Raw genomic sequence first — 40,743 nt, 5'->3', positions numbered from 1 at the left:
GTTCTCCAAGGGGGAACAAGGAGAAAATCTAATGTCATATACAGTATTAACGGAATATTGAGTTTTATTCTATTTAAATCAAAAAAATGAATTTAATAATTACGATGCGATTAAAGATACTAAAAACACACTATTAATATTAAGTACAAAAGTAAGAACAATGTAAGTGTGATTGTAATTATACTTCTAATCGTTGTTTTCGCAGTAGTTGGCGTATTCATTCCTATAAGGCCACCAATAAAGGTCCAAGCTGTTAATATCAGTAAAAAAATTATTGGGTCGGTAGAACTCCAATTCATCGCTGTATTAATAGATTCATTTTCAAAGTATAGGATAAGTAAGTCAATACAAATAGTAGGAGTTTTTCCTTTGTTTGAAAGTTCAAAAAGATATATAATAATTTTCTGACTATTAATTTGTGGAGGGGTATTAATGAAAAATGAAACGTTACACACACAAGAAGACATTTTAAAAATGCTTGATTCATTATTAAGACCTGCAGAACCATTTTGGAATGAATTTTATGAGAATAGAGAAAAGGATGTTCCATTTTTTGAAAATGTTCCAGATGAGAATCTAGTTTCGTATATAAAAAAAGAGAGAGTTTCAAAAGGGAAAGTATTAGAACTTGGATGTGGTCCAGGTAGAAATGCCATTTATTTAGCGACTCAAGGATTTGATGTAACAGCAGTGGATTTATCTGTAGAAGGCATTAATTGGGCTAAAGAAAGGGCATTGGCAAAAGAGGTAGCAATTCATTTTATTTGTGATTCAATTTTTAATTTAGAGGTTCAAAACGAGTTTGATTTTGTATACGATTCGGGCTGTTTGCATCACATTCCACCGCATAGAAGAATAAATTATGTGGATTTAATTAAAAACTCATTAAAATCGGGTGGTTATTTCGGATTAACATGTTTTGCGGCAGGCGATTTAGATGAGCGAAATGGATCAGAAATAACAGATTGGGATGTATATAGAGGGTGGAGTCTACAAGGTGGTCTTGCATACTCGGAAGAAAAGTTAAGAGAGATATTTAAAGAATTTGAGGTAATTGAGATTAGAAGGATGAAACAAATGAAACAACCGAATGAAATGTTTGGAGAATCATTTCTTTGGACAGCATTATTTAAGAAGAAATAATAAAGTAGATAATTGACAAACTCATCGTTTTTATAGACAATATATTAAAAGGAACGTACGTTTGGTTTTGTTGACGTATGTTTTACATAAATACATAACAAGGGGCTGTCTCCATATGAGTAACACAAATCAAAAAATTACTACGTTTTTAATGTTTGAAGGCAAAGCTGAGGAAGCAATGAATTTTTATACGTCGCTATTTGATCAATCGGAAATTGTAAGTATTTCTCGCTACGATGAAAATGGACCTGGTAAAGAGGGAACTGTAATTCATGCAACTTTTACGCTAAATGGCCAAGAGTTTATGTGTATTGATAGTTATGTAAATCATAATTTTACATTCACTCCAGCTATGTCTCTTTATGTAACTTGTGAGACAGAAGAAGAAATTGATACGGTCTTTCATAAACTAGCGCAGGATGGAGCAATTCTTATGCCTTTAGGTTCCTATCCGTTTAGTAAAAAGTTTGGCTGGTTAAATGATAAGTATGGTGTATCTTGGCAGTTAACTCTTGCTGAATAAAAAAGAAAAAGCGTAGCTTATTTGTTTGTAAAAGATGTTCATCTTGTATGGAATGAAGTTTCTAGGGTTTTAAAGAATAAAGGTGTTCTTATTGCTGGATTTACAAATCCGTTACTATGGATTTTTGATGATAACCAAGAGCAAAAAGGTATTCTGGATGTTAAACATTCAATTCCTTCATCAACATTGGATTATTTACCACAGGATGAAGTTCAAGATTACATCGATTCAAATCAAACAATAGAATATGCGCATACTTTAGAAGACCAAATCCAAGGCCAAATTGATGCTGGTTTTGCTATAACAGGTTTTTATGAGGATGATTTTGGTGGAACAAGGATATTGGATAAGCATATTAAAACATTTATTGCGACAAAAGCTATAAAATTAAAGATGGATTAAGAATTTTTGCTTGTCGCACGGGGCGTTAGTCGAAGAAGGCTCTTAAAATAGAAAAGGATGGTACTTTCCATCCTTTTCCTTATGTATTTTGAGTGTCGAAACTATTCTCAAAACAAGTTTTACACTACTAGTTGTATAATTAGGTTATGCTTTTATATTAAGAATTTTGCTGACCGAATCTTTTCCCGAGTTTAGCTAACAATTCAGGTTGATCGCTTTGGCTCATTATAACTTCAATAAAGATAAGTTGATTCTTATTAAAAGTTATATTTGTTAAGACTTCTGCTAATTCTGCTTCATTTTCTACTTTAAATGTTAGACTTTTTTCTTCGGATCCAAATACCATTGATAGTTTATTGTAATCCCACATCTGTATGTCATTATAAAGTTGGTTTTGGCCGTGAATGGCACGTTCAACAGTGTATCCGTTGTTATTGATTAAAAATATAATCGGTTTTAAATTTTGACGTAGTATAGTTGATAACTCTTGGGCAGTTACTTGGAAAGAACCATCACCAATAATTAAAATGTTGCGCCGTGATAAATTGGCGAGCTGTGTACCAAGTAGAGCGGGCAGTGTATATCCGATAGATCCCCATAACGGTTGACCTACATATGCAGTGTTATTAGGTAGAGGGATAGCGGCACTACCAAAGAAAGGTGTTCCTTGCTCTACAACTAAGACGTCGTTTTCTTGTAAGAAATGGTACATTTGCTGCCAAAAACGTTTTTGTGTGACCATTTGTGCTTTTGGATTGAACTCTTCAGTAAAAGGTGATGATTCTAAAATAAATGGCTTAACGTCAAGGGTATCTTTATTACGATGCTCAATTGAATCACTTAAATGTTGTAAAACATCCTGCATTACAACTGGACCGTATTTTTTATCTATAATTTTCACAGTGTAGGGATGGATTTCTATAACTTGTTCTTTTGTAAAACCTTGTGTGAAGCCGCCTGTAATAGTATCAGTTAACTTCACACCAATACTAATAATACAATCAGATTCATCAATTCTTTTTCGCAAGTACGGCGAACTTACATCACCAGTATAAACACCTATAAATTGAGGGTGTTTTTCTGGGAATATTCCTTTTCCCATACTGAACGTCGCGATGGGAAACCCAGTTTTTTCTACGAATTGATGTAAACTTTCTTTAGCATGAAATCGATCTACTTCAAAATCAGCTAAAATAACAGGTTTTTTGGCACTATTTATTTTTGAAATGGCATGTAGAAGCATTTTATTTAATGCTTCTTTATTACTTAAAATAGGTTTATTTATAATAGGTTCTGTCGGTTTATTAATTGGTTTATTATACACATCAATCGGCAAATTAATATGAACAGGGCGTTTTTCATTCCAACATGCACGTAAAACACGGTCAATTTCCTCAGCAGCATGCTCAGGTGTTACATTTGTTTGTGCTATAGTGATTTCTCGATACATATTGGAAAAGTGATCGAACTTTCCATCTCCTAACGTATGATGGACGATTGCTCCATTTTCCATTACTTTTGTTGGTGGTGTACCTGTAATTTTTATAACTGGCACGTTTTCCGCATATGAGCCAGCAATACCGTTAATAGCGCTTAATTCTCCAACACCGAAAGTAGTAATAAGAGCGGCGATTCCTTTTATGCGAGCGTACCCATCTGCTGCATATGCAGCATTTAATTCATTACAATTGCCAATCCACTTTAAATTTTTATGTGCTACCACATCATCTAAAAAGGCAAGATTATAATCACCAGGAACCCCAAATATATGTTCAATTCCTAATTCGTGTAGTCTATCCAATAAATATGTACTTACAGTATATTGTTTTTTCAAATGAATCATCTCCTAATTATGCAATGAATGTTTCAATAGACTGAACAAGTTCTAATGCGTTGATTAAAATATTCATTACTAGATTGTGGTATAATTTACATACAGGGGGAAAGTAGATGACACAACATAAAGAAGAACAGATGAATGAGGCATTAGCATTATTTTATTTTGCATATAAAACATTTACTGAAAAGCCAGATGAAATTATAAAAGAATATGGCATTCAACGAGTACATCATCGAATTTTATTTTTTATCGCACGTTTTCCAGGGATAAGTGTAAATGAGTTATTATCACTATTAGAAATAAGTAAACAAGCTCTCCACGGGCCGCTACGTCAACTTGTGGAAAAGGGCTTAATTGAGAGTAATGAAGCTATGCATGATCGACGTGTGAAACAGTTGTCTTTAACAGAAAAAGGTACAGATTTAGAGAAAAAACTGAGTGATGTACAAAGACAACAAATGGGTGCTATTTTTTCAAAATTTGGTGAATCATGTGAGGACAATTGGCACCAAGTTATGAATGAAATGGCAAATAGCCGATCAGGTTTTGATGCTTGGATATCGAAACGGGAAATACCAGTCGATCAAAAATAATGAAAAAGCTTCTGTTTTTATCGTTTGAAAAAGAACAAATTTTATCCATACATTTGGCAACTATCGATTGGTCATAGAGTGAATGGATAAAAAGATACATTACTAGATACTTTATACGTGTACGTAATGGAACAATAAAATTCACATTTCCGAAAGGGGAATTATAATGATAAAACTTGTACTTATTCGTCACGGACAAAGTTTATGGAATCTTGAAAATCGCTTTACTGGATGGACAGATGTTGATCTATCAGAGAATGGATTAAGTGAAGCGAGAGAAGCAGGAGCAATATTAAAGAAAAACGGATATACTTTTGATGTGGCTTATACATCTGTATTAAAACGCGCAATTCGGACGTTATGGATTGTACTTCATGAGATGGATCTTACTTGGGTCCCAATACATAAATCTTGGAAGCTAAATGAAAGACATTATGGTGCATTGCAAGGGTTGAATAAAGATGAAACTGCTCAAAAATATGGTGAGGAGCAAGTTCATATTTGGAGAAGAAGTGTTGATGTAAGACCACCGGCTCTTACTGAAGACGATCCTCGATATGAAGCGACCGATCCAAGATATAAAACACTCAAAAAAGGTGAATTTCCATTAACTGAATGTTTAGAGGATACGGAGAAGAGAGTACTTGCTTATTGGCATTCAGAAATTGCGCCGACATTAAAAAGTGATAATAAAGTAATTATTTCATCACACGGTAACACAATTCGCTCGCTAGTAAAATATTTAGACAACCTTTCAAGTGATGGTGTAGTTTCATTAAATATTCCAACTAGCATTCCGCTTGTTTATGAATTAGACGAAAACTTACGTCCGATTCGTCATTATTATTTAAGTATGGATGGAGAAGTACCTGAAGGGGAAATTCCGAAACATATTTCTTTTTAATACGAAAATTTGAAATGAATGCTTGTCTACATATACAATATAGACTCATGGTAAAGTGGAATTTTAATCAGTGGGGTCTTACTGCCCACAAATAGCAGGATAAAAGACGTGGTACCTTCTAATATATATGCGATGTAGCTAATTTTAGAAGCTTGTCCACGTCTTTTGTCATAAAGAGAGCAGCTTGCGCATGTAATGATATCGTGAGTAGTTTTTGAATGGAGGGTGATGTGATTAATGATCTCTAACATTCGAATTGGCTTATTTGTTTTAGCGATTGTCTTTGTAGTCCTTGTTTTCTTTTATTGGAAAAATGAAGAGTTGTACGAGGAGAAAAAGCAACGTATTAGAAAGACTTGGTATGGTTTGTTTATCATATCTGTCACCGTGTATTTCATGATAAAAGGAATCGATTTAACCCTCTGGAAAAATCTTTTAATGTTTACTGCAATGGTTATTTTTGTAGATATTGCATTCATTTTAACGCCTAATATTTCAGAAATATGGGGTGCGAAATTTAGCGATATTGGCAAGACAGTTCAATCCATAAAACGATCATTAATTGCATCTAAAGCGAGAGGAGAAATATACACGACAATTATTCAAAATGTTAATCCAGCAGTATTCGGTACGATGGAATGGCATACGGAAGAGGAATATACAAAGAGCTTAAATGCATTTTTAGATTCATACGGGGAAAAGATTGGCGCGAAAATTGTTGTTTTTGAAGCCGCGAAAGAATTAAATACAAACTTTCGTGGTATTCGCTCGCAATTTAGTATTATCGTTCCGTTAGAACATATGGAGCAATTGAATGAGCAGAAAGCGGTGCAAGTAGAAAATGTCGGGGTTATACCAGCAAAAATAGTAAGTGACGTTTTCATTGTTATTGATGGAAAGAAAAATAACCTGCAAGATCGGGATTTTGAAAATGTATATAATTTAACAATACATCATAGTTATTTTAGTAAATAAGGACAGAATCTTTTTCTGTCCTTTTCTTCTATACATAAATTAAAAACAAAATCCGACAAAGTTGAATAAAATTGGACAATCATTCCTACACTAGCATGTAGAGGTGATTGTAGTGGTAAAAGATTATGACAATGATTTTTTTAAAGAAGATAACGAAGATACAACAGATTTCTCTTTAATAAAAGGGGATACGTTGCAGCAAGTAGAAGAATTAGAAGAAGAATTAAAAAGAAAATCATAAGTGTACACTCTTTTTACATTTGCTATATAATATAAATAAAAGGTTGTATCTTTTTGAAAAGGGGGAGAAGAGATGGCTGAAGTCAATGTACAAAAGTCTTCGTTTTTTAAAGAAAAAAAAGAAGAATCCAATACAGATTTCTCTCTTGTGAAAGGTGCATTAACGGAGAATATAAATCGGTTAGAGAAACTGATGAATAATAGTAGTTCAAAATATATACAGGTGAAAAAAACAAAAGAAAATGCATAGAGCATTTTCTTTTGTTTTTTTATTTAATAGTAAACTTATCTTTTACTTTTTCAGGTAAATCTGCTTTCTGAATCTCTTCATAGGACTTTACTTCAATTGATGATATTTCATTTTTGCTATTATCATCTTGATCTACATAAAGGCGTAAAAACGCGTCTTCATTTAATTTATGGTTGTTTTCTTTTTTTGTACTTCTAAATGTAATTTGTTTTTTGACACCATCTTCATCATATGCGGGCAGCGTATAGTTTCGTAAGTTTCTACCATCTACTTTTTCGATAGTTCCTTCGCCTTTTATCTGCATGTAATATACATCCTTACCAATTCTATTTAGTGACGCTCTCTCACAGCCAATAGTAAAACTAAAAAATAATAAACATAGTGTAATAATTGCTAAAAACTTTTTCATTTTCTTTATCTCCTTTAATGTGTTTCTTTAAAAAGTATACGACTATTATTAAATGAGAAAAATCGATATAGCTTACAACGCCCTTACAATATTGTAAGAGTGTTGTACATAAAATGAACAATAAAAGTTAAAAGAAAGGTAAAATAATGAATCATGGTATAATGATAAAAGACTTACATACTATTTTTTCATTTTGAGAGGAGCTTGAAAAATGTATTCTACTTTAGAACAATTAACAAAGCACCCTGTATTTTATCATTTTGCAGAAATTTCAAAGATTCCTAGAGGATCAGGTAATGAAAAGGAAATTAGTGATTATTTAGTGGGCTTTGCAAAAGAGCGTGACTTAGAAGTCATTCAAGATGAAGCATTAAATGTCATTATTAAAAAAGAAGCAACAGCTGGTTATGAAAATGTACCAGCTATTATTATTCAAGGTCATATGGATATGGTTTGCGAAAAAAATCAAGCAACAGTACATGATTTTGAAAAAGATCCAATTGAATTACGAATCATTGGGGACATGTTATATGCAAATCAAACAACTCTAGGTGCTGATAATGGTATTGCAGTTGCGTATGCATTAGCTTTATTAGATTCGAAAGAAATTCTGCATCCAGCACTTGAAGTCGTTATCACTACTGAAGAAGAAACGACAATGGGCGGGGCTTTTGCTATTGATCCAAATCATTTTGAAGGAAAGATATTTATAAATATTGATTCTGAAGAAGATCATAAATTACTTGTAAGTAGTGCAGGTGGTGCGAAAGCTGTTGAAACAATTCCCGTAATTTGGGATGAAGCGCCAGCGAATATGGATGCATACCGTCTATATGTTGGTGGTCTAAAAGGCGGACATTCTGGTATGGAGATTGATAAACAACGCGGTAATGCGAACAAAGTATTAGGACGAGTATTACGTGATTTATCAGCACGTACGGAGTTTTACATAAGTGAAGTTCACGGCGGATTAAAAACGAATGCAATTCCGCGTGAAAGTGTAGCTACAATTTTAATTCGTACAGAAGATGTAGGACAAGTAGAAGAAAAACTAGAATCATGGACACGTGTATTACAAGAAGAAATGCGTGCTGTTGATCCAGATGTTCATGTTACACTGACAAAATTGGATGAAACAGTTGAAAAAGTATTTGCTAAAGAGACACAAAAGCAGCTTATTTCATCATTATTCTTAATTCCGAATGGTATTCAAAGTATGAGCATGGATATTAAAGGTCTTGTAGAAAGCTCAACAAATTTAGGCGTTATTGAAACGTTGCAAGATGAAATTAAATTACGTAACGAAGTGCGAAGTTCTGTAAGTAGTTTAAAACAACATGTTGCAGAAGAAATCAAATATATTGCTGAATTAGTTGGTGCTACATTTGAAATAGAGTCAGAGTATCCAGAATGGCCATACAATCCAAACTCACAAATTCGTAATTTATTTGAAAAAGTACATCAAGAAAAATACAATAAAGAAATTGAAATCTTCGCTGTGCATGCGGGGATTGAGTGTAGCGCATTCGTTCAAAAGATGCCTGAATTAGATGCAATTTCATTTGGACCAGACATTTTCAACGTCCACACTCCAGATGAACATATCAGTATCTCTTCTGTAGTGAATAACTGGGGATTCTTCATTGATGTAATGAAGGGTACGAAAGAATTAGCTAAGTAATAACGACGAAATAAAAAGGAGCCTATAAAAATTTATAGGCTCCTTTTTTGTATTGGAATTTATCCCGCTATTTGCCGGGCAGCCCGATTGGTTCAACTAATAATCGTGGGGGATGAATAAAACCACTACTGATTAAAGTTTCACTTTATGAGAAGTCATTTTTCGTTAGTATGTAATATTAAGCTTGAACAATTAATAAGGATGAATTGTTGATGTTTTTTAGTACTAATGAAGGGGTGGAGAAATGAAGGAAAGAAAGCATTTTATTGTTTGTATGTTTTTATTGTTTTTCACATTTAGTTTTATTGGTGTTCAGAAAATAATAGCAGAAGAAGTTGAATTTTCAGGAACAACAGCTCCATTGAATGTAAATGTTAGAGAGGCAAAAAGTTTGAATGCAAATATTGTAGATGTGATTCCCGGAAATAAAAAAGTATCTTTTAAAGGATGGGAGTATGGTGAAGCGGTTAAAGATTACTGGACAGGAAATTTAGATAATCGTTGGTTTTATTATTTTAAAGATGGAAAAAAAGTATATGTAACGTCAGCGTATATTAATGGAAATCCCCCAAGTACACCAACAGACCGTAAATTATCTGTACCTAACATATTACAAGAAAGATCAAATTGGTGTTGGGCAGGCACTTCGGTTTCAGTTTTAAATTATTTTGGGAAAACTCCTTCACAAGATCAGTATGTTAGGTATGTTAAGGGTGGATCATATAATAATCCTGCAACTTCACGTGAAATACAATATGGATTATCGGGATATGGTGTTAGCTCAGCTATAAGTTCTGGAGCAAAATCTTATGATTGGTTCAAAAGTCAAATTAATAGTAATCAGCCGATGATTGCACTCATTATGTGGCAAAATGGAGCTAACATCGGACACTTTCTAGTACTTGATGGATTTTATAAAGGGACAAATGGAACAGATTATATAACATACATGGACCCTTGGTATGGTGATCATTATAATCATAATTTCAGTACGTTCCATAACAATAATAATTTTTGGTGGAGTGAAACTGTTTATAATATCCATGCAAACTAATAATATTAAAAGCGGGGGTTCATAAATGGGAAAACTACTTAAGCTTGTGATACTGTGCATGTGCTTAATGACCGTTATTATTTTCGCTAGTAAAATTAGTTATGCATCAAAAAATAAAAGTGAATCAGTACAATCGATCGCATTAAAAGATTATCAATATAGTAAGGGAAGTTCTTCTGAAAATTTAAGTTTTGAAAAAATAACAACATCTCCATTTTCGTTACCAATCTATGAAACAATTCCAGCACAGCAAATTTTAAATAGCTCTGAATTTAAGAATTTACTATTACCAACAAATGAAAAGCTGTGGTTTATTATGAAGGGTGAGCAGCCAGAAGGACTAATTGTTGCGAATGATACTGAACCGATTCGAACGGGCGGAGAAAATAGAAGTAAAGATTTATATGGATTATATAAAGCAATAAAAAATAATACAAATGAAACAAAAGATATTAGTTATTTCGAATTTGAAGGGCAAGGAATATTGGTAGTAAATCAAAATAATGATCAAGAAATATACCTTAGTAAAGGTGCCGCTGCCATATTAAAACTTCCTGCTGGTCAAAAAGTATTGAGCAGTGAAGTAATACAGAAAATGAAAGAGAGAATTGTAACTGGTTTTGAATAGTGGTAATATCTGATTTTTTTTGTTTATACAAGGTTGAATAGGGAACAGGATCAATGGTAGCATTAGGGCATCTTTACTGTTTGAAACCTAATAGTGTATATAAAAAGGTTAGAGAAGTTAATTCTCTAACCTTTTTATATTAATGTCTGAAATTTAAAAAGTGATGGAGTAAACCAAATAATAAAAGTTTGTCTGCTCTTCTATTTTTATTTGCAATTTAAACTCGTTATATTCCGCTATCTATTGTACAACCTTTTTACATAGCTGAATTTTTTTATTTGAAAATAAGGGTGCATCTATAAAACCATAATGATAAACTAAAATACCTAATTCCACTCTAGAATTAATATGCCATTTTTCTTTAATATGATTAATTATCGCTGAAATTCTTCGAGGGGTAACATATATTTTTTGGGAAATTTCTGCATCTGTATATCCTTTTGCTACATAAATAGCCACTTCTAACTCTCTTTCGGTCAACATTCTTTTCATAAAATACGCTCCTTCGAAATTATTTATATAAATATCAAAAGAAACTATTAAAAGAAATAAAGGTGAAAAATCATATTTATTTTAATCCGGCTATTTGCGGGTAGTAAGACTCCCACCTCAAAATCTAGATGTGGCAAAGAAGTCGGACTCCCTGTAAACGCCTGCCTGGGATGGACTAATAATCAGTGGGGGTGAATAAAACGCACATTGATTATTAGTGAACCATATTTTAATAATTTCTCGTATTGTGGTACAAGTTTGTAAAAGAAACTATAAATCCATATAATTAGTAATTGTAACTATATCAATTTTACATTACATTAAAAGTTGGAAAATATTCTTATACTCATAAAGTGTTACATTTGAGGGAGGAAAGATGGAATTCTACAATCTTGGTATTATTATTAAAGAACTTAGAAAGAAAAAAAACATGTCACAATCTGAATTATGTCATGGAATATGTTCACAAAGTCAAATTAGTAAGATAGAAAAAGGTATTATTTATCCATCTAGCATATTGTTGTATCAATTATCTGAAAGACTTGGTATTGATCCAAATTATATATTCGCACTAACCAAAAATAAAAAAATAAAATATATTGAAAATGTAAAATGTGTAATGAGAGATTGTGTAAAACAAAAACAATATAATGAGCTTTACGAAATAGTAAAAAAAGAGAAAAATGATGATAATTTCCAATCAAAAGAAGATAAACAATTTCTATTATGGCATGAAGCGATTGCTATATATTATGTAAATGGAGCAACAAGTAATGCTTTTGACATTTTAAATAGAGCACTAAAACAAACCTTAAGTAGTACTAACTTTTTATCAGAAAAAGAAATAAGCATAATGAATTCAATTGCTATAATACATGCAGAAAATGAAGAGTATGAGAAAAGTATAAATATATTAAAACAAAGTTTAATTAATTTTAATAAGATAGAATTTCCTAGAGAAAAAGAAATCAAATTAAGACTCATTCATACGTTAACAAAATGTTTACACCTTGCAAATCAATATGAAGAAGCAATAAAGTATAGTGAAATAGGCATAAAATTAGCCATAAATATGAATACTTTATACTTATTAGGTGAATTGTTTTTTGAAAAAGGTGCAATTTTATTGAAAGTTCAGCACTCTAATGAAGTTGGTTTAACAGACATAAAAAAAGCATTATTTATATTTGAACTAACTGAAAGAAAACAATATATAAAAATGATCAAGGAAAAATATATTAAAAATCAAGAATAAACAAGAAAGAATTTTAACATAAACTATTCCTAATTGTTATTTATTTCTAAAAAAAGTACTGTAATACGAACTATTCCTAATTGTTGTTTATTGCTAAAATGAATACCGTAATATTAGATAAATATAAAGGGTGGCATTTTATGAAATCAAGAGGAATTACTCGTAAAGCAGATAGTATGGGGCGTATTGTTATTCCAATGGAAATAAGACGGAGTTTAGGAATTGTAGAAAAAGATTCTCTTGAAATGTTTATAGAAGAGGATCAGATTATTTTACGAAAATATCAATCTCCAAGAGCTTGTGCACTTACAGGAGATATTTCAGACAGCAATATTTCGTTAGCGAATGGGAAGATTATTGTAAGTCCAAACGGGATGGAACTGTTAATAAAGAAGTTACAGCAATATCTTTTAAAGTAAAAGGTAAGTAAGAACTTTAAAATAGAATATACTTGGAAAAAGTCCTCTATCATTTAGGGGGCTTTTTTATTGTTATCAATAAAATTGAGGGGCCGTAGTTGGTTCAATGGAATACGAATTACCTTGTAAATAGTCTGACTATTTTTTATAAAAAAACTATTCATTTACATTTTTTGGTTTCGTGTTATATTTTTAGTGTTAACATAGTTGTATTGATAATTCTGATTTTAAAATCAGGAAAACTTTAGAAAATGAAATACTCTTACTTGAATTGAAAATCATATAAACATAGTTTGAAAGTAAAGTATGAAAATGAATCAGATTTTTAAATTAAATTTGTCAATTCAATAGAGGTTCGTGGGGGAAATGTAACTAAGAAGAAATCTCTTATACTCCATGTTTTTTATTTGTAAATCGGTAATTCTAATAGCTCTAACGAAAAGTAAAGGAGTAAAAAAGAAGTGGATAGTTTGTTTAATAGAAGATAGGGTGTAAAAAATAAAACAACGGAGGTTTTATAATGAATAAAGGAATACTGCAGATTACAGAAATTGAAGAAATTACTATTCCGAATCTATTGAAGGATAAAATGAAGAATCTGATAGAAAATGAATTAAAAACTCATAATCCTTATACTTGTGATCAAGAAATAGCAGCATATTTTTCAAAAGAGTGGCTTAATTGTTTGATTGACTATTCAAAGAAAACTCCGAATTCAGACATGAAAAATCTACTACATATGATAAAAATAGCGAATTGTGGTGGGAACGTACCGCCTATTCTTATTAAAAATACTCCATGTGATCCTATAGAAACACTATTACCTGGGGAAAATCGCAGAGGTTTTAATTATGGTGAAGACGAACACGATAGAATGAAAAAATATTTTTATGCAGAATGGGTCACCTGGCTTTTTGCCACACTTTTTAATTATGATGCTTTAATTCACCCATCCGAACATGCAGGGAAAAATAGATTTCATCTCATTTCCCCTTTAAATAACGATGAAGTTTTGCGAAATGTCGGTGCAAGCACCGGTGGCGGGAATTTTTATCAACATAACGATGCCACAGTGTATACAGGTATGAAAGACCAGTCAGATATTGAAGCGAGATTGAATACATTCAATACAAATTTAAAAATTGTATCAAATAGACTTAATAAATCCGTGGAACGAATAGTGTCTGAAATTACTTGTGGCAAATTTACTAGAGTTGATGCTCTTTTATTAAAAGGAGTGTTAAATTTAAAAACTCAAACTCATATTGGAACGCCAAAATTACTTCAAAAGCATCTTGAAGAAAATTTCTTCAGTAAAGATGACATATTGGCGATAAGTAAAATGCCTATTGCTCATATCGCAGGAATGGCTGATGGTGAAATATCGGGATTTGTAGGGGAAATAAACCAAATTATATTTTTAGATGATAATGGTGATATTATTGCAACTTGTTTAAATGGAGCAGAGAATAGATTGATTTATGTAGGAGAAAGTGAAGAAGAAAAATTGAAATTTGACATGTTTTTAGAACTCTTACGAACAACGCCTACTTATAAGGTTCCACTTACATCTGAAGATTTATTAATTATCCCAAATTCATACTATGGTAAACAAACAAATGTAACTCATGGTAGAGAAAGGTTATCTGAGGAAGAATATAAAATCCCGATTGGAAATAATAAATACGGAAGAAGAATTGTTTGCAGGCAATACGTTTCCAGCCGATTACGTGATCAGAAAGAAAGTTACTTTAAAGATTTAATTAACTAGTTTAAAGAGAGGAGGGAAGATGGGGAGGTTTGGGGTATAATAGCTCAAGCCTTCCCATATTCTTTGTATGGATTTTACTATTGAATTACTCATACTACTATTTTTAGTAGCTGTATTAGCAGGATGGATAGATACGATTGCTGGAGGCGGTGGTATGATAACTATCCCGATAATGTTATTAGTAGGTATGTCTCCTTCTGTAGCGATAGCAACTAATAAACTGCAAGGGAGTAGCGGAACTCTCATGGCAACAGTGTTTTTTATTAAGAAGAAAGAAATTAATCTTAAAGAAATGCGTTTGTCCATCTTAATGACCTTTTTTGGATCAGTTTTCGGTGGATGGCTTGTTTTACAGATACGAGCAGAATATCTAATTATGATATTACCTTTTTTACTTGTTTTTATTGGCATTTATTTTCTATTATCTCCAAATATAGCAAACGAAGATCGACCGAGAAAAATAAGTATGTTGTTGTTTGCGTTAACAGTGGCTCCGTTACTGGGATTTTATGATGGTTTCTTCGGCCCAGGAACAGGTAGTTTAATTGCTTTAGCATTCATTCTTTTATGTGGATATAGTGCTACACGGGCGACTGCAAATGCTAAGATTTTGAACTTTACAAGTAATTTCGCTGCTTTGTTGTATTTTATTATTTTTGGCCAAATCGATTGGACAATTGGATTGATTATGATGCTTGGTCAAATAATAGGATCATATATTGGGGCGAAGATGGTGCTTACAAAAGGGACGGCATTAATACGACCAATAGTGGTTATTGTTTGCTTTGTCATGGCAATTAAGATTTTTTTACAAAATATGAACTAAATGTAATCAATATATTATTTGTATCAAAGTTAGAGTGTTTTCATGTTCCTATTGCAGTATTACGCTGTTTAAGATGTGTTCAAAATTACACAATTTGACTAGTGTAATGTATTGCGTTATGCTTTTTTATAGTATAAAAGAAAGGCTTGAAGATAATGATTCGTCGTTTGAGAAAGCTAAAAAATGTAGCAGTCGTAGTAAGCTTCTAAGTAAATAGCAATATATATAATACTTAGAAGCGAGGAATAAAGTTATGAAGCATCCATTATTTAATCATTGGTCAGAAACAAAGTATATAAAAGATATAGTAACAAATCCACTCATTGAAGTAGGAGAGTACTCCTATTATTCAGGCTATTATAGTCATCAAAATTTTGAAGATGGCTGTGTAAGGTATTTGTGGGGAGATGCTAAGTCCCAAGCACTGTTCAATCCAATTGAACAGATGGGATGGCACCTTGACAAACTCATTATTGGGAATTATGTTTGCATAGCAAGCGGGGTAGTCATTTTAATGGGTGGTAATCATAATCATCACTCAGAATGGATTACAGTATATCCATTCGCTGAGCAAATTAAACAATCATATGAACCTAAGGGAGATACAGTCATTAAAAGTGATGCTTGGATTGGAATGAATGCTATAATAATGCCTGGCGTTACTATTGGTGAAGGTGCAATTGTTGCTGCAGGATCAGTCGTAAGTAAAGATGTTCCGCCGTATACAATAGTTGGTGGAAATCCTGCTAAGGAAATAAAGAAACGATTCACTGATACAGAAATAAACATGTTAATGGAAATGCGTTGGTTTGATTGGGATAGGAAATTGATTGAGAAGGCAATTCCGCTGTTATCTAGTCCATCCATCGAACCATTATTTGCTTTTTATAAAAATGAAGTGAAAAATAAATAAATCAGTTAGAAAAACTACATCCAGTATAGGGTGTAGTTTTTATTTTTTGTAAATGTGGAACAAATGTATTATTTAGATTGTCTATTAACTGTAATCCTAAAAAAATATGAAAGTGTGAATCATTTTGAAAAATATAAGGGGATTAAAAATAAGGATATGTGTGGGAATACAAAGTATTAGCGCACCTGAAAATGTCGGATGAGATGGTCTATATGAAAGCGATTCTAACGTTTTATATGTATATACAATTTGAGAACACTTTCTATTTTTTTGCGGGATTATGTTAGAATAACGCTTTTTTTAAGTACAAAGAAATTGGAGGTAACAGAAGTGAAAGGTATGTTTTGCAATAGAGTTATTGCAATAGTAACAGTGCTTACAATATTTTGTAGCATGGTCGTTACAATTGGAAAAGCAGCAGCGGAAACAGATCCTGCTATAGACGTTGAAGCAGGGTCAGCAATTTTAATAGAAGAAAATTCTGGAAAAATTTTATATGAAAAAAATGCAGATGAATCATTGGCAATTGCTAGTATGACAAAAATGATGAGCGAATACTTAGTTCATGAAGCGGTGGATAAAGGAAAACTTAAATGGGATCAAAAAGTTAAAATCTCTGAATATGCACATAAGATTTCGCAAGATCGTTCACTATCAAATGTTCCATTAGAAAATGGTGGCTCTTATACGGTAAAAGAGTTATATGAGGCAATGGCAATTTACTCTGCAAATGGTGCAACAATTGCTTTAGTTGAACAGATTGCTGGTAAAGAGGTCAATTTTGTAAAAATGATGAACGATAAGTCAAAAGAGTTTGGTATGAAAGACTATAAGTTTGTAAACTCTACCGGCTTAACAAATCAAGATTTAAAAGGATATCACCTAGAAGGGACAACTCTAGACGAGAAAAATAAAATGTCTGCAAGGGATTGTGCAATTTTAGCACAACGTCTTATTCAAGATTTTCCCCAAATATTAAATACAGCAAAAATTCCTAAAAAAACATTCCAAGAGGGTGGTAAATATCCAATTGATATGGCGAACTTTAACTGGATGTTAAAAGGTTTAATTAAGCAATATGAAGGTGTAGATGGTTTGAAAACAGGAACGACTCCAGAAGCGGGAGATTGTTTCACTGGTACAGTAGAAAGAAATGGTATGCGCCTAATTTCTGTAGTGATAAAAGCAAAATCTCATACGGCACGTTTTGATGAAACAAAGAAATTATACGATTATGGATTTGCGAATTTTGAAGTGAAGAATGTCTACGGAAAAGATTCAGTAATAAAAGGACATGAAACAGTTCGAGTGGCAAATGCAAAAGACAAAGATGTAGTAGTTCAAACGAAGCAAGCTGTTTCACTTCCAATGCCGAACGGCAATAAAGACATTTATAAAAAAGAATTTAAAGTATCGAATACGGAACAAGAAGCGCCTATTAAAAAAGGTGTAACAATTAGTAAAATGATTATCTCGTCTAAAGATAATACAGATCCTGGGTTCTTATCAGGTAATTCATTACAAATAGACCTTGTAACAAAATCTGATGTGGAACAAGCAAATTGGCTTACACGTTTTATACGTAAAACAGGATCTTTTTTTAGTGGTATGTGGGATCGTACGATTGATATAGTAAAAAGCTAATTTTATAGGATACAACTAAATATTAGTTTGAAACAAAAGGTTTCAAAGCACTATAGATTCTTATGTGGATAGCTTGGAATGTCAGGGTGTAATTTTTTCTTCTTACTTTGTGCATTGCAATGACACTACTTTTTTCTATAGTTTCGTATCATGTAATCGAAAAGAAATGTATCAACTGGGCAAAACAAAGAACAACAAATTTTTTGAAAAAAGTATAAGTCCTAGAGGGATTTTATTTCTTTAGTAAATATACGAATATGACCGATTCCTTAGTATACTTGGGAATCGGTCAATTTTGGATTCTAAATGTAAATATAGTAAAGTGGAATATAATTGAAATCGAAAACCACTTAGAAATAACAATTACGGTGTGAGCTATTGTATAGTATAGATATGTTTAAAAATAAAGGGGGAATACATATGTGGAAGCGATTTGTAGCAATTGGTGATAGTTTTACAGAGGGGATAGGGGATGAAGTTGAGGGAATTGCATTAAAAAGCTGGGTAGATCATTTTGTTCAACTGTGTGAAAAAGATATAGAATATGCCAATTTTGCAAAGCGTGGGTTAGTAACTGAAGAAATTCGCTTGCAGCAATTGGAAAAGGCGTTAACTTTTAATCCAGATTTGGTTAGTCTCATTGCAGGGGCAAACGATGTTTTAAAAGGACGTTGGAATCATGATGTATATAAGAACGATATGGAATTTATGATAGATACATTAAGTAAAGCAGGGGCTGATATTATTATAGCAAACCTTCCTGATTTTACAGTTAGGCTTCCTTTTGCTTCTGAAAAAAAACAAGAAATAAAAGAACAATTATTAGAGGCAAATGAAGTTATACATTCACTGAGCAGAGAGTATAAGCTTCATCATGTTGATTTTTGGAATCATCATTTAGTTAATGACAATACGCTTTGGTCTAAGGATTTAATTCATCCAAACTCAAAAGGATATGTAAAAGTTGCTGAATTGATTTTTAGTAGTTTGCCTGTACAGAAGACAAAATAATAGTTTGCAATGTAACGAATATGATATTAAGTGTATGAAGCTATGTTTTTTAGTAAATGGAAAGAACTAAACATTTAGCAAACAAAGCGTTTCTACGATATATTTCTACAGTAGTGCACAAATACAGAATCACAAAGAAAGATCACTTATGGAAATAGGTGGTCTTTAAATGTTTTTATAACTAAATTAGTATATACTGTATTACTAACAATTTCGTACTACATAAAAATTAAGTTCTCTTATAGAAAAACTGATTTTATATTATCTTAAAATATAATAACATGTTCAAATGATATTTTGGGTATGTATCCTAATTGTAAATGATGTGTAATTTTTTTTGAAGTATAAATATCCAATAAATAAAATAGGTAGTAGGTGCAGAAGTATTAATACTATATTATTCAATTCTTGTTATGAGTACATTAGTGATTGGTAATATTATATTTTTATTATCAACTTTAGTTATTGGAATTAATTTGCATAGAAAATATGTAGGATAAGAAAAAATAAATATACTTTATTGTATATTTATTTTTTTGTTTAGTAGGATTTATAGTCTCTATAAACTATTATGTTAATAAAATTAAAAAACTTAATTCTTGATATCCTTATGGCTAAAGCTATCTATAAAATGACAATATAACTAAATAATTGTTTGGTATGATTTGTGGATTTAGTTTTTTATCCGAATTTTCTGATTCAAATATTTCAACTTTATGAATATAGTAGGTGAAATATTTGTGTGATAGTATTTGAGATAGAAAAAAGCCAACTTTAAAAAGGATGTGAATTGAATGTGCAAACGACTGTAAAGGGTTATATTAAGGAAACGTTTAGCTGTTATTAGTGTAAGGTAAAGATATATTTTGTAACAGTTGATATAAAAATGAAGAAATAGGTACGCTTTCGTTTGTCTGACTATTTTAAATATATGAAAAACAAGAGTGGTTTGAGTTTTGACGAAGTTAAATTCTAGGTGAGATGTCAATAATGATTAATTAAGTTTAATAAAGAGGTACCTTATACGCAAAAGCGTTTATATTAGTAACCTAAGGAGCTTGCTTTTATGAAAACTACTGATTCAAAAGGCCTATTAGGAAATAGGGTTTATTTACAAGTTTTCTCTGCCTATTCATTGCTTATGCTTGGTGTTTTTATTGATATGTTAGCGATTATGACTATAGTTGGGTTTGAATGGGAAGTAGATCCTACTATGATTGGATTGATTCCTGTTGCATATGCACTTCCTGGAATTATTTTTGGCTCATGGGCAGGTGTTATTGCAGATCGTTTTAGAAAAATTCCAATTATGATGTTCTGTAATCTAATGGTTGGTTTAATAACAATTGCTCTTTTATTTGTACAAGATATCCACTGGCTCTTAGTGGCATTAATGATTCGTTCCATTTTTATTGTTTTCTATTATCCTGCACAGCAAACACTAACAAGACAGATTGTATCCCCGGACTTGCTTACTAAAGCAGTAAGTATCAACGGAATAGTAGAGCAGGGTACAAAGATAGTAGGCCCACTTATAGGGGGCATGTTGCTGAGTTGGTTTCAACCAGAGTTCTGCCTCATTATAAGAGCTATAAGTTGTTTATTAGCTACCTTAGTTCTCATACCCACAATAAAATTTAAAGAAACTATATCGAAAGAATTTGTTGAAAAGCAAAAACAAAGTACTTGGACCGCTTGGGTACAAGGGTGGGGTTATGTGTTATCTAATCGGATAATATTATCAACCATGATTTTCGTTACAATAGCCATGGCAGTATTACAATTAGTAGACTCACAATTCCCAACTTTATTTAAGAGCTTATTCCCACATGATAAAAGTAAAATGGGATATATCATTTCTATTATTGGTCTTGGCGGAATACTTGGTGCATTACTAACTCAGAAATTAAAACAATTTCAATATGGCTGGGTAGTATGTGGAGGTATGGTTTTAATGGGAATTGGTTTTGGGGGGATTGGTTTGATAACGCCCGGTACGGTCTTCGTTTTAGCCTATTTAATTAGTTTTATCGCTGGTATTGGAAGTGGGCTGATGCTTGTATCTAATCAAGTCATATTACAAATAGAATCCGATCAAGATCAAGTAGGAAGAGTATTTGGTATACAAAGCAGTTTAACAAACGCAGTTTTAATTATTTCCCCTGCTATGAGTGGCCCATTAGTGCATTTATTTGGAGTAACTCAACTCTATGTTTATGGAGGGATTGGGCTTGTTATTATTGGAGTAATTGGAGTTTCACTGCAGAAATATTTATGGGCTAAACATAAACACGAACCTATAAGAGCAAATAATTTTTGAAGGGAAGATTTTTATGACCAATGAGGAATGTTATCCATTAAGCCACCCGCAGCGAAGAATATGGTATACAGAAGTTGTTCATTCTGATAAAGGAATATGTAATTTAAGATTTTTATTTAAACTTCATCGAAAAATGAACTATTCAAATTTAAACCAAGTTGTGAATCGCGTTATCAGTGAAAATGACGGTCTGTGCATTAGGTTAAAAGAAAATGGGCATCAAGAACCGAAACAATATTTTACTAAACATGAAGAACAAGAATTTGAGTTTTTTGATTTCAGTAATGTGGAGAATACAAATTTGCTTGAGGAATGGATTGAGCAGAAAACAAAAGAAACGTTTACATTATTTAATTCAAATTTATACTATTTCGCTTTAATAAAATTAAACGATAATGAATGTGCAGTCTTTGGAAATGTTCATCATATTATTATGGATGGTTTATCAATTCAAATATTTACTGAGCAGATTGCAAAATATTATTATGACATGCATAACGAGAATGAGGAAGGCGAAATTAAAAATTCATATGTTCAATTTCTGACCAATGAACAAACATACTTGAATAGTAGTCGCTTTCAAAAAGATCAAAAATTTTGGCTAGAGGAATTTAAAACACTGCCATCTGTGACTGGATTGAAGCCTTATAATACGTACCAAGTTAGTACCAAAGCATCACGTGAGACGTTTATATTAACGGAGCATTTGAAGAGAAAGATAGAAAAATTTTCTGAAGATTACAAATTTAGTTTATACACCCTTTTTGTTGCTGCTTTCTCGTTGTCCATGTATCGGTGGACCTCATCGCTTGATATTGGTTTAGGAATGGCTTACGGCAACCGTATGACTAAAATGGAACGAAAATTGATTGGAATGATGGTGAGTACAGTTCCTTTAAGAATGGATATTGATTCAGAAGAAGAAGTACTTTCATTTATTAGTAGGGTGTCCAGAAAACAAAGTAAATCATTAAGACACCAGAAATATCCATTTGATTTGTTATTAAAGCAGATTAATAAAGAGAATAACAGTAATGTGAGACTTTTCGGAACTACGATTGATTATAGGGATCGTGATGAAAGTGGTGACTCACTATGGATTCCAAACCGTGAAGAAGTACAAGATTTTGCAGTGCATATTGAAAATCTAATTGATATAGACTCTTTACATGTACATATTGATTATCGTGAGGAGCTATTTTCTAAGGAAGAGATAGAACGATTCTTTAACGTTATGCTAGTGATACTGGAAAATATTTTTGAAAACCCAAAGCAGAAGGTGGCTGAAATAGAAATCATTTCTGAGGAGGATAAAAGAAAAAGTTTAGTTGAGTTCAACAATCCTAAACTGGATGTCCCGCCTCAAGTAACTATTCATGAAATGTTCGAACGGCAAGCGATGATTTATCCAAATGCTATTGCAGTTACGTATGAAAAAGAAAAAATTACTTATAAGGAACTTAATGAACGTGCAAACCAGTTAGCTCATTATCTGCAGAAAAAAGGAGTAGGACCTGATACTTTAGTTGGACTGTGCGTTGAACGTTCCCACGAGATGATTGTAGGTATTTTAGGGATTTTGAAGGCTGGTGGGGCTTATGTCCCACTTGATCCAACATATCCAGAGCAACGACTTCAATATATTTTAGAAGATGCTAGCATTCAGTTATTCGTAACGCAAGAAAGTTTAAAAGAATTGAACTGGTTACCAGAAAATGTTGAGTCGATTTGCCTGGATCGTGATCAAGATGAGATTGGGAAAGAAAGTAAGACTTTGCCGGTTTCTGGTGTCGGTCCCCAAAATCTGGCATATGTAATCTATACTTCGGGATCAACGGGAAATCCAAAGGGCGTTATGATAGAGCATCACAATGTCATTCGGTTATTTAAATCGACGGATTGTTGGTATCAGTTTAATGAAAAAGATACTTGGACGCTTTTTCATTCGTATGCATTTGATTTCTCAGTATGGGAAATTTGGGGAGCATTATTATATGGTGGAAAATTAGTTGTTGTTCCGTACTGGATTAGTCGATCACCTAAGGATTTTTATCAATTATTGGTGGAGGAAGAAGTCACAGTTCTAAATCAGACACCTTCCGCATTTCGACAATTAATACAAGTGTGTGAACAAGAAGATGAGAATAAAAATTTGCAGCTGCGTTATGTCATATTTGGCGGAGAAGCGTTAGAACCTACTAGCTTGTTACCGTGGTTTCAAAGGTATGGGGAGAAAAACCCACAGTTAATTAATATGTATGGAATTACAGAAACTACAGTTCATGTTACATATTATCCAATTACTTTAGATGATGTGCAGCAGGCTTCAAGAAGTAATATTGGAAAGCGGATTCCCGATTTAGAAGTGTATATACTAGACGCTTATCAACAACCTGTTCCTATAGGTGTTGATGGTGAACTTTATATTGGCGGGGCAGGGCTTGCACGTGGGTATTTAAATAGACCTGAATTAACAGCAGAGCGTTTTATATCTCATCCATTTAGTAGTGATCTGAAAGCAAGATTATACCGGACAGGAGACTTAGCGAGGTATTTGCCAGATGGGAATCTAGATTATCGTGGAAGAATTGATCATCAGGTTAAAATACGTGGTTTCCGAATTGAGATTGGGGAAATTGAGTCTACTTTACATACATATGCATATGTAAAAGAGGTAGTTGTAATTGTAAGAGAAGATCAGCCAGGCGATAAACGATTAGTAGCATATGTTGTAGGAGATGGAAATGTAGATGCGTGGAGAGAGTATCTTAAAGCGAAACTACCAAGTTATATGGTTCCTTCGGGATTTGTGGCGATGGAAGCTATTCCACTTACAGCTAACGGTAAAGTTGATCGTGAGGCCTTACCTATGCCGGAGGAAACGCAGATTAATAGTGAATGTGTTGGCCCTCGGAATAGTAACGAACAGATACTAACTACCATTTGGAAGAGAGTATTAGGTGTTAAAAAGGTGGGAATCTATGATAATTTCTTTGAAATTGGTGGCGACTCGATTCTCAGTATTCAAATCATATCTCAAGCAAGTCAAGTGGGGTTAAAACTTACTCCAAAGCAAATGTTTGAATGCCCAACTATCGCTGAGCTGGCACAAGTGGCTATAGAAACGCAGGGAGTACAAGCGGAGCAGGGAATTGTGATAGGTGATGTGCCTCTTACTCCAATTCAGCGCTGGTTCTTCGAGCAAGAACATCCACATACAGAGCATTGGAATCAATCAATGCTTTTAAGAGTAAAAGAAAGATTGGATGTGAAATTACTAGAGGGAGCGATATTAAATTTACTGAAACATCATGATGCTTTACGTTTCCGGTACGAACAGTTACCAAACGGAACGTGGAGGCAGAGAAATGAAGGGGCTGATGAGCTGTCAGTACTCCATGTTGTAAAACGGAATCAAGTTAATGAAAAAGAGTGGAATAAAATAATACAAGAAGAGATGAATATTCATCAAGCTAGTTTCAATTTAATTACTGGTCCGTTAATGAAAGTAGTGTACTTTGAAGATAACTTGACTGAAAATGATCGAATATTCTGGGTGATACATCATTTAGTAGTAGATGGAGTGTCATGGAGGATTCTATTGGAAGATTTACAGGTGGTATATAACCAGATGAAACAAGGTCAAGAAATTCGCTTACCTGCGAAAAGTACATCTTTTAAAGAATGGTCTGAACGACTTCAGACATACAGTGATTCGGGTATTTCAAAAGAAGTAAAGGATTATTGGAATGAACAAGTAGAAAAAGAAACGATGAAAATTCCAATGGACTATCCAATACAAGAAACGACAGAAGAATCGATTGATCAAGTGACGGGGACTTTAGGAATAGAAGAAACACAAGCATTGTTTCACGAAGTTCTAGTCACTCATAAGACAAGGATTGATGAGGTACTATTAACGGCATTAGGACAAGCTATCGTCGATTGTACAAATCAGCAAACCGTTTCTATTCATCTAGAAGGACACGGGAGAGAAGAGATGATTGAAGGTATTGATTTATCAAGGACAGTGGGCTGGTTCACGAGTATTTATCCCGTTCATCTCAATTTTCAAGGAACTCAGACACCTATTGAAGGGTTAAAGGCAGTCAAAGAGCAATTGCGTCGAATCCCAAATCGCGGAGTTGACTATGGTATTTTACGTTACTTGAATAAAGGATTACTTCCGTTTTATCAGCAAAAGCCTTCAATAAGCTTTAACTATTTGGGCCAATTTGATCAGGTGTTTTCAAGGGACTCTTTGTTTATGCAAGAGACAGGATTTACATTTTTAGATCATGCTCCAGATTCCAAACCATCTCATCTAATTGATGTTATCGGAATGGTGAAAGATGAAAAGTTACATTTTATTTGGATGTATAGTAGGGAACAGTTTTCTAAATTAAAAATTCAAGTGATAGCAGATGGTATGTTGAGGCATCTTCGTCAACTTATAAATAAACCAACAACAGAGTCTGCTTTTACGGTATCAGATTTTGCTGATGCAGAGGATCTTACGGAAGAAAGCTTGAGCAAAGTATTACTTAAATTAACAAAGAAGAGGGTGTAAAAATGGGAGACGTTATTGATATATATGGTTTATCACCTTTGCAAAAAGGAATACTGTTTCATACTTTATACGATCAAGATGATGAACATTCTTTTTCCTATATTGTACAAGTAGGTTTCTTGCTCGGGGGGCAATTGGATGTTGATACTTTTGAAAAGGCTTGGGAATATGTTATTAATCGACATGAGGTTTTACGTTCAGTATTTGTATGGGAGGAAGTAGAAAAGCCACTACAAGCGGTTTACCAACGTCTTCCTTTTACTATTCATCAAGAGGATTGGAGCACCTATCCACATGAGGAAAGGGTGAAGAAATTACAACAGTTTTTGAATGTAGATCGTAGAAAAGGATTTTTATTGGATGAAGCACCATTGATGAGAGTCACTGCGATTAAAGAAGCAAAAGAGGAAACGAGAATTATTTGGACACATCATCATATTTTGCTAGATGGATGGAGTGTGTCATTGGTCTTTAGTGAAGTGATGGAAGTTTATCTCAAGATGATAAAGGGAGAATTATTGACTCTTCCTAAATCTCTTCCTTATAAAAAATATATCCAGTGGATAAATAAACAAGATCAAAGTCAAGCAGAGGAATTTTGGAAAGAAGAATTAAAAGGGTTCTATGCACCTACGCCATTAGCAATGGAAAGAAAGGATCAAGGACAAGAGAAGGGCTATGGAGAGTGTGTTTATCAAGTATCTGAGAAACTTACTGAGAAGTTACAAGAGTGGGTACGAAATAGTCGATTAACGTTGAATACGTTAGTACAAGGTGCATGGGCTTATTTGATGAGTAGGTATAGCGGTGACAGTGACGTCGTATTTGGCGTAACTAGCGCTGGACGTCCTACTGATTTAATGGGAGCAGAGAATATGGTGGGGCTATTTATTAACACATTACCTACCAGAATTCGATTAACGGATAATACATCAGTAGTAGATTGGCTTCGTAAAATACAAATGAAAGAAATGGAACGAAGACAGTATGAGTATAATTCGTTGATAGATATTCAAGGCTGGAGTGAGGTTCCGCGAAATAGCTCCTTATTCCATACCTTGTATGTGTTTGAAAATTATCCAATTCAAGGTGAGAGAAATGATGATTTAAGATTACTAGATGTTACAAGCACGGAACAAACAAATTATCCTTTAACACTCATTGTAATGCCCGGTAAGAAAATTACTTTAAAGTTGATGTATGATCGAAGCTATTTTAATGAAGAAACAATAAATCTGATTCAGAATCACTTATTGCAAATATTAATTCAGATGACGAAGAGCCTAGATTCAAAACTATTTGAAATTACTCATTTAACAGAAGAAGAACAGATACAGTTACTAGAGGAATGGAATCATACTCAATTTAATTATTCGGCTGAAGGCATGATTCATACGATGTTTGAGGAGCAAGTTAAAAAAACACCGAAAGCAATCGCGGCTAGTTACGAAAATGAACAAATTACCTATAAAGAGTTGGAGAAGCGTGCAAATCAGCTAGCTCATTATCTACAAAAGCATGGTGTAGGCCCAGAGTCTCTAGTTGGGGTATATATGGAACGTTCATTACAAATGATGATAGCGTTATTAGGTATTCTAAAATCAGGAGCAGCGTATGTTCCACTTGACCCTACTTATCCAGAGAGTCGACTTCGATATATATTAGAGGATGCTGGAATCGAAGTACTAGTGACGGAAGAGAATTCTAAAAATTTGTTTGTATCTGAAAATATAGAAACGATTTGTATGAATAAAGATTACACTGCAATTGAAAAAGAAGAATCAACCCCATGTATAAGTGGTGTAACAGGAGAAAATTTAGCGTATGTTATGTATACTTCAGGATCTACAGGGAATCCAAAGGGAGTAATGATTGAGCATCATTCAGTAATTAATTATCTAGAATGGATGCAACATAAATATCCGCTTTCTGAAAAGGATGTGGTCTTGCAGAAAACGCCATTCTCATTTGATGTCTCTGTTTGGGAATTGTTTTGGGGCATTCACGTTGGTGCAAGTGTATCTTTCCTACCTCCAGGTGGAGAAAAAGATCCTTCTATTATAGCTGAAGTGATTAAACAACATCAGGTTACTATAGTTCAATTTGTACCTTCGATGTTATCTGTTTTCTTAGACCACTTCAATCATATTGAATTGAACATGAATTGTTCGTCCGTACGCCATGTATTTTCTGGTGGAGAAGAACTAAGTTCAGGGTTGGTTAGACGATTTCAACAGAAATGGAATTATAGTGGACAAGTGAAATTAACCAACTTTTATGGGCCAACTGAAGCCACTATTTATGTGAATGCATTTGATATTCAGCCTAATCAAGAATTTGTTTCTATTGGGCAGCCAATACAGAACACGCAATTATATGTATTAGACCAAAATCAACGCTTGCAATCAATAGGAATTGAGGGTGAGTTATATATTGGTGGTGCTGGTTTAGCACGTGGATACTTAAATCGTCCGAATCTTACTGCTGAAAAATTCGTTTCGCATCCATATCGATTTGGGGAACGACTATATCGAACAGGAGATTCAGTAAGATATTTAACTGATGGAAATTTAGAATTTATAGGTAGAATGGACCACCAAGTCAAAATGCGTGGTTTTAGGATTGAATTAGGAGAAATTGAAGCGACTTTAGAAAAATGTTCGTTTATTAAAGAGGCTGTCGTATTAGTTAGAGAAGATCGTCCAGGTGATCAACGATTGGTTGCATATGTAATAAGCGATGGAAATACCGAGGAGTGGAGAGAGTATTTACAAAAACAATTACCAAATCATATGATTCCAGCGCACTTTATAGAGTTAGAACACTTCCCGCTTACTCCAAATGGGAAAATTGACCGAAAGGCCTTGCCAGCACCTGATGAGCAAGCTATTGAAGATTTAAATGTGCTACCTCGGACGCCATCGGAAGAGCTTATTGCCTCGGTTTGGAGTCAAGTGTTAGGAACAGAAAATATTGGCATTCAGGATTCCTTCTTTGAACGTGGTGGGCACTCACTACTTGCTACTCAAATTGTCTCTAGATTGCAAGAAATGTTCCAAATTAAAATTCCATTACGTGAACTTTTCAAGCACGATACAGTGGAAGCATTGGCGAAACGAGTGGATCAGTTACGAAAAGAAGATAAAAAACGAGAGGTTGCTCCTCTTGTACCTATGAAACGAGAAGAAGTTATCCCACTTTCCTATGCGCAGAAACGTCTATGGTTTATGGATCAATTAATGCCAAATAGTGCTATGTACAATATTCATGCAGCGTGTCGCTTAACAGGTAAATGGTCAATTGAAGCATTGGAGGTCGGATGGAATCAATTGTTGGAGCGTCATGAATCATTAAGGACGACAATTCTAGAACAAGAGGGTGAACCTTTTCAACAGGTTCAATCTCATGTGTTCAGGCATATTCCTCAAACGAATCTAACAGATCTTTCTTTGGAAGATAGGGAAAGAGAAATGAAACGCCTTATTCAAAACGAGGCGGAGGAACCATTTCATTTTGGACAAGGTCCTCTAATTCGAACACGAATATTGAAAGTGGACAGGGAAGAATGGGTTCTCATTTGTACGATGCATCATATTATTTCAGATGGATGGTCAATGGGAATCTTACTTGAAGAATGGATGGCTTTTTATGAAGGAGCACTAACCGGAAAAACAGTGGAATTGAAGGAGTTATCTATCCAATATGCAGATTTTGTCATGTGGCAGAAGGAATGGCAAAAAGAGGAGAGTTTGAATCAGCATCTTCAATATTGGAAGGAAGAATTATCTGGGGAACTACCGGTTTTACAATTACCGATGGATCGTCCTCGACCTGCAGTTCAAACCCATCGTGGTGCAAGTCAGTCCTTAATAGTGGCGAATTCCTTACAGGAAAAGCTCAAAGATTTAAGTTTGCAAGAAGGATGCACTTTATTTATGACATTGATGGCAGCGTATCAAAGCTTCCTTTCTCGTTATACAGGACAGGACGACATTATAGTTGGAAGCCCAATCGCTAATCGAAATGTGAAAGAGATTGAGGGATTAATAGGATTCTTTGCAAATACGTTAGTTTATCGAGCTGATTTCAGTGGAAATCCGACGTTCCAAGAACTATTGTCGCAGGTAAGAAAAAAAGCGCTAAAAGCATTCGAGTATCAGGATATCCCATTTGAGAAAGTGGTAGAATCCGTAAAACCTGAACGGAATACAAGTCATTCACCAATATTCCAAACTATGTTTACTTTACAGAATACGAAACAAGAATTTCTTCAGCTATCTGAAAGACAAATGGAACTCATGAAAAGCCATGCTTCTGTTGCCAAATTTGATTTGAGTTTATTTGCTTCTGAGACGGAAGAAGGATTATCACTAACCTTTGAATATAATACTGATTTGTTTAATGATACAACCATTGAACGTATGGCAAGTCATTTTAAACATTGGTTAAATCAAATTGTCTCTCATCCAAGATGTATACTATCAGAACTGAATATGTTATCGAAAGTAGAATATAAGCAACTACTAGAGGAATGGAATGAATCAGCCGTTATAGATATAGAAGATAGTACGATTCATACAATGTTTGAAGAACAAGTGGAAAAAACACCAGAAGCAATTGCAGTAGTGTGCGAAGATGAAGAACTAACATATCGAGAGTTGGACGAACGCTCAAATCAGTTGGCACATTATTTACAAAAAAATGGTGTAACATGCGAATCATTAGTTGGGATTTGCGTTACACGTTCATCCGAGATGATTGTCGGTCTCTTAGGAATTATGAAGGCGGGAGGAGCATATGTCCCAATTGATCCAGCGTATCCGGAAAGTCGACTGCAGTACATTTTAGAAGATGCTCAAATAAAGGTACTGGTGACACAGGAAAAGTTACAACAAAAAATGGTTATACCTACATTCGTCAACGTGATTTGTATTGATCGTAATCGAGCAGAAATAGAACAAGAAGTAACTACGGTATGTACGAGTGAAGTGACGGGCGATAACTTAGCCTATATTATCTATACTTCAGGTTCCACTGGAAAACCAAAGGGAGTAATGATTGAGCACAGGAATACAGTAACAATGATTCATTGGGCGCATCACACGTATTCTCGAAAGGAATTAGCGGGAGTGTTAGCTTCAACTTCACTATCTTTTGATTTATCCGTTTTTGAAGTATTTGTTCCCTTAACGATGGGTGGTAAGGTGATTGTCGTTGAAAATGCTCTACATCTAGACAAGTTGTCTACCAAAGGTGTGACTTTGGTTAATACTGTGCCATCGGCAGCAAAGGAACTGGTTCGAGCAAACGCAATTCCTTCTTCAGTAAAGGTAATGAATTTGGCTGGAGAACCGTTACCATATCCGCTTGTTCAAGATTTATACGAGAGAAGTACGATTGAGAAGGTGTTCAACTTATATGGACCGTCTGAAGATACTACGTATTCCACGTATATGGAATTAGAAAAGGGTGTCATGTATAGGGTACCACCAATTGGTAAACCAATCTTCAATACAGAAGTATATGTATTGAGTGCTGAACAAAAAATGGTTCCAATTGGTGTAGTTGGTGAGCTGTACATTGGTGGATCAGGGTTAGCACGTGGATATTTAAAACGCCCTGACTTAACGAAAAATCGATTTATACCGCATCCGTTTAAAGAAGACGAGCGAGTATACCGGACTGGAGATCTAGTAAGGTATTTGCCGGATGGAAATTTGGAGTATGTTGGAAGAATTGATCATCAGGTGAAAATTCGTGGGTTCCGGATTGAACTAGGAGAAATCGAGGCGGTATTACAAAAGCATACATTAGTTAACGAAGCTATTGTGATGGTGCGGGAAGATTATCCTGGCGATCCACGTTTGATTGCCTATGTTGTAGGAGACGGGGATGCTCAAAAGTGGCGTGATTATCTCAAGGACCAACTACCAAATTATATGATTCCATCCTATTTTGTTGGATTAAATGCATTTCCACTCACTCCTAATGGGAAAATTGATAGGAAGGCTTTACCAGCACCAGAGAAGCAGGAGATAGCAAGTTGTTATATTGCTCCTCGTACGTCTACGGAAAAAACAATTGTTTCGATATGGCATGAAGTTTTAGGTATGGAAAACATCGGAATTCAGGATTCGTTTTTTGAAATTGGTGGACATTCATTACTTGCTACGCAAGCTGTTTCCAATCTTAAAGAGGCTTTTGGAATCGAGATACCATTGCATGATTTATTTATATTTCATACGGTGCAGCAATTGGCAGAACAGATTGATCAATTGCTCTATAACAAAAATCAAGAAATGCAGAATGATAGTAAGGAGAATGTAAGTCTTCAAGACTATATTCAAAAAGAAGCAGAAGTGAGTAATGATGAAGAATTATTAGAACTGCTTAAGCAATTAGAAGAGCTATCAGAGGAAGAAGCACATGGGATATTCGAGAGTAATTTGATTGAGGAAGGGGTAAAAAAATGAGAAGTGATTTACTTGCAAAGCTGAGTTCACTTTCTCCTGAGAAGAGAGCATGGCTTCAGAAGCAAATGCAAAAAAAGGAGAATAAAGAAGCACTCCCGTTGTCTTATGCACAACAACGTTTGTGGTTTATGGACAGATTTAACCCAAACAGTTCTTTATATAATATTCCAACAGTATGGCATCTAAAAGGAAATTGGATACCTGAAGCATTAGAGAAGGGATTCAATCGACTCATTGAACGTCATGAATCATTACGAACTGTTTTTAAAGAAATAGGAGAACAGCCTGTGCAACAAATTGTCGAATTCCTTCCTAGAGCATTACCTGTAAGGGATTACTCTCAACTTCCTCTAGAAGTAAAAGAAAAAGAGGTAGATAGTTTAATTGCGAGAGAAGCGCAAGAACCATTTGATTTAATGAATGGTCCTTTAATTCGTAATCAGCTTGTTCAATTAGAGAAGGATGAATGGTTATTACTGTGTACGATGCATCATATTATTTCTGATGCTTGGTCCATTGGTATATTCATGAATGAATGCCTTGCTTTCTATGAAGAAGAAACAGGCGGAAATCCTGCTAAATTAAGTTCATTATCTATTCAATATGCAGACTTTGCGAAGTGGCAAAAGGAGTGGTTGCAAGGTGATGTGCTAAATCGTCAGCTTACGTATTGGCAGGAAGAATTGTCTGGTGAGCTTCCTATTTTACAACTGCCAGTGGATCGACCTCGACCGGTTAAGCAGACTTACTCTGGGGCTGCGCATCACGTGATTTTTCCTTATAAATTGCTCAGTCAATTGAAGGATATAAGTCGACAAGAAGGGTCCACTTTATTTATGACTTTAATGGCCGCATACCAGAGCTTTCTCGCTCGTTATACGGGACAAAAAGATATTCTAGTTGGTAGCCCGATTGCAAATCGGAACCATAAGGGAGTAGAAGGATTAATTGGTTTCTTTGTTAATACGTTGGTTTATCGATCAGATTTGAGTGGCACCCCTACTTTTCGGGAGATTTTGAACCAAACAAAGAAAAAGGCGTTAAAAGCTTACGAATATCAAGATATACCATTTGAAAAAGTGGTAGAAGCTGTGCAACCTGAACGAAGCATGAGTCATTCCCCTATATTTCAGACCATGTTTACGCTACAGAATATAAAACAAGAACGACTAGATTTGCCTGATAGAAGTATTGAAATGGTAGAAAGTAATATGTCTATTGCTAAATTTGATTTGAGCTTAACTGCCTATGAAGTGGAAGAAGGTCTATTCGTCTCATTTGAATACAACACGGATTTATTTGATAGTAGTACCATTGCACGTATGGCAGGACATTTTGAGAACTGGCTAAATGAAATCACGTATCATCCAGATGAATCATATACAAAGCTGTTAATGTTATCGGATACTGAGCAAAAACAACTCCTAGAAGAATGGAATGATACGGACGTAGTTTATGGTCATGATTGTATGATTCATGAGCTATTTGAGCAACAAGTTGCACGGACACCTGATGCAGTGGCGGTAGTTTATGAGGGTGGAAAGCTAACGTATCAAGAACTAAATGAAAAATCGAATCAATTGGCACATTTTCTACAAAAACGAGGTATCGGACCTGAATCATTGGTTGGTATATGTATTGAACGTTCTCCTGATATGATTATCGGTCTCTTTGGGATTTTGAAGGCAGGTGGGGCTTATGTCCCACTGGACCCAAGTTATCCCGAAAACCGCCTGAGATACATTTTGGAGAATTCACAAATTCAAGTGCTGTTAACAAAAGAGGCACTACAGGACTGGTTACCTAAAGATATTCAAGCAATTTGTTTAGATCGGGATCAAGTAATGATTTCTAAAGAGAGTAATTTAGCTCCGGTGAGTGGAGTAACAGCAAATAACTTAGCCTATATTATATACACTTCGGGTTCGACAGGAAATCCAAAGGGGGTAATGATTGAACATCATTCTGTTATCAATCGCCTACAGTGGATGCAGAAAAAATACCCATTGTCTGAGGAGGATACAATCCTACAAAAGACACCGTTTTCGTTTGATGTTTCTGTCTGGGAATTATTTTGGTGGTCATTTGTAGGAGCACGTGTTTGTTTACTTCCACCAGGAGGAGAGAAAGATCCTGCGGTGATTGAGGAGTATATTGAACGATACCGTGTGTCCACCATGCATTTTGTTCCGTCGATGTTATCTACTTTCTTAGATTATATGGAATTATATAATTCGAAAAGGGATGTATCGTCTTTAATTCAAGTTTTTACTAGTGGAGAAGCGTTAAACACTGAACAGGTTCGCCGGTTTAAGGGGATCTTTTACAATGCTCAGCAAACAAAGTTAATTAACTTGTATGGTCCTACTGAAGCAACTGTGGATGTGACTTATTACGATTGTGATTTAGAAAAAGAACCAATGCTTATTCCGATTGGTCGTCCGATTGATAATACAGAGTTGTATGTGTTAGACCAATATCAACAAGTGGTCCCGATTGGTGTGGCAGGGGAACTTTACCTTGGAGGAGTAGGATTAGCACGTGGCTACTTCAATCGACCGGATTTAACTACTGAACGTTTTATTCCGCATCCCTTTAAGGACGGGGAACGATTATATCGAACGGGTGACTTGGTTAGATATATAAATGATCGTAACTTAGAATATATTGGAAGAATAGATAACCAAGTTAAAATTAGAGGATTCCGAATTGAATTGGGAGAAATAGAAGCAGCTTTACATGATCACTCATCTGTAAAAGAGGCAGTCGTGTTGGTGAAGGAAGATCGACCAGGAGATAAGCAGTTAGTAGCTTATGTAGTGGGTGAAGGGGATACTGGGGAGTGGCGTGAATATCTCAAGAAGCAATTACCACATTATATGGTTCCGGCATACTTTTTCCAAATTGAAGGTATGCCACTTACTCCAAATGGTAAAGTGAATCGGAAAGCATTATTGGAATTAGAAGAACAGTTCATAAGTGAAGATATTACTTCATCACGAACACCAGTGGAGGAGCTCATCGTTTCTGTTTGGAGCCAAGTGTTAGGAATAAAAAATATTAGTGTTCAGGATTCCTTTTTTGAAATCGGTGGTCATTCACTACTAGCTACTCAAGTAGTGTCACGTTTACAGGGAATTTTTCAAATCGAATTACCAGTACGTGAACTATTTGAATATACAACGGTGGAGTCACTGGCAAAGCGATTAGAACAGTTACGTAAAGGAGATAAAAAACGAGAGATTCCGCCACTAATACCAATGAAACGAGGAGAAGCTATTCCACTATCTTATGCCCAACAACGTTTATGGTTTATTGATCAATTTACACCTAATAGTGCCCTTTACAATATGCCAATGGTATGCCGTCTTACAGGGAATTGGCTACTTGAAGCATTGGAAACGGGATGGAATCAACTAATAGAACGTCATGAATCACTGCGGACGGTCTTTCAAGAAGTGAATGGTCAACCCGTACAGCAAATTGAACCGTATGCTTTTCAATCAATTCCGAAAACGGATTTAACTATGCTTGCTTCTGAAGATCAAGAAGAAGAAGTTAAACGTTTAATTCAACAAGAAACAGAAGTGCCATTTGATTTAACAGAGGGTCCATTAATCAGGACAAGTATTTTGCACGTGGGAGAGGAAGAATGGATACTCCTTTGTACTCTACATCATATCATTTCAGATGGATGGTCAATGGGAATCCTACTTGAAGAATGGATGGCATTTTATGAGAAAGCAACGAATGGAAAGGTAGCGGAACTTGAACCATTACCGGTTCAATATGCCGACTTTGCTCAGTGGCAAAAAGGATGGCTAAAGGAGGAGGTGCTTGATCAACAACTCCAATATTGGAGGGAAGAATTGTCTGGGGAGCTTCCTGTACTCCAACTTCCTGTGGATCGCCCGCGTCCCGCAATACAAACTCATCACGGGTCGACATACACTCTGGTTCTGCCAAGCACGCTACATGATAAATTGAATGAACTTAGTCGAAAAGAAGGGGCTACGCTCTTCATGACGCTTTTAGCTGCATATCAAAGTTTTCTATCTCGTTATACGGGACAAGAAGATATTCTGGTCGGAAGCCCAATTGCGAATCGGAATTATAGAGAAATTGAAGGACTAATTGGTTTCTTCGTTAACACGCTAGTTTATCGAGCTAATTTGAGTGGTAGACCGACATTTCAAGATGTACTGTATCAGGTTCGTCAAAAGGCATTGAAGGCGTATGAATATCAAGATATTCCATTTGAAAAAATTGTAGAAGTTGTGCAACCGGAGCGAAGTACAAGTCATTCGCCAATCTTCCAGACTATGTTCATCTTGCAAAATATGAAACAAGAGTTACCGGTGTTATCGAGTAGAAGTATTGAAATGATAGAAAGCCATAGTCCAATTGCAAAGTTTGATTTAAGTGTAATGGCAGTTGAGACGGAAGAGGGATTACTTTTTACTTTTGAGTACAATAAGGATTTATTCAATGCTACTACTATTGAACGGATGGCAGGACACTTTGAGAAATGGCTACATGAAGTTTCTCATCGCCCACAAAATCCGTTGCATGACCTGAGCATGCTATCAGAAACCGAGCGTACTTTGTTATTAGAAACATGGAATGACACTGTAATGGAAATGTCTCATCAGGGTCTTATTTGCGACAAAGTTGAGGAGCAAGTAGCAAGGCGTCCTGATGCGATTGCGATAGTTGATCAAACAAAACAGTGGACTTATGGTGAATTGGATACACAAGCAAATCAGTTGGCAAATGTTTTACAGCGAAAGGGAGTAGCCCCAGAGTCAGTGGTAGGGGTTTATCTTCCGAGGTCAGCTGAGCTGATGGTAAGTTTACTAGGCATTTTAAAAGCTGGTGGAGCTTATGTCGTTTTAGATCCGTTGTATCCAAAATCAAGGTTAGAATACATGATTGAAGATGCAGGAATTCAATTTGTAGTGACGGCGGAAGGACAAGAAGGACATTTCGCACACGTCGAAATGGTGAGGTTAGAAGAATTAACGGTGGAAAGCGTAATCGCACCTACACGTCAAATAAATCCAGAGAACTTAGCCTATATTGTTTATACCTCTGGTTCTACAGGAAAACCGAAGGGTGTCATGGTTGAATATCGCTCATTAATGAATATGGTTTCTTGGCATCAGGAAGTTTATCATATTTCAGCAGAGGATCGTGCGACTCAGATTGCAGGGGTTGCTTTTGATTCGGCTGTCCAGGAGATCTGGCCGTATCTAACTGCTGGCGCAGCACTCTACTTGTCAACAGAGGAACTGAGAATTAATCCAGAAGCACTAAGGGACTGGCTCATTGATTCACGAATAACAGCTAGCTTTGCACCTACGCCTATTCTGGAAAGACTCTTGAAATTATCTTGGCCAGATAAAACGGATCTTCGTTTTATCATTACTGGTGGGGATCAATTAACGCAGTATCCATCTAACGATATTCCTTTTGCGGTAATTAATCAGTATGGTCCATCGGAAAATACCGTTGTTACCACAGATTATTATGTACCTGTAGGAGTGACAACAGGTACGCCATCGATTGGTCGACCGATTGCGAATACAGAAGTTTATGTGTTAGATTCTCATCTTCAGCTAGTACCAATTGGTGTAATTGGAGATCTCTATATTGGAGGGAAGAGTCTTGCACGTGGATATGCTAATCGTCCGGATCTTACAAAGGAAAAATTTATTCCACATCCTTTCAAGTCAGGAGAACGTCTCTATTATACAGGAGACAAAGCAAGTTATCTTTCTGATGGTAATCTCCAGTTCCATGGACGTATAGATGACCAAGTGAAAATTCGTGGTTTCCGGATTGAATTGGGAGAAATAGAAGCTGTTTTGCAGGCGCATTCTTCTGTCAAAGAAGCTGTTGTATTGGTGCGAGAGGATAATCAAGGTGATAAGAGATTAGTAGCTTATGTAGTTGGTGAAGGAAGTGTCCATGAATGGCGAGAACATCTACAAACACATTTACCTAATTACATGGTTCCAACAAACTTTATTGAGATGGAATTTTTACCACTTACACCGAATGGAAAACTTGATTTGAAGGCATTGCCTATACTTAGTGAACAATCCACTGAAAATACTGTATACCCAAGAACTCCGCTGGAAGAACTTATTGCTTCAGTGTGGAGTCAAGTGCTAGGAATAAGAGACATTGATGTTCAGGATTCTTTCTTTGATCTCGGTGGTCACTCTCTACTTGCTACACAAGTGGTCTCACGCTTACAGGAAGTCTTTCAAATCAAATTGCCAGTACGTGAACTGTTCGAATATTCAACGGTCGAGGCATTATCGAAACGAATAGATCAGTTACGTAAGGGGAGCGAAAAACGAGAAATTCCACCATTGATGCCGATGGAACGAGGGGAAAATATTCCACTGTCTTATGCCCAACAGCGCTTATGGTTTATTGATCAATTTGCACCTAATAGTGCACTTTATAATATGCCAATGGTATGCCGGCTTACAGGGAATTGGTTACCTGAGGCCTTGGAGTTGGGATGGAATCAGTTGATAGAGCGTCATGAATCTTTGCGGACTGTATTTTATGAAGAGGATGGCCATCCTGTGCAGCAGATTCAACCGTACGTTTTCCGTCCGCTTCTGCAAATGGACTTAACTAAGCTTTCATTAGAGGAGCGAGAAAGAAAGTTGGAGCAATGGATTCAAACTGAAGTAGAATCTCCATTTGATTTAGAACAAGGGCCATTATTCCGTGGGAAACTCATAAGAATTTCAGAAGAAGAATGGGTTCTTCTGTGTAATATGCATCATATTATCTCGGATGGGTGGTCAATGGAAATCTTGCTTCAAGAATGGATGGCATTTTATGAGAATGCGATTGGTGAAAAACAAGCAGAGCTGGAACCACTACCAGTTCAATATGCCGATTTTGCTCAGTGGCAAAGAGACTGGTTGAAAGATGAAGTACTATATCAACAACTTGCATATTGGAAGGAAGAATTATCTGGTGAGTTACCAGTCTTAATGTTGCCAATAGATCGTCCGCGTCCGCCAGTGCAAACCCACCATGGATTAACTCATAATGTTTTGTTGTCACGCTCATTACTGGATAAATTAAACGAACTAAGTCGTCAAGAAGGGGCCACACTTTTCATGACCTTATTGGCATCGTATCAAAGTTTCCTTGCTCGTTATACGGGACAAACGGATATTATTGTTGGCAGCCCAATTGCAAATCGAAATTATCGAGAAATTGAGGGGCTGATTGGTTTCTTTGTCAACACCTTGGTTTATCGAGCTGATTTAAGTAATGCACCGGCATTTCAAGAGTTGTTATCTCAAGTACGGATAAAAGCATTGAAGGCGTATGAGTATCAAGATGTTCCGTTTGAGAAAATTGTAGAGGTTATCCAACCTGAACGAAATACAAGTCATTCTCCGATTTTCCAAACCATGTTTACTTTGCAAAATACGGGACAGAAGCTACCAGAACTACATGGAAGAAATATAGAAGTAATGGAAAGTAATGCTCCGATCGCTAAGTTTGATTTAAGTTTAACTGCTGCAGAAGTGGAAGAGGGTTTATTACTTACTTTTGTTTATAGAACTGATTTATTTGACAGCTTAACTATTGAATCCATGGCTGAACATTTTGGGAACTGGTTGAATGTAATCGTGGAGAATCCTGATAAATCATTAGCTAAGTTGCCTATATTATCAGGATTACAGCAAAAACAGTTGGAAGAGTGGAATAATGGTGCTGTAGCATATCCACAGGAAAGTACGATTCATCAGCTGTTTGAAGAGCAAGTAAATCGTACACCTGATGCGGTAGCAGTGGTAGATGAAAAACAGCAGTTAACATATCGAGAGCTGAATGAAAAAGCTAATCAATTGGCCCACTATCTTCAGCAATGTGGGATTGGGACTGAATCATTAGTTGGAATTTGCTTTGAGCGTTCAGTTGAGATGATTGTTAGTATTATGGGGATCTGGAAGGCTGGAGCAGCATATGTTCCATTGGACCCATCATATCCAGAAAGTCGCCTACGATATATTTTGGAGGACACTGAAATTCAAGTATTAGTTACGAATGAGTCATTGGAAGGTTGGATACCCAAAGAAGTCAAGGCAGTTTGTCTAGATAGGGATCAGGCAATGATTTCAAAAGAAAGCATTTTTTCACCAAAATGTGAAGTAACAGGAGAAAACCTAGCGTATGTTATCTATACTTCGGGATCGACGGGGAATCCAAAGGGTGTCTTGATACATCATCATTCTGTACTAAACTTGTCGCATGGTTTACAAAAAGAGGTTTTCGAACATGAGATACCATCTAACATGCATGTCGGTTTAAATGCGTCAATTGCCTTTGATGCATCTATTCAGCAATTACAAATGCTGCTTTA

General features: G+C 35.0%; 24 protein-coding genes and 2 pseudogenes. 23 read left to right on the top strand and 3 right to left on the bottom strand.

What is annotated here, in order from left to right; all coding sequences use genetic code 11:
* Positions 1–432: 432 nt before the first annotated feature.
* The 3 genes and pseudogenes from HMPREF2590_RS24225 to HMPREF2590_RS24215 all read left to right on the top strand — a co-directional run.
* Complete coding sequence (locus HMPREF2590_RS24225) at positions 433–1,143, top strand: class I SAM-dependent methyltransferase (protein ID WP_050821867.1); 711 nt, start codon at positions 433–435, stop codon at positions 1,141–1,143.
* 115 nt (positions 1,144–1,258) lie between these two features.
* Positions 1,259–1,666, top strand: a complete 408-nt coding sequence (locus HMPREF2590_RS24220; RefSeq protein WP_000072493.1) for a VOC family protein — start codon at positions 1,259–1,261, stop codon at positions 1,664–1,666.
* A gap of 12 nt (positions 1,667–1,678) precedes the next feature.
* Positions 1,679–2,068: pseudogene (locus tag HMPREF2590_RS24215) on the top strand (SAM-dependent methyltransferase); the annotation flags it as partial.
* Between the two features lie 157 nt (positions 2,069–2,225).
* Here the strand turns inward: HMPREF2590_RS24215 and HMPREF2590_RS24210 are convergent.
* Positions 2,226–3,911 carry an alpha-keto acid decarboxylase family protein gene (locus HMPREF2590_RS24210; protein WP_033689678.1) on the bottom strand — a complete coding sequence of 562 codons (1,686 nt, stop codon included), beginning with the start codon at positions 3,909–3,911 and terminating at the stop codon, positions 2,226–2,228.
* Between the two features lie 107 nt (positions 3,912–4,018).
* Between HMPREF2590_RS24210 and HMPREF2590_RS24205 the strand changes: the two genes are divergently transcribed.
* From HMPREF2590_RS24205 to spoIISB, 5 genes are all read left to right on the top strand, one after another.
* Complete coding sequence (locus HMPREF2590_RS24205) at positions 4,019–4,501, top strand: MarR family winged helix-turn-helix transcriptional regulator (RefSeq protein ID WP_000191888.1); 483 nt, start codon at positions 4,019–4,021, stop codon at positions 4,499–4,501.
* Positions 4,502–4,667: 166 nt separating this feature from the next.
* Positions 4,668–5,405, top strand: coding sequence for a 2,3-diphosphoglycerate-dependent phosphoglycerate mutase (gene gpmA / locus HMPREF2590_RS24200; protein WP_000594151.1), 738 nt, complete (start codon positions 4,668–4,670; stop codon positions 5,403–5,405).
* A 237-nt stretch (positions 5,406–5,642) separates the two neighbouring features.
* Complete coding sequence (locus HMPREF2590_RS24195) at positions 5,643–6,380, top strand: type II toxin-antitoxin system SpoIISA family toxin (RefSeq protein WP_000624979.1); 738 nt, start codon at positions 5,643–5,645, stop codon at positions 6,378–6,380.
* Between the two features lie 112 nt (positions 6,381–6,492).
* Positions 6,493–6,621 carry a hypothetical protein gene (locus HMPREF2590_RS24190; RefSeq protein ID WP_000237818.1) on the top strand — a complete coding sequence of 43 codons (129 nt, stop codon included), beginning with the start codon at positions 6,493–6,495 and terminating at the stop codon, positions 6,619–6,621.
* Positions 6,622–6,693: 72 nt separating this feature from the next.
* The gene (gene spoIISB / locus HMPREF2590_RS24185; protein WP_000852627.1) at positions 6,694–6,870 is read left to right on the top strand and encodes a stage II sporulation protein SB; all 177 of its coding nucleotides are present in this window, start codon (positions 6,694–6,696) and stop codon (positions 6,868–6,870) included.
* Positions 6,871–6,889: 19 nt separating this feature from the next.
* Here spoIISB and HMPREF2590_RS24180 read toward each other — a convergent pair whose 3' ends face one another.
* Entirely contained in the window at positions 6,890–7,279 is a 390-nt protein-coding gene (locus HMPREF2590_RS24180) for a YxeA family protein (protein ID WP_000713864.1), read from the bottom strand.
* Between the two features lie 211 nt (positions 7,280–7,490).
* Between HMPREF2590_RS24180 and pepD the strand changes: the two genes are divergently transcribed.
* The 3 genes from pepD (at position 7,491) to HMPREF2590_RS24165 (ending at position 10,642) form a co-directional block, all read left to right on the top strand.
* A complete protein-coding gene (pepD, locus tag HMPREF2590_RS24175; protein WP_000287533.1) occupies positions 7,491–8,960 on the top strand; it encodes a beta-Ala-His dipeptidase in 1,470 nt (489 codons plus the stop codon).
* A 244-nt stretch (positions 8,961–9,204) separates the two neighbouring features.
* Positions 9,205–10,014, top strand: a complete 810-nt coding sequence (locus tag HMPREF2590_RS24170) for a papain-like cysteine protease family protein (RefSeq protein ID WP_000664542.1) — start codon at positions 9,205–9,207, stop codon at positions 10,012–10,014.
* Positions 10,015–10,039: 25 nt separating this feature from the next.
* Positions 10,040–10,642: a hypothetical protein gene (locus HMPREF2590_RS24165; protein ID WP_000517260.1), complete on the top strand. Its 603-nt coding sequence runs from the start codon at positions 10,040–10,042 to the stop codon at positions 10,640–10,642.
* 240 nt (positions 10,643–10,882) lie between these two features.
* Here the strand turns inward: HMPREF2590_RS24165 and HMPREF2590_RS24160 are convergent, their stop codons facing one another.
* Positions 10,883–11,134, bottom strand: a complete 252-nt coding sequence (locus HMPREF2590_RS24160) for a response regulator transcription factor (protein WP_000827561.1) — start codon at positions 11,132–11,134, stop codon at positions 10,883–10,885.
* A gap of 376 nt (positions 11,135–11,510) precedes the next feature.
* Here HMPREF2590_RS24160 and HMPREF2590_RS24155 point away from each other — a divergent pair, with 376 nt between their 5' ends.
* From HMPREF2590_RS24155 to HMPREF2590_RS24105, 12 genes and pseudogenes are all read left to right on the top strand, one after another.
* Complete coding sequence (locus tag HMPREF2590_RS24155) at positions 11,511–12,389, top strand: helix-turn-helix domain-containing protein (RefSeq protein WP_000397983.1); 879 nt, start codon at positions 11,511–11,513, stop codon at positions 12,387–12,389.
* Between the two features lie 140 nt (positions 12,390–12,529).
* Positions 12,530–12,808, top strand: a complete 279-nt coding sequence (locus HMPREF2590_RS24150) for an AbrB/MazE/SpoVT family DNA-binding domain-containing protein (RefSeq protein WP_000842216.1) — start codon at positions 12,530–12,532, stop codon at positions 12,806–12,808.
* Positions 12,809–13,328: 520 nt separating this feature from the next.
* Positions 13,329–14,579 carry a hypothetical protein gene (locus tag HMPREF2590_RS24145; protein WP_001032369.1) on the top strand — a complete coding sequence of 417 codons (1,251 nt, stop codon included), beginning with the start codon at positions 13,329–13,331 and terminating at the stop codon, positions 14,577–14,579.
* A 67-nt stretch (positions 14,580–14,646) separates the two neighbouring features.
* A complete protein-coding gene (locus HMPREF2590_RS24140) occupies positions 14,647–15,405 on the top strand; it encodes a TSUP family transporter (RefSeq protein WP_000347986.1) in 759 nt (252 codons plus the stop codon).
* A 253-nt stretch (positions 15,406–15,658) separates the two neighbouring features.
* Positions 15,659–16,318 (top strand): CatB-related O-acetyltransferase, encoded by a 660-nt coding sequence (locus HMPREF2590_RS24135; RefSeq protein WP_000682538.1) that lies wholly within the window; start codon positions 15,659–15,661, stop codon positions 16,316–16,318.
* Positions 16,319–16,648: 330 nt separating this feature from the next.
* Positions 16,649–17,962, top strand: a complete 1,314-nt coding sequence (locus tag HMPREF2590_RS24130; RefSeq protein ID WP_000677708.1) for a D-alanyl-D-alanine carboxypeptidase family protein — start codon at positions 16,649–16,651, stop codon at positions 17,960–17,962.
* A gap of 92 nt (positions 17,963–18,054) precedes the next feature.
* Positions 18,055–18,180 (top strand): annotated as a pseudogene (locus HMPREF2590_RS30140) (acyltransferase family protein); the annotation flags it as partial.
* 202 nt (positions 18,181–18,382) lie between these two features.
* Positions 18,383–18,973, top strand: coding sequence for an SGNH/GDSL hydrolase family protein (locus HMPREF2590_RS24125; RefSeq protein ID WP_003313192.1), 591 nt, complete (start codon positions 18,383–18,385; stop codon positions 18,971–18,973).
* A gap of 1,066 nt (positions 18,974–20,039) precedes the next feature.
* Positions 20,040–21,293, top strand: a complete 1,254-nt coding sequence (locus tag HMPREF2590_RS24120) for an MFS transporter (RefSeq protein WP_000858613.1) — start codon at positions 20,040–20,042, stop codon at positions 21,291–21,293.
* A 13-nt stretch (positions 21,294–21,306) separates the two neighbouring features.
* The gene (locus tag HMPREF2590_RS24115) at positions 21,307–25,863 is read left to right on the top strand and encodes a non-ribosomal peptide synthetase (RefSeq protein ID WP_000180451.1); all 4,557 of its coding nucleotides are present in this window, start codon (positions 21,307–21,309) and stop codon (positions 25,861–25,863) included.
* Positions 25,864–25,865: 2 nt separating this feature from the next.
* Entirely contained in the window at positions 25,866–32,336 is a 6,471-nt protein-coding gene (locus tag HMPREF2590_RS24110) for a non-ribosomal peptide synthetase (RefSeq protein ID WP_070861600.1), read from the top strand.
* The coding region (locus HMPREF2590_RS24105; protein ID WP_083325441.1) for a non-ribosomal peptide synthetase at positions 32,333–40,743 on the top strand (8,411 nt) is incomplete at its 3' end. The genes HMPREF2590_RS24110 and HMPREF2590_RS24105, both read left to right, overlap by 4 nt.

The organism is Bacillus sp. HMSC036E02, from assembly GCF_001836235.1.
In the GTDB taxonomy this organism is placed as follows: Bacteria; Bacillota; Bacilli; order Bacillales; family Bacillaceae_G; genus Bacillus_A; species Bacillus_A cereus.
Note: the sequence above shows the minus strand (reverse complement) of the source record. Positions and strands in the feature narration are given on the sequence as shown.

Excerpts from the sequence above, each read along its gene's own strand:
- HMPREF2590_RS24225 (WP_050821867.1), top strand. The coding sequence starts at position 433 with ATGAAAAATGAAACGTTACACACACAAGAAGACATTTTAAAAATGCTT.
- HMPREF2590_RS24220 (WP_000072493.1), top strand. The coding sequence starts at position 1,259 with ATGAGTAACACAAATCAAAAAATTACTACGTTTTTAATGTTTGAAGGC.
- HMPREF2590_RS24210 (WP_033689678.1), bottom strand. The coding sequence starts at position 3,911 with ATGATTCATTTGAAAAAACAATATACTGTAAGTACATATTTATTGGAT.
- HMPREF2590_RS24205 (WP_000191888.1), top strand. The coding sequence starts at position 4,019 with ATGACACAACATAAAGAAGAACAGATGAATGAGGCATTAGCATTATTT.
- gpmA (WP_000594151.1), top strand. The coding sequence starts at position 4,668 with ATGATAAAACTTGTACTTATTCGTCACGGACAAAGTTTATGGAATCTT.
- HMPREF2590_RS24195 (WP_000624979.1), top strand. The coding sequence starts at position 5,643 with ATGATCTCTAACATTCGAATTGGCTTATTTGTTTTAGCGATTGTCTTT.
- spoIISB (WP_000852627.1), top strand. The coding sequence starts at position 6,694 with ATGGCTGAAGTCAATGTACAAAAGTCTTCGTTTTTTAAAGAAAAAAAA.
- HMPREF2590_RS24180 (WP_000713864.1), bottom strand. The coding sequence starts at position 7,279 with ATGAAAAAGTTTTTAGCAATTATTACACTATGTTTATTATTTTTTAGT.
- pepD (WP_000287533.1), top strand. The coding sequence starts at position 7,491 with ATGTATTCTACTTTAGAACAATTAACAAAGCACCCTGTATTTTATCAT.
- HMPREF2590_RS24170 (WP_000664542.1), top strand. The coding sequence starts at position 9,205 with ATGAAGGAAAGAAAGCATTTTATTGTTTGTATGTTTTTATTGTTTTTC.
- HMPREF2590_RS24165 (WP_000517260.1), top strand. The coding sequence starts at position 10,040 with ATGGGAAAACTACTTAAGCTTGTGATACTGTGCATGTGCTTAATGACC.
- HMPREF2590_RS24160 (WP_000827561.1), bottom strand. The coding sequence starts at position 11,134 with ATGAAAAGAATGTTGACCGAAAGAGAGTTAGAAGTGGCTATTTATGTA.
- HMPREF2590_RS24155 (WP_000397983.1), top strand. The coding sequence starts at position 11,511 with ATGGAATTCTACAATCTTGGTATTATTATTAAAGAACTTAGAAAGAAA.
- HMPREF2590_RS24150 (WP_000842216.1), top strand. The coding sequence starts at position 12,530 with ATGAAATCAAGAGGAATTACTCGTAAAGCAGATAGTATGGGGCGTATT.
- HMPREF2590_RS24145 (WP_001032369.1), top strand. The coding sequence starts at position 13,329 with ATGAATAAAGGAATACTGCAGATTACAGAAATTGAAGAAATTACTATT.
- HMPREF2590_RS24140 (WP_000347986.1), top strand. The coding sequence starts at position 14,647 with ATGGATTTTACTATTGAATTACTCATACTACTATTTTTAGTAGCTGTA.
- HMPREF2590_RS24135 (WP_000682538.1), top strand. The coding sequence starts at position 15,659 with ATGAAGCATCCATTATTTAATCATTGGTCAGAAACAAAGTATATAAAA.
- HMPREF2590_RS24125 (WP_003313192.1), top strand. The coding sequence starts at position 18,383 with ATGTGGAAGCGATTTGTAGCAATTGGTGATAGTTTTACAGAGGGGATA.
- HMPREF2590_RS24120 (WP_000858613.1), top strand. The coding sequence starts at position 20,040 with ATGAAAACTACTGATTCAAAAGGCCTATTAGGAAATAGGGTTTATTTA.
- HMPREF2590_RS24115 (WP_000180451.1), top strand. The coding sequence starts at position 21,307 with ATGACCAATGAGGAATGTTATCCATTAAGCCACCCGCAGCGAAGAATA.
- HMPREF2590_RS24110 (WP_070861600.1), top strand. The coding sequence starts at position 25,866 with ATGGGAGACGTTATTGATATATATGGTTTATCACCTTTGCAAAAAGGA.